Genomic DNA, 57,671 nt, shown 5'->3' with positions numbered 1-57,671 from the left:
TCGGTGAAACCGCCCTGATCGCTGGAGTTGTCAGCCACGCGCTGATCGTCGCCCCAACTGCTGCTATCGCTCTGATCGTTGACCTTGGCCGGTTCTTCCTTGATGACTTCAACCACTTCCGGCTGCTGATTGTGATGGAACAGGCTGCTGATGCCTTGCGCCAGCATCACGCCACCAGCCACGCCCGCTGCCGTTTTTAACGCACCGCCGAGGAAACCGCTGCCGACAGGCTGTTGCGGTGCGTAATTCTGTTGAGGTGGCGCTCCGAAGTTCTGCTGAGCAGGCGGTGCACCGAAGTTTTGCTGCGGCTGCGAGTTGAACGACGGCCGTCCTGGTTCACGCCAGCCGCCATTCGAGGGGGCTGCGCTTTGAGTCGGCGCAGGCTGCGGATCACGGGAAGCGCCGCCGAAGATGCTCGACAAAAAGCCGCCGCTGCTCGGTGCCGGTGCCGCTGTCTGGGCCTTGGCCTGTTGCAGTTCGGCCTGCAATTGCTGCACTTGCTGGGTGAGTTGCTTGTTCTGTTCGTCGAGGCTCTTGATGGCTGCCTCTTGCACCAGAATCGCCTGGGTCATGAAATAGCCCGCCGCTGGTTGGCGAGTCAGGTGTTCCTTGATCCGCGCCTCGGCCTGGGCGTCGCGCGGGGCTGAGTCCGTTTCGGCCTGTTGCAGCCGGGAAAACAGTCCATCGATCAGGGTTTGTTCTTCGCTGTTCATGGCGACCTCGTAGATTGCCGGGAATATCATTGCCCTCACCCACAGTGAATAAGGTGCTCACCAGTAATGGGGCTGATACAGGATGTTTCAATGACCTTTACCGAACGTTTACGTTTGTGCCCCGAAGGGGTTGATCGGTTAAAGTGAGGCACTGCTTTCAACCTGCGATACCGACTGATGAATTCGTTCGATGTACTGCGTGACTCTCTGTATTTCTTCAAGCGCAATCTGAGCCAGATCGTGCAGCTGTGCCTGCCGCTGGTGATTGTCGAGGCGCTGCTGCAACAAGTAGTCGACCGCTCTACCGGGCCGGACAGTTTCGCCGGCATCAGTGTGATTGTCGGCTTGCTGGTGTATCCGCTGTACACCGCCGCGCTGATCCTGTTTCTCGATGCCCGCAGCCGAGGCGAATCGCCACGTACCCGCGACCTGTTGGCCGCCGCCGCGACCCTGTGGCCGCGCTTCGCCGTGCTGACCGCCCTCAATACATTGCTGATCCTGATCGGCCTGTCGCTCTATTTCCTGCCGGGCATCTGGCTGATGGTGACGCTGGCGTTCGGCGAGTACCTGTTGGTGCTGCGCGGCCTGGCACCGCTGGCGGCGATGAAGGAAAGCCTGCGCCTGACCCGCGGGCATTTCATACGCATTCTGGTGTGCATTCTGTGCGTGATGGGCCCGCTGTGGGTGCTCAAGGGAGCGACGCTGGCGGTTTACCCTGACCCGCAGAACCCGGTGATCTCGCTGCTGATCGACAGCGCCCACAGCTTCCTGCAGCTGTTCACCAGCGTGGTGCTGTTCCGTTTGTTCATGCTGATCGCCGATGCGCCCGAGAAATCTGATGAGCGGCTCTGACCGCTCTACCCTTGGGCTTTGGCGCTGCTCTCGGTTATGCTCGGGGTCAATCTTGTAACGCGATAAGCCGAGCGATGCCCCGTCTACTGCGCTACACCCTGCTGGGCCTGCTGATCGCCATCAGCCTGATTGCATTGCTGATCTACAGCCTGACCTGGCGCCCCGACGCCAAGGAAGCGCTGCCGGTCAGTTGCAACGCCCAGGCGCCGACGCTGGTGCCCGGCCAGGCGTTGAAGGTGATGACCTGGAACGTCCAGTATCTGGCCGGCAAGCGCTACGTGTTCTGGAACGACCTGGCCGCAGGAGACGACGAAACCCCTACACCTGAAGACATGGCCTTCAGCCTCGACGAAGTGGCGCGGGTGATTCGCGACGAGCAACCGGACATCGTGCTGTTGCAGGAACTCGATGACGGCGCCAAGGCCAGCGACTACCAGAACCAGTTCAAATTACTTCAAGATCGGGTCACCGACCTGTATCCGTGCACCACTCAGGCCTTCGACTGGAAAGCCGACTTCGTACCTGAACTGCATATTTTCGGCAGCGTTGGCCGGCAATTGGCAACCCTGAGCCGCTACCGGATCGAACACGCCGAACGCCTGCAATTGCCGGTCGCGCCGGCCAATGTCATCAGCCGTCAGTTCAAGCCGAAAGACGCCTTGCTGGTCACGTACCTGGCATTGAACGACGGTGGCCAGATGGCCGTGCTCAACACCCATCTGGACCGCGCCAGCCAGCTCGACGATACCTTGCAAACCCAGGTGACCGCCGTGGCCAAGGTGCTCGACAAGTTCGAAAGCCACGGCACGCCGTGGTTGATCGGTGGTGATTTCAATCTATTGCCACTGGGCCAGTATCAACGCCTGCCCGCCGAGCAACGCACGCCCTACTCTGCCGACAGCGCGCTGCATGTGCTGTGGGACAAATACCCGATGATCCCCACCAACAACGAAGCCAGCGGTATCGACCGGGCACAATGGTTGACCCATTACCCGAATGATCCCGGCTTGAACGGGCCGGACCGGACCGTCGACTACCTGTTTTACAGCCCGCGCATCAAACGGGTCGAAGCGCGGGTGCGGCAGGACGATACGTTGCGCATTTCCGATCACTTGCCGGTGATTGCGCGGTTTCTGTTGCCGGCCGCGCCTTAAATTCATCCGGCACATTGCCAGCCTTTGTGGCGAGGGGGCTTGCCCCCTCGCCACAAGTCCCTCGCAATGCGGGGCCGTCGATATTATTTACGGGGTTTGATCCGCGCCGTCGCCTCGGCCACCAGCGGATCATCCGGCCAATAATGCTTCGGATACCGTCCCTTCAAATCCTTCTTCACCTCGGCATACGTACTGCGCCAAAAGTTCGCCAAATCCTGAGTCACCTGCACTGGCCGCCGCGCCGGGGACAACAGATGCAGTTTCACCACTTGCCGACCACCCGCAATGCGCGGGGTCTCGGCCAGGCCGAACAACTCCTGCAACCGCACCGCCAGAATCGGTGGCTGTTCACTGTAATCCAGACGAATCGATGAACCCGACGGCACCCTCAAATGATGCGGCGCCAGCTCTTCGAGCCGTTGCGGCAACGGCCACGGCAGCAAGTTGTGAACGATGCTCGACAGGTCCAGATTGGCGAAGTGACTGAGCCGCGAGACTTTGCCCAGGTACGGCATCAGCCAGTGTTCGAGGCTTTTGAGCAAGGTTGCGTCGCTGACATCCGGCCATTCGCTCTCGCCTTTACCCGCGAGATCCAACTGCCGCAACAACGCCACCCGCGCCTGCCACTGACGCAGCTCTGGCGTCCAGGGCAACAGCTCCAGACCTTTGCGTCGCACCAGATTCACCAATGCCTGACTGCGAGCGCTTTCATCGAGCCCGGTCAGCGGTTCGCGGCTGAGGATCAACTCGCCGACCTTGCGCTGACGCTCGGCCCGCAGCACACCTTCGCGCTCATCCCAATCCAGTTGATCGACGCACCGCACCTGTTCGGCCAGCACGGAGTCGAACAGCGCCGGATCAAAATCCGTCGCCAGATAAATCCGTTCTTCACGCTGGCCCTGACGACTGCCCAGATCGGCGATCACCAGCCACGGTTGTTTCATCAAACTGTCGGCTTCGGCGAACAGTGCTGCGCGACCGTTGGCCAGGCGATATTCAGCGCCACCGGCCCGCCGCTGTTGAGCGACCCGATCAGGATAAGCCAATGCCAGCAACGCACCGAGCCAACGCGGATGCTCGGGATCGCTGACCGGCTCCGACGCTTTGCCGCGCAAATAACCGCGATACTGCCGCGCCAGTTGCCGGGCCCGTTGAACACCGCCCTGCGCACCGCGAGCGGCCCGCTCTTCGCCGGACAGCAGCACCAGTCGGCTGTGCAGGTCCGCGCCAGCACCACGCAAGATATCGCGCTCACCAAGCAGTGCCGCGACATCACAGGCCATGTCGGCCAGACCGAGCGCCTGGCCACGTAGCAGCAAATGGGCGATCCGAGGGTGGGCCGGTAGTTCGGCCATGGCCTGACCATGACGGGTCAGCGCTTCGCCCTCCAGCGCGCCCAAGCGCTCAAGCAGATCCTGGGCCTGTGCATAAGCCGCTGCCGGAGGAACATCGAGCCAAACCAACTGCACCGGCGTCACGCCCCAACGACCGAGTTGCAAGGCCAGCCCGGCAAGGTCCGCCGAGAGGATTTCCGCACTGGCGTAAGCCGCCAGTTGCTCGTGTTGATCCTGCGACCACAAGCGATAACACACGCCGGGCTCCAAACGCCCGGCCCGGCCTGCGCGCTGCGTGGCACTGGCTTTGGAAATGCGTTGGGTGTCCAGGCGAGTCATGCCGCTGCCGGGGTCGAAACGCGGCACGCGCGCCAACCCGGCATCGATCACCACGCGCACGCCATTGATGGTCAGGCTGGTTTCGGCGATGTTGGTGGCCAGCACCACTTTGCGCTTGCCCGCAGGCGCCGGATCAATCGCCGCCCGCTGCGCCGCCAGGTCCAGTTCGCCGTGCAGCGGGCACAGCAACACCGGCGTGCCCTCGCCCAAGGCATCGGCCAATTGTTGATGCACCCGCCGAATTTCCGCCTGCCCCGGCAGGAACACCAGCAGGCTGCCGGTTTCATCGTTCAGCGCGTCGAGGATGGTCTGCACCACCTTTGGCTCGATGAACTCACCGGGCTGAAACGGCCGGCCCCAGCGCATCGCTACCGGGTACATGCGCCCTTCGCTGCGCAGGATTGGCGCGTCATCCAGCAACCCGGCCAGGCGTTCTCCTTCCAGGGTTGCCGACATCAAGAGGATTTTCAGCGGTTGATCGTCGCGGAACAGCTCCCGGCCATTCAGGCTCAGGGCCAGCGCCAGGTCGGCATCGAGGCTGCGCTCGTGGAATTCATCGAAAATCAGCAAGCCCACGCCTTCCAGCGCCGGGTCATCCTGCAAGCGCCGGGTGAGGATGCCTTCGGTGACCACTTCGATGCGGGTATTGGGGCCGACCTTGCTGTCGAGACGAATGCGATAGCCCACGGTTTCGCCGACCTTCTCGCCCAATTCACTGGCCAAGCGCTCCGCCGCCGCCCGCGCTGCCAATCGGCGCGGTTCGAGCATTAGAATGGTCTGCCCGGCCAGCCACGGCTCATCAAGCAAGGCCAACGGTACCCGGGTGGTTTTACCGGCACCGGGCGGTGCTTCGAGCACAGCTTCGTGACGTGTAGCGAGGGCTTCACGCAGGGCGGGTAAAACTTCATCAATCGGCAAAGAAATCATGCTGGCTCCCAAACAGAGCGGCGAGTATAACGGCGTTCAGCGCGGTCCTAATTCATATCGACGATGCTTCGTTCCTAGATAACCCAGGAGATTTCAAATGCGTGCTCCCTTTCGCTTGATCGGCGGTGTATTGATCGCGTCCTTGCTGACCCAAATGACCGCCTGCGGCTCGATTTTCTACCCCGATCGCCGCGGCCAGATTGACGGCAAGATCGACCCGGCCATTGCCGCGCTGGATGCCGTGGGTCTGCTGTTCTATATCATCCCCGGCCTGATTGCCTTTGCAGTGGACTTCGCCACGGGTGCCATTTACTTCGAGCCCGGCCGGACCGCTCAGGTGGCCCCGGAAAAACTCAAGGAAGCGATCGGTGCCGACGGCAAGGTCGATAACCACAAGTTGCAGACTATTCTCGAAAGTGAACTGGGCCGCAGCTTCCCGCTGGACGATCCGCGCCTGATCCAGCACAAGGGCAGCGCCCAGCAACTGGCTATGTTCGGCCTGCAACCGGCTGCATAATTCGTGCATTTGAAGGAACCACAGCACTGATGACTACCCCTACCGACCACGCCCGCCTGCTGCGGTTGGCGACGCGCGCCTCGGTGGCGGTCGCGTGCATATTGATCATCGCCAAAGCCATCGCCTGGTGGCTGAGCGGCTCGGTGAGCATGCTCGCCGGGTTGACCGACTCGGCGCTCGACGGCGTCAGCTCGCTGCTCAATCTGATGGCCGTGCATTACGCCTTGCGCCCGGCCGATGACGATCATCGTTATGGGCACGGCAAGGCTGAATCACTGGCGGGCATGGCTCAGGCGCTGTTCATTGGCGGCAGTGCGGTGCTGATTGCCCTGCAGGCGATCGAACGGTTGAAACATCCGGAACCGATAGGCGCAGCGTGGCTCAGCATCGGGGTGATTGTGTTCTCCCTCGTCCTGACCGTGGCCCTGCTGATGTTGCAGCACCGGGTAATCAAGGCTACCGGCTCCAACGCAGTGAATGCCGACTCCTTGCATTACCGCTCGGACCTGCTGCTCAACGGCGGCATTCTCGTAGCGCTGGTGCTGGCAGGGTTTGGCTGGCAGCAAGTCGACCCGTGGTTCGGCCTGGGGATCGCTGCTTACATCCTCTGGAGCGCGATTCAAATCGCCCGGGAAAGTTTTGCAGTGCTGATGGATGAAGAGTTGCCGACCGATGTCAGCCAGCACATGCTCGAACTGGCCTGCAGCGTACCCGGCGTTCTGGGTGCCCACGACTTGCGCACACGGATTTCCGGCAACCAGTGGTTCGTGCAATTGCATCTGGAATTGCCGGGAGACTTGACCCTGTCAGTCGCCCACGGCATCAGCGATCAAGCCGCCGATGCGATTCATGCCGTCTACCCGCGAGCCGAAGTGCTGGTGCACGCCGACCCGCAGGAAGTGGTGAAGGCCGCCAGGGCTCAGTAACTCACCTGATAACCGCGACTGCTCAGGCAGTTGCCCTGAGCCTGTCGATAAGCTTGCACCACCGACGGATCCGGTTGGTAGGTGGCGGTACGTGGATCGAAACCGCTCTGTTGCACGGCCCAGCGATAACATTCATAAGCGTCCCGGCTGACTTCCTCCGGCGACTGGCCGTTGGCCGGGTACGCCACCACGTCATAACCATTGCTCACCGGTTGCGGCTGCACGGGCGGTTCGACCACGACGTAATCTTGAGTGCTCTCCTGGTAGGCGTAATACGCGCCGGCCGCCAGGAACAGCAGCGTGCCGCCGATCCACACTTCACGGGCGTAATCGGGCAAGTAGCTGACACGAATCCCGCGAGGCGGCTGAACCACCACATAACGCGGGCCTTGCGGGCGATACCAGTAACCACCGGAATAGAAATAATCCTGGCCACGATACGGCACACGGAAGTGACGCTCCTCCGGGAAGCGGTCGATCACGTACCCAGGACGATACTGCGGACCGGGGCCCCAGCCTGTGCCGTGCCCCTCCGGGCGACCGGGCCAGCGACGGTCATCGTGACGTGGCTCCCGCCCCCCGGTCTGCCATGGCTGGTTGCGATTGTTACGCCACGGTTCGTCCTGATAGTAGCCACGCCGCGGTTCCTGGGTCTGGCGCACGGTATCGGGCCGACTCTGGATTGGCAGATTATTACTCGGTTGTTGCGGCGCTCGCTCCTGAACGTTGGAGTCGTGCAGTGTACGGTTCTGCCACTGGCCACCCTGAACGTTTGAATCGTGTAGCGGACGGTTCTGCCACTGGCCGCCCTGAACGCTGGAGTCGTGCGGCGTACGGTTCTGCCACTGACCGCCCTGATTGTTGGACTCGTGCGGCGCCCGGTTCTGCCACTGGCCGCCCTGATTCTGGTCGTGGAGTTCAAACTTGCGGCTGTTGTCGCCACGAATGATTTCGTTGTTCTGCGGGCGTGGCTGATTGCTGCCGCCACGGCCCTGGCCCTGGTCATTGCCACGATGATCAGGCCCATGTTGCCCGCCATCGGGGCCGCGGTTCTGCGGTTCATCGGCAAGCGATTGTGCAGTGACACTCACACATAGCAAACCAACACCGGCCAAACGCCAGATGCGCGATTTCATTCTTTTCCTCACGGCGGGTTAGGGCCTGTACGTAAGACTGGGAAAGCGCAGGCCGGTTCTGCAACAGGTTATCAGTCACGTAACTTTTTTATTGAGCGGCTCTTTATTAAGGGCATGCCAAATTGCGGGCAAGAAAAAAGGGAGACCCGTCGGCCTCCCTTTGAGAACTTCGTCCGTGCTCGACGCTTATGACGTCGGCTCACCTCACGCCGTCTTCTGGACAGTGTGTAGCTCGGGGGCCGACGCATCCCCGGTGGGGGTGGCGACCGCAGCTGGCCTGATTGGGCGAGCCGCACTGGACTGTTTGTCCGAGCAGTGATTCTGGTAATAAGAATAGGCCCGGAGCACCGACAGAGGATTGCGAAGATTGCTCAAATAAACATCACTTGCGCAATTTTTAACTCAGGATAGATAATCTGCCGCAATAGTTATGACAAAGGCCTGATTGATGAGCAAACTCGACCGATACGACCTGAGTATTTTGGCGGAATTACAGCGCGACGCGCGCATCTCCAATCAGGAGCTGGCCGAACGCATCGGCCTGTCGCCTTCGCCTTGCTCGCGGCGGGTCAAGCAACTGGAAGACGACGGCTACATATCCCGCCAGGTCGCCTTGCTCGACCGCAAGATGCTCGGCCTGAGCCTGACCGCCTACGTGCTGATCGGCATGGACCGCCATACTCCCGAGCGTTTCGAGAACTTCGAAGCCGCCATTCGCACGTTACCGCAAGTGCTGGAATGCAGCCTGGTGACCGGGATGGATGCAGATTATCAGCTCAAGGTGGTGGTGCCGGACATGGATCACTATCAGAAGCTGCTGCTGGGTCATCTGACCAGGATTGAAGGGGTGACGAGTGTACGGTCGAGTTTTGTGTTGAACCAGGTGCTTAACAGCACTGAACTGCCTCTAACCCACCTGCGCAGCTGATTGTGGCGAGGGGCTTGTCGGAACGCCGCACCGCCCCGTTCGGCCGCGCAGCGGTCGTAAAATCAAAGAACGCGGTGTGTCAGGTAAAACTCATGGGCTGGCTTTGGGGCTGCTTCGCAACCCAACGGGGGCAAGCCCCCTCGCCACAATCCGACGCAGGTCAATACCTCGCCAATCCCCCTTGGCGTATACTCCTCCGGCCTTTTTAGCCCCACCCGCGCTGGAGATGTTCAATGGATCCTGCAGTTTTCGAAGAGTGGATGATGACTGGCCTGGTCAGCATCCTGATCATTTTCATGGGTTTCATCGTCTGGGATCTGGCAAAAAAATCCAAGGCCGGGCGCTTCGGCTCGTTCATCCTGTTCTTTGTATTGGGACTCGGCGTGGCCGCATTCGTGATCAAAAGCGTGGTCATCGGCCTGATCGAATCCGGCACGCTATAAACGCGCCGGTACTTCCTTCCACTGGCCCTGATCGAGCCCTTCGATCGACCAGTCACCGATTCTGACCCGCACCAGGCGCAACGTCGGCAAGCCGACCGCCGCGGTCATGCGCCGCACCTGACGGTTGCGCCCCTCACGAATCACCAACTCCAGCCAACTGGTGGGCACGCTTTTGCGAAAACGCACTGGCGGGTTGCGTGGCCACAGCTCAGGTTCTTCAAGCTGCCGCGCCTCGGCGGGCAAGGTCATACCGTCGTTCAGCTCGACGCCCTCGCGCAAACGCTGCAACTGCTCGGCGGTTGGCTCGCCTTCCACTTGCACCCAGTAAGTCTTGGCCAGTTTGTGTTTCGGGTCGGCAATCCGCGCCTGAAGCTGGCCGTCGTTGGTCAGCAGCAACAAGCCTTCGCTGTCACGGTCCAGCCGTCCTGCCGGGTAAATCCCCGGGATCTCGATAAAGTCCTTGAGCGTCGCCCGCCCTTCGCCGTCGCTGAATTGCGTCAGCACATCGAAAGGTTTGTTGAACAGAATCAGCCTCGGCTCGGCCGGTGGCGCTTTGGCGACACGGCGTGGGGCGGCAGGAGATGGCTTCGCACCAGGACGGCGGGAAACAGGACGTGAAGGACGGGACATGGCAAGAAGAACATCTAACGGTCAGGGCTGCTAATGCTAGTGCCCTGACCGCCAAATGACCATGAGAACAATCAGCGGAACGGCGGCTCGTCGAAGCTGCGCAGCTTGCGCGAGTGCAACGAGTTGAGCTCGGTGCGCAGCAAATCCACCGCCTCGATACCGATCTTCAGGTGCTGGCTGACCGCGCGCTCATAGAACGCGTTGGCCGACCCCGGCAGTTTGATTTCGCTGTGCAGCGGTTTATCCGACACACAGAGCAACGTGCCATAGGGCACCCGCAAGCGATAACCCTGGGCCGCAATCGTACCGCTTTCCATGTCCACCGCCACGGCGCGGGACAGGTTGATCAGCGGACGTTCCTGCGCCCAGCGCAGTTCCCAGTTACGGTCGTCGTAGGTCAACACGGTGCCGGTACGCAGGCGTTTCTTCAGTTCGTCGCCCTTCTCACCGGTGATGTTGGCCGCTGCTTGCTGCAACGCCAACTGCACTTCAGCCAGGGCCGGAATCGGAATGTTCGGCGGCACCACCCGGTCGAGAATCCCATCGCGGCGCATGTAAGCGTGGGCCAGCACGTAATCGCCAATGGTCTGCGACTGACGCAAGCCGCCGCAGTGGCCGATCATCAGCCAGCAGTGCGGCCGCAACACGGCCAAATGATCGGTGATGTTCTTGGCGTTGGACGGGCCGACGCCGATGTTCACCAGGGTTACGCCATGGCCGTCGCTGGCGATCAGGTGATAGGCCGGCATCTGGTAACGATGCCAGACCACGCCCGCCGCAATCGCCGAGGCTTCGCCATGGTCCATGGACTTTTCAATGATCACGTTGCCCGGCAACACCATGCGCACAAAACGCGGGTCTTTGCGCAGTTGCTCCAGGCCATGAACGATGAACTGGTCGACGTAACGGTGGTAGTTGGTCAGCAGAATCCACGGCTGCACATGCCGCCAGTCGCTGCCGGTGTAGTGCACCAGGCGCCGCAGGGAGAAGTCCACCCGCGCGGCATCGAACAGGGCCAGTGGCAGCGGGTCGGTGTTTTCCCAATCGTACAAGCCATCGGCGATGCCATCGGTGGCGGCCGACAGATCCGTACTCGGGAACACCCGCGCCAGTACCGCCGCCGTAACGCCAGAGCCGGCCAGTTCATCGCCCTGCTCGACCACATACGGATAAGGAATGTTTTGCTGGCTGACGCCGACTTCCACAGTCACGGTGAAGTCGTGCATCAACGGAACGAGTTGTTCCAGCAGGTATTTGCGAAAGGCTGCCGGATGAGTGACGGTGACGCTGTAGGTCCCCGGCAATTGAACCTTGGCATAGGCGCGAGTGGTCTGTGGGACTTCGCCCTGGCAGAGGTAGGTCAGACGCAACTCGGGATAACGAAACAGGGCACGCTGTTCAGCGTCCGGCTCGACGCGATCCTTGAGATAACGCTTGAGCGCCTGATTCAGCGCTGTGGTTGCACGCTCGTGCAAGACAGCAAGCCGGTCCACGGCTTGCTCGGCGGTTTGAACGACAATAAACGCTTCGGTCACGATCAGCTTCCTGTGTTCTGACTTGCAGACCTTCATCTTGCCTGCATCATCGCTTCACGGGAACAGTGGCGTGTTGGCTGTACATCAATTCTGAGACACAGATAATCCCGGTAGTGTTCATCAAATCATGGTCAAAACCCTTGCGGCGTCGACCGCGCCACAATCGCTTCCACATCCAGCCCACGTGGCAACGTTCCATACACCCGACCGGCCGAACCGAGGCGGCTGGCGATAAACGCATCACTGACCGCCGCATTGCCCGCCTCCAGCAACAGCCTGGCCTGAAGCCCCAAGGCGATATCTTCGGTGAGCTGGCGGGCGCGATATTGAATGTCGTCAGTGTCCTTGAACGCCCTCTGCAACTGGCCGATGTGTGTGGCCAGGCGTTTGTCGCCATGGCCATCGCCCAACTCGTTGAACAGCACATCGAGCACACCCGGTTCTTTCGACAACGCGCGCAACACGTCGAGGCATTGCACGTTGCCGGAACCTTCCCACGTCGAGTTGACCGGTGCCTCACGGTACAGTCGCGGCAAGATGCTTTCTTCGACGTAACCGGCGCCGCCCATGCATTCGGCCGCTTCGTTGATCATCGCGGGCGCGCGTTTGCAGATCCAGTACTTGCCCACTGCCGTCACCAATCGAGCGAATTTCGCTTCGTGGTCGTCATCCAGATGATCCAGCGCCCGGCCCATGCGCAGGCTCAACGCCAGGGCGGCTTCGCTTTCCAGGGCCAGGTCGGCCAGCACGTTTTGCATCAAGGGTTGTTTGCTGAGCAACTTGCCACCGACCTGGCGGTGGGCGCAGTGATGGCTGGCCTGGGTCAGGGCCTGGCGCATCAGCGCGCTGGAGCCGACCATGCAATCGAAGCGGGTCATGGCGACCATTTCGATAATGGTCGGAACGCCCCGGCCCTCTTCGCCGACCATCCAGGCCAGGGCGCCACGGAACTCCACCTCGCTGGAGGCGTTGGACCAGTTGCCGAGTTTGTTTTTCAGCCGCTGTATGTAGAACTGATTGCGCGTGTCATCCGGGCGATGACGCGGCAGCAGGAAACAGGTCAGCCCTTTGTCGGTCTGGGCCAGGGTCAGGAAGGCGTCGCACATCGGCGCCGAGCAGAACCACTTGTGGCCCACCAGTTCATACGCCTGGCCCGGCCCACCGGCACCGACCGGATAGGCCTTGGTGGTGTTGGCCCGCACGTCGGTGCCGCCCTGCTTCTCGGTCATCGCCATGCCGATGGTGACCCCGGCCTTGTGGGCCATGCCGACATTGCGCGGGTCGTATTCAGTGGCGAGAATTTTCGGTAGCCATTGCCTGGCCAGATCCGGTTGCAGGCGCATCGCCGGGACGCTGGCGAAGGTCATGGTCAACGGGCAACCGCTGCCGGCTTCAGCCTGACTGTGCAAATACGTCATGGACGCGCGGGCAACGTGGGCGCCCGGTTGCGGATCGGTCCAGGGCAACCCTGTCAGGCCATGCTCCACCGCCGTGCGCATCAACTGGTGATAAGCCGGATGAAATTCCACCAGGTCGATGCGATGGCCGTAACGGTCATGGCTGACAAACACCGGTTTGTTTTGATTGGCCGCAAACCCGGCCTCCATCAGCGGCCCGCCGGCCAATGCGCCGTAAGCGTCGATCCGCGACTCGGCCCAACCGGCATCGAACCGCCGCGACCATTCCTGCAAAGGCAGGTCGATGCGATAGAGGTTGGTGCCGTCCAACGACGGTGGCTGGTTGGTGACTTCGTGGGTTTCGGCGAACTGATGCAGGTTCATGACGGGGCTCCTTTGGTCAGCCAAGGGACTTTCAGTTAAGCACCGCCCCGAGGCTGAACAAAGTGGCATATCTGCCTAACTGTCGGCGCTTTCGCCTTGTCCAGAACAGAGCACCCGTCGATAGAGCGCAGCCTGCAGGTCCTCGAATTTCACCGGTTTGTTCAGGTAGTCGACCACGGTGTCGCTCGGGCAGTGCACTCGGTCCACACTCAGGGCAATCATGAACACAGGTAATTCGGCGCAACCCGGCAACGCACGGATCCGGCGGCAGATGGAGGCGCTGTCCACTGGCGGCAACTGGCAATCGAGCACTACCGCGTCAACCGCTTCACACTGCAATTGATCGAGCGCAGCAAGGCCATTGTCAGCGGTGCGTACCCGGAACCCAAGCTTGAGCAACATGCCGCGCATCACCAATTGATTGATGCTGTTGTCATCGACCAGCAATACCGTGCACTCCTGGGGCAAGCGCAGGCCGGTGGTTTGCCGGGTGATCGAGGAGGCGGGCTCTACCACCGCCAGCTCGAACTCGACGTCGAGCTGGAAGCGGCTTCCACGGCCCAGTTCCGAACGGTGGCTCAGGCGGCCGCCGAGCAATTCGACCAACTGCCGACAGATCGCCAGGCCAACACCCAGACCGCCGTACTCACGGGTCATCGAACCGTCGAGCTGGAAGAAGCGCTGGTACAGCGTCGCCTCTCCCAAATCGGTAAAACCGATGCCGGTGTCGATCACCGCAAAAGACAGCGCCAGCCGACCCGGCTCCGCCGCCGGTTTACCCGTCACCCGCAGCGCCAGACCACCGACGCGGGTGAATTTGATGGCGTTGTCCAACAGGCATTCCAGGCATTGCGCCAGCTTGCCGCTGTCGCCGAACAAACGATCCGGCAACCCGGGCGCCACCTCGACCTTGAAGTCCAGCGACTTGCCCGACGCATTGCCATCGAACTGCCCGCGCAAAGACTCGACTGTACTGCGCAAGCTGAACGTGTCCGGATAGACCTTGAGCTTGCCGGCCTGCAACTCGGTCAAGGTGAGGATGCTATTGACCATGCGCATCATGTCCCGCGCCGAACCTGCCGCCGTTTGCTGATATTGCTCCAGCTCTGGGTTCATCTCGACGGTCTGCATCAGCTCCAGCGAACCGATCACACCGTTCATGGGCGTGCGCAGTTCATGGGTCAGGGTGGCGAGGAATTCGTCTTTGAGCCTGTTGCTGTGAGCCAGTTGCTGGTTCAGTACTTCGAGTTTCTGACCGGCATCGAACAACGTCTGCGCCTGTTGTTCGCGCATCGCGTTGATACGATCGGCCAAGGCCAGGGACAGCAGCGCCACTTCGATCGCCGAGCCGATCTGGCTGGCGTACATGGTGAGGAACACGTTGGGCAAATAACCCAGCACCATCATCGTGTTGACGACACCACCGAGCAAAAATGCCGACCAAGCAATGATGAAGTAACGCGCCACCCTCAAGCCACGCCACCAGGCGAAAACCCCGGCAGCGAAAATCACCACGGTAAAGACCAGCGCCAACGCCGTCGCCAGACGCAGGGCCAAGGCGTAACTGGTCATCAAAGACAACCCGACCACCAGCCCGCTGAATGCGATCAGCGCCAATAGCACACGGTCCAGCCAGCGGCTGTGGGTGGCCGTCCGCAGGAAGCTGCGGGCAAACTGGCTGCCGAACAACCCCGAACAGCCGATGAAGAACGGCGTGGCGGCGTTGGCCCACCACGGATTGTTCGGCCAGAAATACTCCACGGCCGCGCCGTTCACCGACAGCTGATACAAGCCGAACGAGGCGATGTAAAAGATGTAATAGAGGTAACTGGTATCGCGCACGCTGAGAAAGATGAACAGGTTGTAGACCAGCATCCCCAGCAACACGCCGTAGATCAGCCCCAGCACGTAGAGCCGCACCGGCTGTTCTTCAAGGTAAGCAGTGCTCGACCACAAGGTGACGGGCGCCTGAATCGAGCCTTCGCTTTGCAGACGCAGGTACACGGTTTGCGCCTGCCCGGGCGCAAAGTTCAGATCGAACAGATAGTTGTTCTGACGAATCTCTCGAGTGGCGAACGGCAGTGCATCGCCCGTCTGTCGGGCCAATTGATAGTCACCGCCAGCATCGGGCAAGTACAGATCAAGATGATCGAGGGGCGGATAGGCCAGTTCCAACAGCCAGGTTCGTTGCGCCGACGGATTGGTCGGACGGTATTGCAGGTCGATTTTCAGCCAGAACGCCGAACGCGAATAGCCGGCGTTGAGGGTGGCTTTGTCGTGGGGTTTGAAGTGCCCAGCCGCGGCTTGCGCACGGACATCGGCAATGGTCGCTTGACCGCCCGCGTCTTCATAAACCTGCATCGTTCGGCCCAGGGGAAGGCTCTGGGTGAACTCGTCGAACTCGACGGCGCTCGCCAGGAGGGGCAAGCACAACAGCAACATCAACAAATAGCGCATTTAAGCCCCAGCGTGGCCTGTCCGGTTCTGTCAGGAAGCCCCCCATTCCTTTTGAGTAGACGTAAAACCGGTATTACCTGTTATTGGTTTGGATCCACTCTAGCATAGCCGTTGCTGGCCATTGAACACCATTGAAATTTTTCCTACAAAGGCTCTAGAACGGGCGTTCCAGCGCAATGTATTGAACTAGAGCTGTTGGCTTGATCAGGATGTGACAATGCCCCGGTGGGTGATGAACACCTGTGGCGAGGGGGCTTGCCCCCGTTCGGCTGCGAAGCAGTCGTAAATCTGCCGACGCGGTGTTCCAGACAGAAGGCAAAGGGGGCGCTTCGCACCCCAACGGGGGCAAGCCCCCTCGCCACAATGTATTGGCCGCGATGGCTGCCACAACACCCGAAAAACATGTTTGGTGGTAAGCTCGCGCACCATGAATATCTACAGCTCTCGCCCCGTTGTCCTCTGTCTCTCCGGCCACGACCCTAGTGGTGGCGCCGGCTTGCAGGCAGATATCGAAGCCCTGCTTGCCCAGGGTTGCCATGCGGCTCCGGCCGTCACCGCCCTGACCGTGCAAGACACGGTCAACGTCACTGACTTCCGCGTGCTCGATCGCGAGTGGGTACTGGCCCAGGCCAATGCCGTGCTCAACGACTCCGAAGTCGCCGCCGTCAAACTGGGCATGCTCGGTTCCCTGGAAATGGTCGACACCGTGGTCGAACTGCTTTCAGCGCACCCGCATTTGCCAGTGGTCTGTGACCCGGTGCTGCGCGCCGGCGGTGGCGGACGACTGGGCAAGGACGAAGTCGGCTACGCCATGCGCGAACGCTTGCTGCCATTGTCGATTATCGCCACCCCTAACCTTCCCGAAGCCCGCATCCTCGCCGAACTGCCCGAAGGCACCGCCGACGAGTGCGCGGAAAAACTCCTGCCATTCGTCAAACACCTGCTGATCACCGGCGGCCATGGCGACGAACACGAAATCCACAACCGCCTGTACAGCCGCGACGGTCGCCGCGAAACCTTTACCTGCCAGCGCCTGCCTGGCAGTTATCACGGTTCCGGTTGCACGCTGGCCAGCGCCCTCGCCGGCCGCCTGGCCCAGGGTGAACACCTCGCCAGTGCCGTACAGAGCGCGCTTGACTACACTTGGCGCACCCTGCGAGATGCGGAACAGCTGGGCAAAGGCCAGTTCGTGCCCCGCCGCCTGCCGCTGGATTTCTGTTCGTAACTTTCGATGCGTAAAGCGCAGAGGCTTGTCCGATGAAACTACGTGGCCTGTACGCCATTACCGACAGCCAGCTACTGGCCGGTAAATTTCTTTCGTACGTGGAGGCGGCGCTCGAAGGCGGCGTCACCCTGCTGCAATACCGCGACAAAAGCAGCGACGAGGCCCGCCGCCTGCGCGAGGCCGAAGCCCTGCGTGATCTGTGCGATCGCTACAAGACCCAGCTGATCATCAATGACGACGCTGAACTGGCCGCGCGACTGAATGTCGGCGTGCACCTGGGCCAGACTGATGGCCCACTGATGCCGGTGCGAGCACTGCTCGGGCGTCAAGCGATCATCGGCTCGACCTGCCACGCACAACTCGAACTCGCCGAACAAGCCGCCAAGGAAGGCGCCAGTTACGTCGCCTTCGGCCGCTTCTTCAATTCCAACACCAAGCCCGGCGCACCGGCATGCAGCCTCGACTTGCTTGACCAGGCCCGCAGCAAACTGCACCTGCCGATCTGTGCGATCGGCGGCATCACCCTGGACAACGCCGCCCCGCTGGTGGCCCATGGGGTCGATCTGCTGGCGGTGGTGCATGGCCTGTTCGGCGCCGAGAGCACGGCTGAAGTGACGCGTCGCGCCCGCGCCTTTAACGAATTGTTCAAATCCTGATTTTGAGAGCCAAATAATGTCTCGTTCCGAAACCCTGTTTGCCAATGCCCAGAAACACATCCCCGGAGGCGTGAACTCGCCTGTTCGTGCGTTCAAGAGCGTTGGCGGCACGCCGTTGTTCTTCAAACACGCCGAAGGCGCCTACGTCACTGACGAAGACGACAAGCGCTATGTGGATTACGTCGGTTCCTGGGGCCCGATGATTCTCGGCCATAGCCACCCGGACGTGCTGGACGCGGTGCGCAAACAGCTTGAGCACGGATTGTCCTATGGCGCCCCGACCGCGATGGAAACCGAGATGGCCGATCTGGTCTGCTCGATCGTGCCATCGATGGAAATGGTGCGCATGGTCAGCTCCGGCACCGAAGCGACCATGAGTGCGATCCGTCTGGCCCGTGGTTTCACCGGTCGCGACAGCATTATCAAATTCGAAGGCTGCTACCACGGCCACTCCGACAGCCTGCTGGTCAAGGCCGGTTCCGGCGCCCTGACCCAAGGCGTACCGAGCTCGGCCGGTGTACCGGCGGCGTTCGCCAAACACACCCTGACCCTGCCGTTCAACGACATCGACGCAGTAGAAGCCATGCTTGCCGAAGTCGGCCAGGACGTGGCGTGCATCATCGTCGAACCGGTGGCCGGCAACATGAACTGCGTACCGCCGGCACCGGGTTTCCTCGAAGGCCTGCGGACCCTGTGCGACAAGCACGGCGTGGTGCTGATTTTCGACGAAGTGATGACCGGTTTCCGTGTCGCCCTCGGCGGTGCCCAAGCCTATTACGGCGTAACACCGGACCTGAGCACCTTCGGCAAGATCATCGGTGGCGGCATGCCGGTGGGCTGCTTCGGCGGCAAACGCAAAATCATGGAACACATCGCACCACTGGGCCCGGTCTACCAGGCCGGTACGTTGTCGGGTAACCCGCTGGCGATGGCGGCTGGCCTGACCACGCTGCGTCTGATCAGTCGTCCGGGTTTCCACGCCGAACTGAGCGACTACACCAGCCGCCTGCTCGATGGCCTGCAACAGCGCGCCGACGCCGCCGGCATTCCGTTCGTGACCACTCAGGCCGGCGGCATGTTCGGTCTGTACTTCAGCGGCGCCGACGACATCGTCACCTTCGATGACGTGATGGCCAGCGATGCGAACCTGTTCGGGCGCTTCTTCCACCTGATGCTCGAGGGCGGCGTGTACCTGGCGCCGAGCGCCTTCGAAGCCGGCTTCACCTCGATCGCCCACGGCGAAACCGAGTTGAAACTGACGCTGGACGCCGCCGAACGTGCCTTCGCCGCACTGAAGTAAATCTGCGACGCTGACGTTGGCGATTGCCAGCGTCAGCTTTTACCTACATCCGCAGCCTTTTTCCTACTCAGCTGCCAATAATCCCCCGCAAAGTGGGTGATATAGTCCCCGCGCAGCAGAAAAACGAGTAAAGACTTTGTAAGGTTGGCCCTGCTTATTTCATAATGCGCGCTTATTGGATCCCTCGACGGGTCCGCGCGCCCCTCAGAGGTAAGTCGATTCCCATGAACCGCACCGGCCGCACCCTTGCATTGGGCTGCCTGTTGCTCCTTCAGCCCCTGCTCGCGCTCGCACAAGCAGGCGGCAACTCGTTGTTGATCCCGGCGATGGGTCGCTGCACCCTCAATACTCAGCCGCAAGACCTGACGCAAGCGCTCGCCGCCTGCCAGAAAGCGTCGGATGAAGGGGATGCGCAAGCGCAATACGAGTTGGGTGAGTTCTACTACGAAGGCAAAAGCGCGCCGCGCGACCTCAATAAAGCCCTGAGCTACTTCGAAAAGGCCTCGCTGCAAGGTCATGCCCAGGCGCAATTCAAACTCGGCACCATGTTCTTCCATGGCGAAGGCGTACCGGCCAATAACATTCAGGCGTATATCGTGCTGAAAATGGCCGCGGTCAACGGCGCCGAAGACGCGCTGGACACCGCCGACGAAGTCGCCGAAAAAATGCCCCGTGAAGACCTGGAAGTTGCTACCCAGGTGCTGGGGCAAATTTTCCGTAAATACCTGATGGAATTGCAGAGCGCCGACGGGCGTACGCCGTTTTCGCCACTTCCCTGAATTGAACACGGGCTCCTGTGGCGAGGGGGCTTGTCGGAACGCCGCATCGCCCCGTTCGGCTGCGCAGCAGTCGTAAAGTCAGCACACGCGGCTTGCCTGGAAGATAGAGGTGGCTGATCTCAGGGCCGCTTCGCAGCCCAACGGGGGCAAGCCCCCTCGCCACAACAAGCTCCTTCAGCCAATCAACCTGCTGCTTACTTCTCAGGCATCGGCATCGGAAACGGCATGACATTACCGACCGCGCCGCGGGCTTCGCTGATTTTCGGCGTGCCAAGGCGTTCGACCTCGTCGATGCGCACGATCGAATGCATCGGCACAAAACTGCGCACAACGCCTTCGAACTGAGCCTTGAGCTTTTCTTCGCTCGGATCGACGACCACTTGTGTGCGCTCGCCAAAGACGAACTCTTCCACTTCCAGAAAGCCCCACAGATCACTTTGATAGATCTGCTTGGCGTACATTTCGAACACCTGGCCCTGATTGAGGAAAATCACCTTGTAGATTGGAGCTTCACGTTTGGTCATGGTGGGCGGGTAACACATCGGGGATAAAAATGAGGGCGCGAACTATAGCATAGCCACCGGACGCGCAGCGGTAGGAACCTTGGGACATGTTCCCTATAATGCGCGGTTCTTTGAATCACGTGATGAATCTTTCCATGGCCAAGAAGCTTTACATCGAAACCCACGGTTGCCAGATGAACGAGTACGACAGCTCGCGCATGGTCGATCTGTTGGGTGAACATCAGGCCCTGGAAGTCACTGCCCGCGCTGAAGACGCCGACGTGATCCTGCTCAATACCTGCTCGATCCGTGAACGCGCCCAGGACCGGGTGTATTCCCAGCTCGGCCGCTGGCGCGAACTGAAACTGGCCAATCCGGAAATGGTCATCGCCGTCGGCGGTTGCGTGGCCAGTCAGGAAGGCGCGGCCATCCGTGATCGCGCCCCGTATGTCGACGTGGTGTTCGGCCCGCAGACCCTGCACCGTCTGCCGGAAATGATCGACGCCGCGCGCGCTACCAAACTGCCGCAAGTCGACGTCTCGTTCCCGGAAATCGAAAAATTCGACCACTTGCCCGAACCGCGCATCGATGGGCCGAGCGCTTACGTGTCGGTCATGGAAGGCTGCAGCAAGTACTGCACTTTCTGCGTGGTGCCTTATACCCGCGGCGAAGAAGTCAGCCGACCGTTCGACGACGTGATTGCCGAGATCATCCACCTGGCCGAAAACGGCGTGCGCGAAGTGACCCTGCTGGGGCAAAACGTCAACGGCTATCGCGGGACCACTCACGATGGTCGTCTGGCCGACCTGGCGGAATTGATCCGGGTGGTCGCCGCCGTCGATGGCATCGACCGGATTCGCTACACCACTTCGCACCCGCTGGAGTTCTCCGACAGCCTGATCCAGGCCCACGCCGACGTGCCGGAACTGGTAAAACACCTGCACTTGCCGGTGCAATCGGGCTCCGACCGAATCCTCGCGGCGATGAAGCGCAATCACACCGCGCTGGAGTACAAGTCCAAACTGCGCAAATTGCGGGCCGCCGTGCCGGGGATCTGCATCAGTTCGGACTTTATCGTCGGCTTCCCGGGCGAGACCGAAAAAGACTTCGAACAGACCATGAAGCTGATCGAAGACGTCGGTTTCGACTTCTCCTACTCGTTCGTCTACAGCCAACGCCCGGGCACCCCGGCCGCCGACCTGGCCGACGAAACGCCGGAAGAACTGAAAAAAGAACGCCTGAATGCCCTGCAACATCGCCTGAACCAGCAAGGGTTCGAGATCAGCCGACAAATGGTGGGCTCCGTTCAGCGGATTCTGGTCACCGATTATTCGAAAAAAGACCCTGGCGAACTGCAGGGGCGCACCGAGAATAACCGTATCGTCAACTTCCGCTGCGACAATCCGACCCTGATCGGCCAGTTCGCCGACGTGCACATCGACGCCGCGCAACCGCACTCGCTACGGGGTTCGTTGATCCAATAACACCTCGCCTCCTGCGGGAGCCGGGCTTTTGTGGCGAGGGGGCTTGCCCCCGTTGGATCGCGAAGCGGTCCCCAATACTTTGCGACTGCTTCGCAGCCGGACGGGGGCAAGCCCCCTCGCCACAGTTCAAGTGTCAGATTCCGGCATCTTATTTAAGAGCTTTCGCACCCAGGCGACTGGCGTTATCCTTTATTTCATCAATATTGCCCCAGGGCGGCTAAATACGACCTTGAACGCACCCATAGAACCACATCGCTTCATCCTCGAGCCTTTTGAAGCTCGCCGCTTCGCCAATCTGTGCGGGCAATTCGACGAGCATCTGCGCTTGATCGAACAGCGCCTGACCATCGAGATCCGCAACCGCGGAAACCAGTTCGAACTGATCGGCGAGCCCAAGCACACCACCTCCGCGGAAAACCTCCTGCGTCGCTTGTACCGGGAAACCAAGGGTACCGAGCTGTCGCCGGACATGGTTCACCTGTTCCTGCAGGAATCGGCCGTCGAGGAACTGGACAACCACTCCCCCGCCGAACCGTCCGTCGCCTTGCGCACCAAAAAAGGCATGATTCGTCCTCGCGGCTTGAATCAACTGCGCTACGTGAAGGAAATCCTCGGTAACGACATCAACTTCGGCATCGGCCCGGCCGGTACCGGCAAGACCTATCTGGCTGTTGCCTGCGCGGTAGACGCACTGGAACGCGAGCAGATTCGTCGCATTCTGTTGGTGCGTCCGGCGGTTGAAGCGGGTGAAAAACTCGGCTTCCTGCCCGGCGACCTGTCGCAAAAAATCGACCCGTACCTGCGCCCGCTCTACGACGCACTCTATGAAATGCTCGGCTTCGAATATGTCGCCAAGCTAATCGAGCGTCAGGTCATTGAAGTCGCGCCACTGGCCTACATGCGCGGCCGCACGCTGAACAACAGCTTCATCATCCTCGACGAAAGCCAGAACACCACCGTCGAACAGATGAAGATGTTCCTGACCCGGATCGGCTTTGGCTCCACGGCAGTCATCACCGGTGACATCACCCAGGTCGACCTGCCACGCGGCACCAAGTCCGGGCTGCATCATGTGATCGAAGTGCTCAAGGACGTTCCGGGCATCAGCTTCACCCACTTCCAGCCCAAGGACGTGGTGCGCCATCCGCTGGTGCAACGCATCGTCGAGGCGTACGAGCGCTTCGAAAATCGCGCTGCCGATGCCGCGCCAAAGGACACCCCACACGATGCTTGAGCTTGATCTGCAACTGGCCAGCGACGCACCGGCCCCGAGTGAAGCCGAGTTCCGGAAATGGTGCGAACTGGCCCTGCGCCAGCGCACCGCCGACTCCGAGCTGACCATTCGTCTGGTCGACGAAGAAGAAGGCCGCGAACTGAATCACACCTGGCGGCAGAAGGATTACGCCACCAACGTGCTGTCATTTCCTGCCGACGTGCCGGACGAGTTGCTGGATATCCCGTTACTGGGCGATCTGGTGATTTGCGTGGCCGTGGTCGAGCGCGAAGCCGCCGAACAAGGCAAGGCACTCAACGCCCATTGGGCGCATCTGGTCATTCACGGCTGCTTGCATCTGCTTGGTTACGACCATATAGATGACGACGAAGCCGAAGAAATGGAAGCACTGGAACGAACGTTGCTTGCAGAACTGGGTCATCCGGACCCTTATGCGGACGACGAAACAGACACATCCCCTATCGTTACAACAAAGGATTCAGAGTAATCGCTATGAGCGAAGATCGATCGAGCAACGGGCAGAAGTCTTGGCTGGGTAAGCTCACCCAGGCTTTTGCCCACGAGCCGAAAAACCGCCAGGAGCTGCTGGAGCTGCTGCGCGATGCACACCAAAACAAGTTGCTGGACAGCGAAGCGCTGGCCATCGTCGAAGGCGCCATCCAGGTTGCAGACCTGCAAGTACGGGACATCATGGTCCCGCGCTCGCAGATGATCAGCATCAAGGCGACCCAGACACCTCGCGAGTTCCTGCCTGCCGTGGTCGACTCGGCCCACTCCCGCTACCCGGTGATCGGCGAAAGCCATGATGACGTGATGGGCGTGTTGCTGGCCAAGGACTTGCTGCCGTTGATCCTCAAGGAGAACGGCGACAGCTTCAACATCAAGGACCTGTTGCGCCCGGCCACCTTCGTGCCCGAGTCCAAGCGCCTGAATGTGCTGCTGCGCGAGTTCCGCGCCAACCATAACCACATGGCCATCGTCATTGACGAATACGGCGGCGTGGCCGGTCTGGTGACCATCGAAGACGTGCTCGAACAGATCGTCGGCGACATCGAAGACGAGCACGACGTCGAAGAAGACAGCTACATCAAGCCGCTGCCCAGCGGTGACTTCCTGATCAAGGCCCTGACGCCGATCGAAAACTTCAATGAGTTCTTCGACAGCGAATTCTCCGACGACGAATTCGACACCGTCGGCGGTCTGGTAATGAGCGCGTTCGGGCACTTGCCAAAACGCAACGAAATCACCGAAATCGGCGCCTATCGTTTCCGCATCCTGAACGCCGACAGCCGTCGGATTCATTTGCTGCGTCTGACACCTATAGCTCGGTAACTCTAAGGATTGAAATGCGCTGGATGACCCGCCCCGGCTGGCCCGGTAACCTGCTGGCCGTGGCGGCCGGTGCACTCACCACCCTGGCCTTGGCGCCATTCGATATCTGGCCGCTGGCATTGCTGGCGGTCGGTTTCTTTTACGCCGGTTTGCGCGAACTGAGCCCCCGCCAGGCCTTGGGCCGTGGCTGGTGTTTCGGTTTCGGCCTGTTTGCCGGCGGAACCAGCTGGATCTACTACAGCATTCACAACTTCGGCGGCGCATCTGTTCTGCTGGCCGGGTTCTTGATGCTGCTCTTCACCGCAGCGATTGCCTGGTTCTTCGCCCTGCCTGCCTGGATTTGGGCGCGCTGGCTGCGCCGTAATGAAGCGCCGCTGGCCGATGCCCTGGCGTTTGCGGCGTTGTGGGTGGGCCAGGAAGCCTTTCGCGGCTGGTTCCTCACCGGTTTCCCGTGGCTATATTCCGGTTACAGCCAGCTCGACGGCCCATTGGCCGGGCTCGCGCCGGTCGGCGGGATGTGGCTGATTTCCTTCGCGCTGGCCCTGACCGCCGCGCTGATCTACAACGCACCGCGCCTGATTCGCAGCGCTCGCAAGGGCTTTATTGCCGCTGGCGTGTTGCTGCTGGCCGGCCCGTGGGTGATCGGCATCGCGCTCAAGGAACACGCCTGGACCAGCCCTTCGGGTGCGCCGCTGAGCGTCGCGGCGATTCAGGGCAACATCGAACAAAGCATGAAATGGGACCCGTCGCAGATCAACGCGCAGTTGGCGCTGTACCGCGACATGAGTTTCAGCTCCAAACCCGTCGACCTGCTGATCTGGCCGGAAACGGCGGTCCCGGTGCTCAAGGAGTCCGCCGAGGGCTATCTGGACATGATGGGCAGCTTCGCTGCAGATCGTAAATCCGCGCTGATTACCGGCGTGCCGATTCGCCAGGAAGTCCATCACGAGAAGCGCTACTTCAACGGCATCACCGTTGTCGGTGAAGGTGATGGCACTTACCTGAAGCAGAAACTGGTGCCATTCGGTGAATACGTTCCGTTGCAGGAAGTCTTGCGCGGCCTGATCGCGTTCTTCGACCTGCCGATGTCCGACTTTGCCCGTGGACCGGCCGATCAACCGCTGCTACAGGCCAAGGGCTATCAGATTGCGCCGTACATCTGCTACGAAGTGGTCTACCCGGAATTCGCCGCCGGCCTCGCCGCCCGCAGCGATTTGCTGCTGACCATCAGCAACGACACCTGGTTCGGCACCTCGATCGGCCCATTGCAACACTTGCAGATGGCGCAGATGCGCGCCCTCGAGGCCGGCCGCTGGATGATCCGCGCCACCAACAACGGCGTGACCGGCCTGATCAATCCGTTCGGCCAGATCACTGCCCGGATCCCGCAGTTCGAACGCGGTATTCTGTACGGCGAAGTGGTGCCAATGCATAACCTGACGCCGTATCTGCAATGGCGTTCGTGGCCGTTGATCATCATTTGCGTGCTGTTGTTTGGCTGGGCGTTGATGGCCAACCGGATGGCGAAGACCGTTTAACCCGGCAGGATCATTCCCATGCACTGGCGTGGGAATGATCACTCCTCAACAGGCTCGCCTCGATAGAACATCCAATACCCGACCTGCCCCACGAGTTCATTCATCAACTGCCCCGATTGCCAGATCGATTTGAATTCCGGCATCCAGCCACCCAGTGGCCGCGCATTGTCCACGCCTAAAAACCCCACCGGCGCCGGCACCACCTCAAATCCGGCCTGCTCAAAGCTCCAGACCGCCCGCGGCATATGCCACGCCTGAGTCACGACCACCACCCGTTTGATCCCCTGCGGCAACAATACCTGGGCGCTGAACTGCGCGTTTTCCCAGGTTGTGCGGCTGCGCCCTTCCTGCCAGCGTACCGTCACGCCAAAATCATCGAGCAACGAATCCGCCATCAGCTGCGCTTCAGTCGGCGGTGTCCCGTAATGCAGGCCGCCGCTGGCCAGAATCGGCAAGCCGGAAGCCTTGGCCAGACGCGCGGCATAACGCTCGCGCCCAAGTCCTACACCGGTGGGCTGGTCGACGCCCCAAGCCAGGTCGCCACGCTCACGCCCGGAACCCAGCACCACGATCGCGTCGGCGCGCTGGCCCAGGGTGGCCCATTCCTCGCGTACGAGCGGCGGCTCGCGCTCCAGCCCCCTGGCAGTCCACTCCACCATGACTGGCAGGCTCATCAACCAGAAGCCGCCCACCCCCATAACGAAGCACGCTCCCGCCAGCCTCGGCCTTGAGCGGCGCCACCACCAGGCGAGTACCAGTAACAGCAAAAGAACGCCGGGCGGCAATAGAAGTTGTTTAATAAAATAACGAAAAGGCATCGGGCATCTCCAAAGATGCCCGAAGCCTAAGTGGGTTAACGCAATGCGACAACAAATGCGGAAGGACTTTATTTCAAAAAACCATATGCGATGGTTTCAAGTGTCCTTACTTGAACTGCAGAGACCGGACCTTTACCGCGCCTCCGCCGGGTGTCTTATCCTTGAGCCAGACAATCTTGGCCGTACGTGGTGCCTCGAGTTGCTTCACTGCTGCTGACAAGCATCCGTGCGTTTCACGTTCACTGCGGTCCAGATAGGCCTTGACCAGTTCAAACTCTGCGGGCGTCAAACCACGCAGTTCCAGCTCCAGGGGACGCTCGTCGCGAAGCCGTCCAGCGGTTTTGGCCGCGTCCAGGGCCATTGCGAGACGGTCGATCAGTCTTTCGTACAACTCCGGTTTTGTAGCTTTTTGCTGTGAATCAACCATCCATCACCTCATTGAAGATAAGACTCACTCCCCTTTTAGAGCTTAGCTTCGCTGAAAAAACCGGCTGAGCGCCGCGACCAACGGCCCTTGGGGCGGGAATTGGCCGCGCCCTTGCGTGTAATCAGGGTTTCCCTCGGTAGAGTGCCGTCATGTATGCTACGGCGCTTCCTGTAACTCCACTTCCAGCTCGGCTGGGCAGCGAAACGCCGATTTGGCGTCATCACCGTCCAGCGTTGCATTGAAGAGGATTAGGCCACCCCTATTCAGTTCAAAAGTAGCCATGCACGAACAATATCAGCCCCGTGAAATCGAAGCCGCCGCCCAGTCGTTCTGGGACGAGCAAAAGTCCTTTGAAGTCAGTGAACAGCCAGGCAAGGAGACTTTCTACTGCCTGTCGATGTTCCCTTACCCCAGCGGCAAGCTACACATGGGGCACGTGCGCAACTACACCATCGGCGACGTGATCTCCCGCTACCAGCGCATGCAAGGCAAGAACGTCCTGCAACCCATGGGTTGGGACGCCTTCGGCATGCCGGCGGAAAACGCCGCGATGAAGAACAACGTAGCGCCCGCCAAGTGGACCTACGAAAACATCGCCTACATGAAAAGTCAGCTGCGTAGCCTGGGCCTGGCGGTGGACTGGTCGCGCGAAGTGACCACCTGCAAGCCCGATTACTACCGCTGGGAACAATGGCTGTTCACTCGCCTGTTCGAAAAAGGCGTGATCTACAAAAAAAGCGGCACCGTGAACTGGGACCCGGTCGACCAGACCGTTCTGGCCAACGAGCAAGTGATCGACGGTCGCGGCTGGCGTTCCGGCGCGCTGATTGAAAAGCGCGAAATCCCGATGTACTACTTCAAGATCACCGCTTACGCGGATGAACTGCTGGAGAGCCTCGACGAACTGACTGGCTGGCCTGAACAGGTCAAGACCATGCAGCGCAACTGGATCGGCAAATCCCGCGGCATGGAAGTGCAGTTCCCGTACGACGTCGCTTCCATCGGTGAAGCCGGCGCGTTGAAAGTCTTCACCACCCGTCCGGATACCCTGATGGGCGCAACCTACGTTGCCGTGGCCGCCGAACACCCTCTGGCTGCCCTGGCGGCGCAGAACAACCCTGAACTGCAAGCGTTCATCGCTGAATGCAAGGGCGGCAGCGTTGCTGAAGCCGACGTCGCCACTCAAGAGAAAAAAGGCCTGCCGACCTCGCTGTTCGTCGAGCACCCGCTGACCGGTGAGAAACTCCCGGTATGGGTCGCCAACTACGTGCTGATGCACTACGGCGATGGCGCGGTCATGGCAGTTCCGGCGCACGACGAGCGTGATTTCGAGTTCGCCCACAAGTACAACCTGCAGATCAAATCGGTGGTGCGCACAAGTGCAGGTGACACCAATCCTGCCCCGTGGCAGGACGCTTACGGCGAGTACGGCACGCTGATCAACTCCGGCGAGTTCGATGGCCTAGACTTCGCAGGCGCTTTCGACGCCATCGAAGTCGCACTGATCAAGAAAAACCTCGGCGCCTCGCGCACCCAGTTCCGTCTGCGCGACTGGGGCATCAGCCGTCAACGCTACTGGGGCTGCCCGATCCCGATCATCCACTGCGATACTTGCGGTGATGTGCCGGTCCCGGAAGATCAACTGCCTGTCGTGCTGCCGGAAGACGTGGTACCGGATGGCGCTGGTTCGCCATTGGCGCGCATGCCCGAGTTCTACGAGTGCGCTTGCCCGAAATGCGGCGCACCGGCCAAGCGTGAAACCGACACAATGGACACCTTCGTCGAGTCCTCGTGGTACTACGCCCGTTACGCCTCGCCGCACTTTGAAGGTGGCCTGGTAGAAAAATCGGCGGCCGACCACTGGTTGCCGGTGGATCAGTACATCGGCGGTATCGAACACGCGATTCTTCACCTGCTCTACGCGCGCTTCTTCCACAAGCTGATGCGCGATGAAGGCCTGGTGAGCTCCAACGAGCCGTTCAAGAACCTGCTGACCCAGGGCATGGTGATCGCCGAGACTTACTACCGTCGCGAAGCCAACGGTGCCTACACCTGGTTCAACCCGGCGGACGTCGAACTCGAACGCGACAGCAAGGCCAAGGTCATTAGCGCCAAGCTGATCGCAGATGGCCTGCCGGTGGAAATCGGCGGCACCGAGAAGATGGCCAAGTCGAAGAACAACGGCGTCGACCCACAGTCGATGATTGACCAGTTCGGCGCAGACACCTGCCGCCTGTTCATGATGTTCGCCTCGCCACCTGACATGAGCGCGGAATGGTCCGACTCCGGAGTTGAAGGTTCGCACCGCTTCCTCAAGCGTGTCTGGCGCCTGGCTCAAGCACACGTCACTCAGGGCCTGCCGGGCAAACTGGATGTCGCCAGCCTGAACGACGAGCAGAAAGCCATTCGCCGTTCGATCCACCAGGCCATCAAGCAGGCCAGCCACGACGTCGGCCAGAACCACAAATTCAACACCGCCATCGCCCAGGTGATGACGCTGATGAACGTGCTGGAAAAAGCCCCGCAAGGCACCGAACAGGATCGCGCGCTGATTCACGAAGGTCTGGAAACCGTGACTCTGCTGCTCGCCCCGATCACCCCGCACATCAGCCACGAGCTGTGGCATCGCCTGGGCCACGCCGACCCGGTGATCGACGCCGGTTGGCCGGTGCTGGACGAAAGCGCCCTGGTACAAGACAGCCTGCAACTGGTCATTCAAGTGAATGGCAAGCTGCGCGGCCACATCGAAATGCCAGCCAGCGCCAGCCGCGAAGAAGTTGAAGCCGCCGCACGGGCCAACGAAAACGTCCTGCGATTCGTCGATGGCCTGACTATTCGTAAAGTGATCGTAGTGCCCGGGAAACTGGTCAATATCGTCGCCAGCTAAAAATTGGATCGGGCGCCAGGTGAGCCTGGCGCCGAGTAAAACCTTTCGGGCCGTTTGACCGGCCCACATGGTTTCAAGGGGAGCAACAAGATGATCAAACGCAATTTGCTGGTGATGGGCCTTGCAGTCCTGCTGAGCGCCTGCGGTTTCCACCTGCGTGGCACCGGCACCACCGAACTGGCGATCAAGGAACTCGACCTGAGCGCCCGCAATGCCTACGGCGAAACCGTGACACAATTGCGTCAGATACTGGAAAGCAGCGGCGTCCGGGTCTACACCGGCGCACCTTACAAACTGGTGCTGACCGATGAGCAGGAAAGCCAGCGCATCCTCAGCTATGCCGGTGCCGGCCGTACTGGCGAGTACCAGGTGAACACCGTGCTCAATTACGACATCCGTGGTCAGGGTGACCTGCCACTGCTGAGCGACAAGCTTGAAGTGCAGAAGGTGTTCATCCATGACGGCAACAACCTGGTGGGTTCCGACCAGGAAGCCAACGATGCCCGCAAGGACATTCGTCGTGAACTGGTTCAACGCATGATGCTGCGTCTGCAACAGCTCACCCCGACTCAGTTGGAACAGCTGCAACAGACCGCCGACGCCCGGGCCAAGGCTGAAGCCGCCGCGCTGGAAGCGGCGCAGAAGGCTGAAGCGGAGACTCCGCGTCAGTCGCCTGTCGAACTGCCGCAGCAGTAAGACTTACGGGGCGCTCAGGCGCCCCGTTCGCCTCCTCTTATGAAACTCGCCCCCGCCCAACTCGGCAAACACCTGCAAGGCGCTCTTGCGCCGGTCTACATCATCAGTGGCGATGACCCACTGCTGTGCCAGGAAGCCGCCGACGCCATTCGCGCCGCTGCCCGCCAACAAGGTTTCGATGAACGCCAGGTCTTCGCCGCCGACGCCAGTTTCGACTGGGGTACGCTGCTGCAGGCTGGTGCAAGCATGTCGCTGTTCGCCGAAAAACGTCTTCTGGAACTGCGCCTGCCCTCCGGCAAACCTGGTGACAAAGGCGCCGCCGCGCTCATCGAGTACTGCTCGCGCCCGGCAGAAGACACGTTGCTGCTGATCAGCCTGCCCAAGCTTGATGGCAGTGCGCAGAAAACCAAGTGGGGCAAGGCGCTGATCGAAGGTCCGCAGACCCAGTTCGTGCAAATCTGGCCCGTGGACACCAACCAGTTGCCGAGCTGGATTCGTCAACGACTGTCCCAGGCCGGGCTTTCCGCCAGCCAGGACGCCGTCGAACTGATCGCCGCTCGGGTCGAAGGCAACTTGCTGGCTGCCGCCCAGGAAATCGAAAAGCTCAAGCTGATGGCCGAAGGTGGCCAGATCACCGTCGAAACCGTGCAAGCGGCGGTGGCCGACAGCGCGCGCTTCGACGTCTTCGGCTTGACCGACGCGATCCTCAACGGCGAAGCCGCTCATGCCCTGCGCATGCTCGAAGGGCTGCGCGGCGAAGGCGTCGAACCGCCGGTGATTCTCTGGGCGCTGGCCCGTGAACTGCGCCTGCTGGCCAACCTGTCGCTGCAATACAGCCAGGGCGTGCCGCTGGACAAAGCCTTCAGTCAGGCCCGACCGCCGGTCTGGGACAAGCGCAAACCGCTGATGAGCAAGGCACTGCAACGCTACTCGGCGCAACGCTGGGCGCAATTGCTGCTTGAAGCACAGCGCATCGACGCGCAGATCAAAGGCCAGGCGGCGGGTTCACCCTGGATGAGTTTGGGCCGGTTGACGTTGTTGATGGCTGGGCAGAGATTGTCGTTGCCTGCCGAGTAAGCACGCTCTCTGTAGCAGCTGGCGAAGCCTGCGTTCGGCTGCGAAGCAGTCGCCAAGTCAGACGACGCAGTGTGTCAGGATGATTCCGGACTCAGGGTTTACGACTGCTGCGCAGCCGAACGCAGGCTTCGCCAGCTGCTACAGGGCGATCGGCGAAAGGTCCTACGCAATGCGGGACTAGACAGAACCCCAACTTCGGCCGATGATTTGCCCCGCAAAATCCACTCACTTGCGAGAGATCATCATGAGCAAAAAGCCATCCAAGCATGGCCCCAATAAGGCCAAATCCATCATCGCCCAGCCACTGTTCCGCAGCCGTCAGGAACGAGCCGGCAAGGGCAAAGGCAGCTACCGCCGCGAAGCCTTCCAGTCTAATAGCTGGGAGGCTTCTTACTTTCTGGCAGCCTGAAAGGCAAGCCATCGCTCAACATGTTAAGGTCTGCACCTGATTCGTATCCTCTGGACCTGTGCATGCCCCTTTGTCTTTCCCGTCGTTGGCACCTTCGCCAATTGATAGCTGCCTCCAGCCTCGTTCTGCTTGTCGCCTGCGCGGAAAAACCCACCGCCGCCGACGCCCAGCCGCTTCAGACCCAAGCCGTTGCCACGGCCCCTGCGGTCATTCCGCCGGTGGTTCCGACCGGTGAGAATCTCGACATCCAGCCCACCCAGACCTTTGCCGAATGGCAGGCGGGTTTTCGCAAAGACGCCCTCGCCGCCGGCATTCGCGCCGACCTGTTCGACCGTGCCTTTGCCAATGTCAGTTTGGACGCCAGCGTGATCCGTGCCGACCGCAGCCAGCCGGAATTTACTCGTCCGGTGTGGGAATACCTCGATGGCGCGCTGTCGCCGCTGCGGGTGCGCAAAGGTCAGGCACTGGTCAGCCAGTACGCCGATATCCTGCAAAGCATCGAACAGCGCTATGGCGTCGACCGTCAGGCATTGGTGGCGGTGTGGGGCATGGAGAGTAACTTCGGTCAGTTCCAGGGCAACAAGTCTGTGATCAACTCCCTGGCAACCCTGGCCTATGAAGGTCGACGCCCAGGCTTTGCTCACGCGCAGCTGATCGCTGCCCTGCAAATCCTGCAACAGGGCGATATTGAACCCGAGAAAATGCTCGGCTCCTGGGCGGGCGCCATGGGCCAGACCCAGTTCATCCCGACCACCTACAACACCCACGCCGTGGACTTCGACGGCGATGGCCGCCGTGACATCTGGAACAGCGCCGCTGATGCACTGGCCTCGACCGCCCACTACCTGCAAAGCTCTGGCTGGCAGAAAGGCCAGCCGTGGGGCTTCGAAGTACAACTGCCGAGCAGCTTCAATTACGTCCTGGCCGATGGCGCGATCCGTAAAAGCGTCGCCGAGTGGCAGCAACTGGGGGTTACCCTGCCCAATGGTGTCCAGGTTCCGGCCGGTTCCGAACACCTGTCGGCCGCCCTGCTCCTGCCGGCAGGCTATCGCGGCCCGGCATTCCTGATCTTCGATAACTTCCGTGCAATCCTCAAGTACAACAACTCTTCGTCCTACGCCTTGGGCGTGAGCCTGTTGTCTGAGCGTTTCAATGGCGGTGGCCTGATCAACGGTCTATGGCCAAAAGATGACTTGCCGCTGAGCCGTACCGAGCGAATCGAGCTGCAAACCCTGCTGAGCGCCCGGAACTATGACGCCGGCACCCCCGACGGCATCATCGGCGCCAATACCCGTAAAGCAATCCGCAGCGCGCAGCAGTCGTTTGGCTGGCCGGCGGATGGGTACCCTACGCACAAGTTGCTCGAAGGTTTGCGTAACCGTTAAGAGCAAAAAATCGCAGCCTTCGGCAGCTCCTACGCGCCCGTTGGGCGCTGCCGAAGGCTGCGATATTTTTTTTGCGATGTGTTGTTACTTGATCACCACATCCTGCTCCAACACCAACGTCTTGCTCCCCGCATCCAGCCTGACCAGTGCCCCCATCGGCAACGTCAGGTTCGGGTCGCAATGCCCGCTGCGCCACCCTGCCAGCACGGGTATGCGCAACGACGCGAAGGTCTGCTTGAGCAAGCCCTCCAGCGCGATTGTGTCCACGCCCGCCACATCCCCCACCAGAACCCCGCGCAACTTGTGCAGCGTGCCGGCCAGACGCAAGTGGGTCAGCAGCCGATCAATGCGATAAAGCGGCTCGTTGATGTCTTCGATGAACAGGATGGCGCCCTCGGCGTCGATCTCGTAAGGCGTGCCCATGGTCGCGGCGATCATCGACAGATTGCCCCCCAGCAAACGCCCGTAAGCAATGCCTGGCGAGACGGTCGTCAACGGGTAGGCCGCCGGGTGCACCAGCACGCTGTCCGCCGTCACCTGCCCGCGCAACATGTTGAAAAACGAGGACTCGGTGGGTTTCTGCTTGTCACCCAGCAGGTCAGCATTGAGCATCGGGCCGTGAAACGTCACGAAACCTGCATAACGGCTGATTGCCAGATGCAGTGCAGTGATATCGCTATAGCCGATGAACGGTTTGGCATTGTTGCGCAGTAACTCGAAATCGATACGATCGAGCAAACGCGGCGTACCGTAACCGCCACGCAAACAGATGATGGCGTCGACCTCGCGGTCGGTAAATGCCGCGTGCAAGTCATTGAGCCGCACATCGTCGCTGCCGGCCAGGTAGCCGTCTTTCTCGTAAACGCCGGGGAACACTCGCAGCGAATAGCCGCGAGCGCGCATCCAGGCAATCGCTTTATCGGTGTCCAGGGCAGCGGGGCCGGCAGGCGCAATGACGCCGATCAGCCCTGCAGGCGGCAAGGCCGGAACAGGGACGTGAGGACAAAGGGTGTGGGTCGGTCGAGCAGTCATCCATGATTCTCCCTGTGTGAATGCTTCAGCACACAGTAGTCAGGAACGGGAATAAACAAAAGAGGGTCAGTCGCACCACGGCTTGCAGGAAAAGCCTGAAGAGGATGTGGGCACCGCCAATGAAAACGCCCGCAAGGACTAACCTTGCGGGCGTGTTCTTTTTTCAGCGCGGAATCAGGACGACATCAATTCGGCCTTGACCAGCTTCGCCTGCTCGTCGGCGTGGTACGAGGAGCGTACCAGCGGGCCGGAAGCGACGTTCTTGAAGCCCATCTTGTAACCTTCCTCGGCAAACCAGGCGAAGGTGTCCGGGTGCACGAAGCGCTGGACCGGCAAGTGGCTGCGGGACGGTTGCAGGTACTGGCCCAGGGTCAACATGTCGATGTCGTGTTCGCGCATGCGTTTCATGACTTCGATGACTTCTTCGTCGGTTTCGCCCAGACCCAGCATCAGGCCGGACTTGGTCGGAATGTGCGGCATCATCTGCTTGAAGCGTTGCAGCAGGGTCAGCGACCACTGGTAATCCGACCCCGGACGCGCAGCCTTGTACAGGCGCGGCACGGTTTCCAGGTTGTGGTTGAACACATCCGGCGGCTCGGCAGCGGTGATTTCCAGCGCGATGTCCATACGGCCACGGTAGTCCGGGACCAGGGTTTCGAGCTGTACGTTCGGCGACAGTTTGCGGATTTCGCGGATGCAGTCGGCAAAGTGCTGGGCACCACCGTCACGCAGGTCGTCACGGTCTACCGAGGTGATGACCACGTATTTCAGTTTCAGGTCGGCGATGGCGATAGCCAGGCTTTCCGGTTCGTTCACGTCCAGTGGCTTCGGACGACCATGGCCAACGTCGCAGAACGGGCAACGACGGGTGCAGATGTCGCCCATGATCATGAAGGTCGCGGTGCCGCCGGAGAAGCACTCGCCCAGGTTCGGGCAGGATGCTTCTTCGCAAACGCTGTGCAGCTTGTGTTTGCGCAGCAGGGCCTTGATGCGGTCGACTTCCGGGGAAACCGGGATACGCACGCGAATCCAGTCAGGTTTCTTCGGCAGTTCGGTGGTCGGGATGATCTTCACCGGGATGCGTGCAACCTTCTCGGCGCCGCGCAGCTTGACGCCGGCTTCAACCTTGGCACGCGGGGCCGGACGCTCGGTGACATCGAGCGTCGGGATCATGGTTTGCACTGCATCAGTAGTCATATCAATCGATTCCGCCCGTTAGGGTCGTCTGCTCAGCATAGTCGAGGTGTTTGACGAGCTGCGCGCGCAGCCGGGCACTTACCTCGGCAAATTCAATCGGTCCTGCGTGATCGCGCAGCTGGGTCATCGCCAGCCCGGCATAGCCGCAGGGATTAATCCGTCGAAACGGTTCCAGGTTCATATCCACGTTCAGGGCCAGGCCATGAAAGGAACAACCGTGGCGGATCCGCAGCCCCAAGGACGCGATTTTCGCGCCATCGACATAGACACCCGGTGCATCCGGCTTGGCGGATGCGGTCACGCCATAACTGGCCAGCAACTCGATCAGGCACTGCTCCATGCGGCTGACCAGGTCACGCACGCCGAACCCCAGCTTGCGCACATCCAGCAACAGGTAGGCCACCAATTGGCCCGGACCGTGGTAGGTCACCTGACCACCGCGATCGACCTGCACCACCGGAATATCGCCTGGCAGCAACAGGTGCTCAGCCTTGCCGGCCTGGCCCTGGGTGAACACCGGAGAGTGCTCGACCAGCCAGATCTCGTCGGCGGCATCGCTGCCGCGTTCGTTGGTGAAGCGTTGCATGGCATGCCAGACCGGCTCGTAAGCCATCTGGCCGAGTTCGCGAAAGCCCAGCGTGCCAGGCATCACAGCACCATGTGCACGAAGCCGGTAGCCCGCAGCTCGCTGTTGATGTTGTACAGCTGGTCCTGGTCGGTGGCGACGATGTGCAACTGAATCGTGGTGTACTTGCCGTTGGTGCTTTGGCGCTCATCAACGCGGTCATGGTTGATCGTCGCGTGTTTCTTGACGATCTCGATGATCTTGTCTTTGTTGCCCACACCCGTATCGCTGATCACCTTAACCGGGTAATCAACGTTGGGGAATTCGATCTTAGGCGCCTTTACTTCGGTATCGGTCATGGCGTAACGGCCTCGTAAGCGTAAGCCGTGGCGACAGCAAGGCCCCACGCCGGATCAGCGCGGGGCCATGCAGGTGCACACTATCAGTTGAACAAGCCGTAGAAGAATAGACGGATGCTATCCCACATGCGGCGGAAGATACCACCCTCGTCGACTGCGTCCAGAGCGATCAGGTCGGCGCTGTGCACCACTTTGTCGTCCAGTTTCACTTCGACTTTACCGATCACGTCGCCCTTGGCGATGGGTGCAACCAGTTGCGGGTTCATGGTCATGCTGGCAGCAAGCTTCTTCAGCTGGCCTTTTGGCAAGGTCATGGTCAGGTCTTCAGCCAGGCCGGCCTTGACTTGATTGGTGGTGCCTTTCCAGACAGGTGCCTGAGCCAGCTCGGCGCCTTTCTGATAGAAGGTCTGGGTTTCGAAGAAGCGGAAACCGTAAGTCAGCAGCTTCTGGGTTTCGGCAGCACGAGCCACTTCGCTGTTGGTGCCGAACACCACGGCGATCAGGCGCATGCCATCACGTACGGCCGAAGACACCATGCAGTAGCCGGCTTCGTCGGTGTGACCGGTTTTCAGACCGTCGACAGTCTTGTCGCGCCACAGCAGCAGGTTGCGGTTAGGCTGCTTGATGCCGTTCCAGAAGAACTCTTTCTGCGAGTAGATCGCGTAGTGAGCCGGGTCTTCGTGGATGATCGCGCGAGCCAGTACGGCCATGTCGTGAGCCGACGAGTAGTGCTCCGGGTTCGGCAGACCGGTCGGGTTCATGAAGTGGGTATTGGTCATGCCCAGATCAGCAACGGTTTTGTTCATCAGGTCGGCGAATGCGTCTTCGCTGCCGGCGATGTGCTCGGAGAGCGCAACACTGGCGTCGTTGCCCGACTGAATGATGATGCCGTGCAGCAGGTCGCTGACGGTAACTTGCGAGCCGACCTTGATGAACATCCGCGAACCACCGGTACGCCAGGCGTTCTCGCTGACGGTCACCGGATCGTTTTCGCCGATCTGGCCACGACGGATTTCCAGGGTCGCGATGTACGCGGTCATCAGCTTGGTCAGGCTGGCCGGCGGCAGACGCTGGTCACCGTTGTTCTCTACCAGCACGTTGCCGCTGCTGGCGTCCATGAGTACGTAGGCTTTGGCGGCCAATTGCGGTGGCGACGGCATCATCTCGACCGCGAAAGCCGCGGGTGAGAGAAGCAGCGGGACTAGCAGGCACAGGCGTTTGGCAAAGGTGGTGATGTTCATCCGTCTCTCGAAATCGCTAATGGAAACTGCCCTAGGGCAAAACTAATCAGACAACTTTTCAAAAAGCTGTCACGTGTTCAGTTGCTCACTCTGTAACCCTTGCCGGGCTTTTGTTCTTCAACGAGCCAACAACCCGGTTCGCCCCCCAAACCGCAAGCGAACCGTCAATCAAGTACTACGTGTTACTCGGCGCTGACCAGGCTCGGTGAACCGAGATTGGCCAGCCGCACGCTGTTCTGCACCTGCTGGATTTCACCCGCAGAGCCGATCGGCCCCATGCGCACCCGATGCAGTGTCTGCTGGTTACGCACGATCGAGCTGATGAACACCGGAGCGCTCACCATCCCGCTGAGCTTCGATCTCAGGAGCTCTGCAGCGTCCGGGTTGGCGAACGCGCCCACCTGCAGATACTGGCCAGAGGCTGGTACAGAAGCGTTTTTTTTTGCATCGATCTGCACAGGCACAACGGCTGCGGCGTGTTGCTGCGGCGGTGGCGTCCATTGCTCGACGGTGCCAGTGGAAGCAGTCACGGTCGGCGCGGCATTTTGCGCCACTTGCGGCTCGTTGAGCATCAACGGCGCCGGACGACCTTTCTGCGCCCACCATTCCTGCGGGTCGATGCCTTCGACCTTGACCCGCGCCGTGCCGATTTCAGCGTAGCCAAGCTTCTTGGCAGCCGCGTAGGACAAGTCGATGATCCGGTCCGAATAGAACGGCCCACGGTCATTGACCCGCAGAATCACCGTCTTGTTGTTGTCCAGGTTGGTCACCCGAACGTAACTTGGCAGTGGCAAGGTCTTGTGGGCGGCGCTCATGCCATACAGGTCATACACCTCGCCGTTGGCGGTGTTCTGGCCGTGGAACTTGGTGCCATACCAGGACGCCGTGCCCGACGCGACGTAGGTCTTGGATTCCTGCAGCGGGAAATAGGTCTTGCCCAGCACGGTGTACGGGTTGGCTTTATAAGGACCGCTGTGCAGGGTCGGCGTGGCATCCGGGATGCGCGATACGTCGACGTCCCACCAGGGTGCGCCATCCTTGTGCGCCCGGTTGATATCCAGGCCGGGGGCCGAACGAACGGCGGTGGAAGACTTCTGAGTCGGTGAGCGGCTGGTCGAACAACTGGCGACCAGCACCGCCAACGCGGCGAATGCCATGAGCTTCAGGGGTTTATTCATAGGCAATGCCCGCATTACTTGACGCCCCGTGCTTGGACCAGCTGTTCAGACAGTTGATGTACGGCCATGGCGTACATCACGCTGCGGTTATAACGCGTGATCGCGTAAAAATTCGTCAGGCCCATCCAGTATTCAGGGCCATTGTCACCTTCCAGGCGGAAAGCCGTGACCGGCATATCATCGCGCAGCGCATCATGACTCGACCAGCCCAGCGCCCGCAACTCCCCGACGGTTTTCGTAGGTTCGATGCCGTCGGTCAACCCGTCGTCCACCTGATCGCCGCGCACATCGGCACGGCTGACCACAGGTTCGCCGGCGACCCAGCCGTGTTGCTTGAAATAACTGGCGACGCTGCCGATGGCATCATCGGGGTTGGTCCAGATATTAATGTGGCCGTCACCGTCGAAATCCACCGCATAGGCGCGAAAACTGCTCGGCATGAATTGCGGCAAGCCCATGGCCCCGGCGTAGGAGCCTTTGAGGGTCAACGGGTCGACCTGCTCTTCACGGGCCAGCAGCAGGAATTCACGCAACTCCTTGCGGAAGAAATCAGCACGGGGAGGATAGTCGAAACCCAGGGTCGACAAGGCGTCGATCACCCGATAATTACCGGTATTGCGACCAAAAAAGGTCTCGACGCCGATAATCGAGACGATCACCTGCGCCGGCACACCGTATTCCTGCTCCGCACGGGCCAGCACCGCCTCGTGCTGACGCCAGAAGTCCACGCCACGGGCGATGCGCGCGTCGGTGATGAACATCGGGCGATATTCTTTCCACTGCTTGACGCGTTCGGCGGGTTTGGAGATCGCGTCCAGAATCGACTGTTTGCGCTCGGCTTCGCGGAACACGCCCATCAGCTGTTCACCGGCAAAGCCGTAGTCACGGGTCATTTCACCAACGAACTCGGCCACCTGGGGTGAGCCTTCGTAATCGCCGGCCAATGCTTCCTGCACGGAACCAAGGATGCTCACCAGGCCGACCCACGGTGCGTATCGAGTCGCCCAGCCACGCATTACTTGCATTGAAATCTTCACCTTATTCAAACCTGCGCGATCCACTTGCGATGGGTATGGATCGACATCAAAACCCCAAACGCTGACAGTAGCGTCACCAGCGAAGTTCCTCCGTAGCTAATGAACGGCAACGGCACCCCTACCACCGGCAACAGGCCACTGACCATACCGATGTTGACGAAAACGTAAACAAAAAACGTCATGGTCAGGCTGCCCGCAAGCAACTTGCCGAACAATGTCTGGGCCTGGGCGGTAATCACCAGCCCTCGACCGATCAACAGCAGGTAAATCAGCAACAGCGCGCAGATACCGACCAGGCCGAACTCTTCACCCAGCACCGCAATAATGAAGTCGGTGTGGCTTTCTGGCAGGAAGTCCAGGTGCGACTGGGTACCGAGCAACCAGCCCTTGCCGAACACGCCACCGGAACCGATGGCCGCTTTCGACTGAATGATGTTCCAGCCCGTGCCCAGCGGATCGCTTTCGGGGTCGAGGAAGGTCAGGATTCGCTGCTTTTGATAGTCGTGCATGATGAAGAACCACATCGCCACGGCCACCGGCACGGCGGCCGCAATCACGCTGAGGATCCAGCGCCAGCGCAGGCCGCCCATGAACAGCACGAACGCGCCCCCGGCGAGAATCAGCAACGAAGTGCCAAGGTCGGGCTGACGCACGATCAGAATGAACGGGACACCGATCAGCACCAGACTGATCCCCACGTGCTTGAGCTGGGGTGGCAAGGAACGCTTGGCCAGGTACCAGGCGATGGTCGCCGGCATCAGGATCTTCATGAATTCCGAGGGCTGGAAGCGGATCACACCAGGGATATTGATCCAGCGGGTGGCCCCCATGGCGTTATGGCCCATGACGTCCACCACCACCAGCAAGATCACGCCGACCACATAGCCGAGCGGCACCCAGCGGGCCATGAAGCGCGGTTCGAACTGGGCGATGACGATCATCGATACCAGGCCGATGCCGAAGGAAGTGGCTTGCTTGGCCAACAGATCCCAGCTCTTGCCGCTGGCCGAATACAGCACGAACAGGCTGCCGGCGGCGAGGGTCAGCAGCAGGATCAGCAGCGGGCCGTCGATGTGCAGGCGTTGCAACAGCGTCGCACGGCGACGCATCACATCCTCGCTGGAGAGCATGCGATCGAAATTATTCTTCACGGGCCGTAGCCTCCGCACTGATAGGGCTGGCGTATTCGGCTTTCAGTCGGCCGTCCTGGTCGAGGAGCCAGGCGTCCATCACTTGACGCACCACCGGCGCGGCGACGCCGGAGCCGGACTCGCCGTTCTCGACCATCACCGACACCACGATTTTCGGGTTGTCGGCCGGCGCGAAGCCGACGAACAAGGCGTGGTCGCGGTGGCGCTCCTGCACCTTGGAGCGGTCGTACTTCTCGCCCTGTTTGATCGCGACCACCTGGGCCGTACCACTTTTGCCGGCGATCCGGTATTGCGCGCCGATCGATGCCTTGCGCGCCGTACCCCGGGCACCGTGCATCACCTGTTGCATGCCGTGATTGACCTTGGTCCAGTCCGAAGGGTCGCGCAGGATAATGTCCGGCATCGGATTTTCATCCTTCGGCTTCTCGCCCTCGATGGTCTTGGCCAGGTGCGGACGATTCCAGACACCCTTGTTGGCCACCAGTGCCGTGGCCTGCGCCAGTTGCAACGGAGTGGACTGCATATAGCCCTGCCCGATCCCCAGAATCAGCGTCTCGCCCGGGAACCAGGCCTGACGACGGGTCACGCGCTTCCATTCCCGTGTCGGCATCAGCCCCGGCGACTCTTCGAACATGTCCAGGGAGACCTTCTGGCCAATGCCGAATTTGCTCAGGTAGGACGACAACCGATCAATCCCCAGCTTGTGCGCCAGGTCATAGAAGTAGGTGTCGTTGGAACGCATGATCGCCGTGTCTAGATCGACAAAGCCGTCACCGGTACGGTTCCAGTTGCGGTACTTGTGATCGTAGTTGGGCAGCATGTAGTAGCCCGGGTCGAACACCCGGGTCGACGCCGTGACCACGCCCGCATCCAGGCCGGCAATCGCCACCGCCGGCTTGATGGTCGAGCCCGGCGGGTACAGACCGCGCAGCACGCGGTTGAACAGTGGCCGGTCGATGGAGTCACGCAGCTCGGAGTAAGCTTTGAAACTGATGCCGGTGACGAACAGGTTCGGGTCGAAACTCGGCTGGCTGACCATCGCCAGCACTTCGCCGGTCGCCGGATCCAGCGCCACGACCGCGCCACGGCGACCGCCAAGTGCGGCTTCGGCGGCTTCCTGCAATTTGATGTCCAGGCTCAGGACGATGTCCTTGCCGGAAATCGGTTCGGTACGCTTGAGTACCCGCAGCACGCGGCCACGGGCGTTAGTCTCGACTTCTTCGTAACCAACCTGACCGTGCAACTCGGGCTCGTAGAAGCGCTCGATGCCGGTTTTGCCAATTTGATGGGTGCCGCTGTAACTCACCGGGTCCAGAGACTTGAGCTCTTTCTCGTTGATCCGCCCCATATATCCCACTGAGTGCGCAAAGTGCGCGCCCTGCGGATAGTGACGAACCAGCTGTGCGACCACTTCCACACCCGGCAGACGGAACTGGTTCACCGCGATGCGGGCGATCTGCTCTTCGGTCAGCTCGAACAGGATCGGCACCGGCTCGAACGGCCGACGCCCCTGACGCATACGCTTCTCGAAGATCACCCGGTCCTCGGGCGTCAGCTCAAGCACTTCGACGATCACATCGAGCACTTGCTGCCAGTCGCCGGAGCGTTCGCGAGTCATGCTCAGGCTGAAGCTGGGCCGGTTATCGGCCACCACCACGCCATTGCGGTCGTAGATCAGTCCGCGAGTCGGCGGAATCGGCTGCACATGGACGCGGTTGTTTTCCGACAGGGTCGAGTGGTACTCGTACTGGATCACCTGCAGGAAATACAGCCGCGCGATCAGCACGCCTATCAGCGTCACTACCGCAATAGCCCCGAACACGACGCGGCCACGCACCAGACGGGCGTCTTTTTCGTGGTCCTTGATGCGGATCGGCTGGGACATGAGGGCAGAACTACTTGTGGTAAGGGTGGCCGGACAGCACTGTCCAGGCACGATACAGCTGTTCGCCGATCAGAATCCGCACCAGCGGGTGCGGCAACGTCAACGGCGACAACGACCAACGTTGATCCGCCCGGGCACAGACTTCCGGCGCCAGCCCCTCGGGGCCGCCGACCATGAAATTCACCGTGCGCGAGTCCAGCCGCCAGCGATCGAGTTCGACCGCCAGTTGCTCGGTGCTCCAGGGCTTGCCGTGGACTTCGAGGGTGACAACGCGCTCGTTCGGCCCGACCTTGGCCAGCATGGCTTCGCCTTCCTGACGGATAAAGCGCGCCACGTCAGCGTTCTTGCCGCGGGTGTTGAGCGGAATTTCCACCAGTTCCAGCGCCAGCTCGGAAGGAAGACGCTTGGCATATTCATGCCAGCCTTCTTCCACCCACTTGGGCATGCGTGAACCGACGGCGATCAGTCGCAGTCGCACAGCGTTCCCTTATTGCTGGTCTTTGTTGAGCTTGGTGAAATGCTCATGGGTGTTCTCAGGGCTGTGGTGTGCAGCGCTGGCAGAACGGCTTTGCTCGGCGCCGGCCCACAGGCGTTCCAGGTCATAGAACTGGCGCGCCGAGGCGGTCATCATGTGCACGATGACGTCGTCCATATCCAGCAGCACCCAGTCGCTGTCGCCCTTGCCTTCTTCACCCAGCGGCTTGACGCCTTGGGCTTTGACGGCTTCGCGGACCTTGTCCAGCATCGCGCCGATCTGGCGGTTGGACGTACCGGTGGCGATGATCATGTAGTCAGTGATGCTCTGCTTTTCACGAACGTCGATCACCTGGATGTCCTGGGCCTTGACGTCTTCCAGGGCTGCTACGGCAACCTTGACCAGCTCTTCGCCGGCCAGTGGCGCACCAGTTGGTGCTTCTACTGGCAGCGGTGCGCTCTTGAATGTGCCCTTGCGCTTTACTTTGTTTACGTCTTTGTCAGTCATATAAAACTCGTTTTGCTCGTATGTTCGGGCGCTTCGATACACGCATTCACGTGCCTTGAAGCGCGCCCTTTTTCAGTTCGACGCACGGTAAAGTCCGTGCGCATCGATGTAGGCCAGGACCGCGTCGGGCACCAGGAAACGTACCGACTTACCGCTGGCCAGCAGTTGACGGATCTGGGTGGCGGATACCGCGAGCGGTGTCTGCCAGACGAATGCAATCTGTCCGCTCGGCCCTTTGAGGGCCAGCGGGTCGCTCACCGAACGTGCTGCCAGCAGGTTGCGCAAGGCATCCGGCGGTTCGCTGTCGGCATCCGGGCGTTGCAGCACCAGGATGTGGCAATGCTGGAGCAACTCTTCCCAGCGGTGCCAAGTGGGCAGGCCGCAAAATGCGTCCCAGCCCAAAAGTAGAAAAACCTGGTCTGAAGCGGCAAGTTCGGCGCGCATCAGTTCCAGGGTGTCGATGGTGTAGGACGGCTTGTCCCGCTGCAATTCGCGGGCATCCACCACCAACGGTGCCACACCGGCCACCGCGCACTTGACCATCGCCAGACGGTCCTTCGCCGATACCTGCGGCTTGTCCCGATGGGGCGGCCTGGCACTGGGTGTCAGACGCAACTCATCGAGAGCCAGCGATTCGGCGACTTCCAGCGCACCGCGCAAATGGCCGATGTGCACCGGGTCGAAGGTCCCGCCCAGTACGCCAATGCGTCGAGGCCGGGGCTCGCTGGCGGTCACTGGGGCTGACGGGTCGAGGTCGCCCAAGTCAGAGCGACTCCTGGCCGCGCAGCTGACCGTCACCGACCACGATGTACTTCTCGCAGGTCAGACCTTCGAGGCCCACCGGGCCGCGGGCGTGCAGCTTATCAGTAGAAATGCCAATCTCGGCACCCAATCCGTATTCGAAGCCATCGGCGAAGCAGGTCGGGGTGTTGATCATCACCGAGGACGAATCGACTTCAGCCACGAAACGCCGGGTGTCGGCCAGGTTTTCGCTGACGATCGAGTCGGTGTGATGGGAGCCGTACTGGTTGATGTGCTCGATGGCCTGATCCAGCCCGTCGACCACGCGAATCGAGAGGATTGGCGCCAGGTATTCGGTGGTCCAGTCTTCCTCGGTGGCCGCGACGGCCTCGATGATCGCCCGGGTGCGCTCACAACCGCGCAGTTCGACGCCTTTTTCGCGGAACTGGGCAGCCATCGCCGGCAGAAACTCTTTGGCGACGGCGTGATCGACCAACAGGGTTTCCATCGCGCCGCAGATGCCGTAACGGTAAGTCTTGGCGTTGAATGCGATGCGCTGGGCTTTCGGCAGATCGGCGTGGGCACTGACGTAGACGTGACAGATGCCGTCCAGGTGCTTGATGACGGGCACGCGGGCATCGCGGCTGACCCGTTCGATCAGGCCACGGCCGCCACGGGGTACGATGACGTCGACGTATTCGGGCATGGTGATCAGCGCGCCGACGGCGGCACGGTCGGTGGTTTCGACGACTTGCACCACCGCGGCCGGCAGATCGGCCTCGGCCAGGCCGCGCTGGATGCAGGCGGCAATGGCGCGGTTGGAGTGAATCGCTTCGGAGCCGCCACGCAGGATGGTCGCGTTGCCGGACTTCAGGCACAGGCTGGCAGCATCGATGGTCACGTTAGGCCGGGACTCGTAGATGATCCCGATCACGCCCAACGGCACGCGCATCTTGCCGACCTGAATGCCCGACGGCCGGTAACTCATGTCGCGGATCGCGCCGACCGGGTCCGGCAAGGCCGCGACCTGACGCAAACCGACGATCATGCCGTCGATGCGCGCCGGAGTCAGCGCCAGGCGTTCCAGCAGGGCCGGCTCAAGACCATTGGCACGGCCGGCGGCCAAATCCAGTTCATTGGCTGCGGACAGCTCGGCGCGGCAGGCGTCCAGCGCATTGGCGGCCGCCTGCAAGGCGCGGTTTTTCTGCGCGGTGCTGGCACGGCCGATCACGCGGGAAGCTTCGCGGGCGGCGCGACCCAAACGGGTCATGTAGTCAAGAACGGACTCAGTCATGGTCTGCTGTGGTCTTGGTAAAGAGGAAAGCGGCAGATTATAGCTGTCGCGTCTCGGGACTAACAGCGGTGACGGGCGGATGGTCGAAATGGAGAGCAATTTGCCGACGTTCAGCCGTGATTAAGCCGCATATTGTTATCATCACGACTCAATCAGCCCTGATAAACGCTGTTCATCATGACTAATCTGACCGTTCGCACCGCCGACACACGCACGCCCAAGGCGCTGCCGGATGCATTTTTCGACCGTGATGCCCAAACACTGGCCCGGGATCTGCTGGGCAAAATCATCCGCCACCGGGTCGACGACCTGTGGCTCAGCGCCCGGATTATCGAGACCGAAGCCTATTACTGCGAAGAAAAAGGCAGCCACGCCTCCTTGGGTTACACAGAAAAGCGTAAGGCTTTGTTTCTGGATGGCGGCCACATTTATATGTATTACGCCCGCGGCGGCGATTCCCTGAACTTCAGTGCCCAAGGTCCGGGCAATGCGGTGCTGATCAAATCCGCCTATCCATGGGTCGATGAACTGAGCGGGCCAGCCAGCCTGGCGCAGATGCTGCTGAACAATCCCGACGCCCAGGGCCGCCCTCGCCCCTCACAAAAGCTGTGCGCCGGACAGACGTTGCTGTGCAAGGCGCTGGGGCTGAAGGTGCCGGTCTGGGACGCCAAGCGTTTTGACCATGAAGTGCTGCTGGTGGAAGACATCGGGCCTGCGCCCGGCCACATCATCCAGACCACACGTCTGGGCATCCCCCAGGGGCGCGACGAACATTTAATGTACCGCTTCGTCGATGCGGCTTACGCGCCGTACTGCACACGCAACCCGTTGCGTCGGGGTCAGGTCGAAGGGCGCGATTATTTTTTGCTGACTTGAAACGTGCCCAGGCAAACGGGAATCCCAGTGGGAGCGGTCTTTCAGCATTTGGGAGATTCACCCCTTTGGGGCCAAGTGAACATTCGATGGAGTTGTTTTTATGGGCCCATGGCTCGATAGCGTGACCGGTTGGCTGACGGTCAATCCGCAGTGGCTGGCCATGGCAGTGTTCGTAGTGGCGTGTGTGGAGTGCCTGGCGATTGCCGGGCTGATCGTACCCGGTACGGTGTTGTTGTTTGCCGTGGCAGTACTGGCCGGCAGTGGCGCACTGTCGCTGGGTGAAACATTGCTGCTGGGTTTCCTCGGCGGCGTGCTGGGCGACATCGTTTCGTATTTCCTGGGGCGACATTTCCACCAGAACATCCGGCGCCTGCCGGGGTTGCGCCATCATCCGGAATGGATCGCCGGGGCCGAAGCGTATTTTCAGCGTTATGGCATTGCCAGCCTGTTAGTCGGACGCTTTATCGGCCCGTTGCGACCAATGCTGCCGATGGTCGCAGGAATGTTCGACATGCCCTTCCCCCGCTTCGCCGCCGTCAGCCTGTTGGCCGCCGCGGGCTGGAGCGTTGCCTATCTGATACCCGGCTGGGCCACAGGCGCGGCGATTCGCTTGCCGTTGCCGGAAGGTTTCTGGCTTGAGGCGGGGGTCGTCGCAGGCAGCATCGCCGTCATGGTGGGCTTGAGTATTACCAGCAGCATGGGCCGCCATCGCAAAGCGACGGCGCTGATTACCGGCATGAGCTTTCTGATTCTGGTGGGGCTGTTTATCGGCTACCCGCACCTGACCGCCCTCGATCAAGGTGTGATGACCCTGGTGCAGGAGCACCGTAGCCAGATGCTCGATGAAGTGGCCGTCACATTTACGTTGATTGGCGAGTTCCGCAACATGCTGGTGTTCAGCGCCCTGCTGACCGGCTTGCTGCTGCTTACCCGACAATGGCGTCAGGCCATCTTCGCCGGTGGCACCCTGCTCTTTACCGCCCTCGGCAACACGTTTACCAAGCAGTTTTTTGCCCGTGTGCGCCCGGAAGTGCTTAGCGACCCACTCACCAGCTACAGCATGCCCAGCGGTCACGCCTCGGGGTCATTCGCCTTGTTCCTGACACTGGCCGTACTGGCCGGTCGCGACCAACCGCCGCGGATGCGTCTGACGTGGTTGCTGCTCGGCTGCTTGCCGGCGCTGGCGATTGCTCTGTCTCGGGTGTATCTGGGCGCGCATTGGCCAACGGATGTGCTGGCCGGCGCGATGCTGGCGGCGTGCGTGTGCGCGGCGAGCCTGTGGCTGAGCCAGCGTCAGACGCCGCTCAACGCGATGCCACCCAAGGTCTGGTGGCTGATATTGCCGGCGCTGATAGTGCTGTTTGGGTTCTTTGCGTTGCGGCATTTGCCACATGCAATGCTGCGATATGCCTACTGACTACGGCTACGAAAAAACCGGGCGCAATGCTCGGGTTTCATTGGACATGACCAGACCTGCCCCCTCCCGATACCTTGCCGCACTCACTGCTAATAACTAGATCATCGATCTAGTTATTAGTTTTTTCTTAAACAGAGTCCCCACAATTATCAAAAACAACAAACATCCAGAAAAACAAATATCATCGAAACAGACAAAACGCCATGCAATATTCACCACCACTCACGGAGCACTCATCAGTTAAAAACAACCCATAAAAGATAAAATTCATGCCCCTATCCGTCACGCTAACAAATAGAAATGACGCTATAAATATCACAGATATTTTATCACCCTCCTCCGCCACACCACTGGTTGAATCCCGTCATATTACGCAAACTTCAGAAACCAACTCGCTTGAACTAAAACCCAGACAACCCAACCTTCAAGATCTTGACGCACTATTTGGCTTTCTGCACATCGGAGAGTTTTCGGTCAGTCGCATAGAACTTCATGCGATGGGCGCCATGATTAACGGTGAACTCGTTACCAGCACCAACACTTACTTTGCAATACCTGATCAGGTATTCATCGATTCACTGGAGTTTGATCCTGCCAAAGTCGAACAACGTATCAAAGCAGTGGAAGTACACCAGAGCCACATCCCCGCCACTCTGCTTTTTGAAATCGCCACACAACGCTCAACCACCGCTCCTCCCTTGTTAAAAGAGTCAGACGCCTCGACAGTGCCCGTTCAGAAAATCGGTAGCTTGTTGAAATCAACTCAACGCCTGGACATCAACAAAAACCCCTTGCCCGATCATTTGCCTGCCTGGATTGACAGGACCAAGAGTTATGGCATGAGTTCCATGGGCGTCGGTCTTCAGGCATACGGCCTCTATAGCGCGATTATCGGCACAGCTGAAGCGATCAAAAAAGGCCATTGGGACGAAGCTGCGATCAATGTCGGGGGAGGCGCAGCAGAAATCGGCTCGCTGATTATCGAACGCGGCCTGGCGAAGACCGGCGAGGCCATGATTCGCAGCGGAGCAAAAACATTTGAACATTTCGGCAGAACAACCATTGGACAAGTACTGAGTAGAGGGGCCGGCCTGATGGCCAGCGTCCTGACGCTTCCCTTCGATCTCTACACTGCGATCAAATCGTTCAACGATGCCGCCGATGCCAAGGGAAAAGAAGCGCAGGACCATTACTTCAATGCCGCGCTCAGCCTGACCAGCGCAGGTCTTTCCACCATACTGGGGTGCGCCGCGCTACTCGGATTCAAAGCCGCCGGCCCCGTGGGAATCGCCGCCGCCGCGATATTGATTGTCGGCGCCAGAATTTATGGTGCTGCACGGACGGTTGACGACATCGACGATTACATCGAGTTGAGCATGCATGAACGCTGGCGGGCAGGTTGGTTTGCCTTTACCGGTCAGAATCAGGACAAAGAGGTCCTGGACCGTTTTGCCGTCGCCAAAACCTACAGCGATTATGCCAAGGCGCTCGATAGCACCAGCACCGACTGGCTCAAAAATGAACTGAAGGACAGTGTCGAAGCGGTGGTGAACGGGCGATATGAAGTGCAATTACAACCCACCCGGCACCATAAGTTCGAATGGGATGAAGCCAGCGGTGAACCCTCCTTTGTAACGGTCAACGTACCCGTGGTCAAAGAGACCAATGACGTCTACGACGCCACAGAAGGCCTTCCGACAGGCATTCCCAATGCCCTTGTCGGTGAAACGGGTCCTTCGAAAGGCGTCCTCTGGCAGCTAGGCGGCGGTAACGACAGCATCATTGGAGTTCGAAGCAAACCGAACTACTTCAGCTATTCCTCCGGCATTAAAACGCTGAAGGGAGGCGAAAAGCACGATTCGTTCCTTTTCCAGTCCGCCGCTCAAAGCCTCAAGAAAGCGCCGCCAACCGGACAGGTCAATACATTACGAGGCGGAGCCGGCACAGACACGTTATCGCTTCAGGGCAAGCATGTTCCGGTACGCCATGGGCCGGATGACACTTTTTATGTCGGGTACGACGTTGATCTGAAGAGCGGAAAGCTCGGGTTACGATCACCGGATACCGCTACCGCTCCAGCCCTGCACTCAAACATCCACTCCATCGAAAAAGTCGAAACCCTGGCCGGTGCATATAACCTGGTTACAGGTTCCGACGAGGCTGATTACATCATTGCAAACGGCCACGACCGCATCAATGCCGGCGCGGGCGATGATCAGATCGTTATTCGAGGCAACGACTGCAGAGTCAATGGTGGTCGCGGTGCGGACACCTACTACCTCAACGGCATGACGCATTCAGTGTCCATTGCAGAAGATGGCCAAGATCTCAGCGTCATTCACCTTGGCGTCACGCTAGAGCGTGTTCAGGACTGGCACATCCGCGAAAACGCTTTGGTCATTTCATCCCTGCAAAACACGGAGTCTTTCCAACCGGAACGGCAACTGGTCATTAATGACGTGTATGAAACGCTGACGGACAAACGCTCGTTACGCAACCCCAGGCTTTTATTTATCACCGAGGATGGTTACCAACTAAAGGCCGATCTGCCTGCCGTTATAAACGGTCTGACGGAACAGAGGGTCAAGGTCATTGTGGTAGTCATGGGAACGCCAAAAACACCGCCCATCATTGTCAACAGCCGCGTTCAACGAGTCCCCAGCACCAAGCACTCATCCTACTTTGTGGCCCGTGAGACTTACAGAACCGTCTTCTTCGTCGACACGCCTGACAGCCATACATCCAGCATTTTATACGTAGACTTTGACAGTGACGAAATCACAGAGATCAACGCTATTTACACAGTGACCTCTACTCCTCGACACAGCTTTAGCTACCTGAATTATTCAAACACGCATTTCCAGATTTCGTTCAAGAACGCAAGCTCTCTTCTGATTCACGGCAGTGTTGAAGAGGATCCCGGAAAAAAAACCGATAGGGGCGCCGGCATCATGTCCTCGGGCTGGAAGAGCGTTCACTCGTTCACCCTGGTAATGCGTAACGGTAAATCCTACTGGCTGGACTTCCCTGAAAACGCCTACCTCGATGACAACAAACATCCCGGGTACAGAGTCATCGACAGCACCGGCTCATTGCGTGAAAAACCAGGAAAATATGTATTCGCCAAACCCACCTGCGACAGACGTCTTTTGAAAGCGGTTCCGCAGCGTGTCGATATCGATTCAGTGTCACACAGCTCCGTTTATTCGCTGGAAGGACAAGCGTCATCCTATGACCTCTACCCGACCGACAATACATCCCTGCGGCTGTCGACTCCCGGTGCCGCGGCCAAAACCTCCAGCGGCTCGACCTGGAACATTTACACGCTTCGTCTTGCAGAAAACATCACCCGGGATGGGATAAACATTAAAAACAACTTCCTGAAAATTGGAAGTGTCCATATTCAACTGCCAAATACCGAAGTGTCTGACATACCACTGGAAACGATCAACGTTATTGTTTCATCCGGGAGCCACTATCGCATCGACCCTTTGTTCGAAGTTGCCGTCCTACATGCCCTCAACGCGAATCGCTACCCAAGCATTGCCGCTATTGTATCGGACATCATTAAACACAAACGAAACGACGGCCTTGTCGCCGAACTGATCAGCATCGAAAACCTTCGAACAAATGACGCCACACCAGGAAACATTTATTACGACACAGAAATTGACAACTGGACTATCGACACGGACTGGTCGCGCAGTTTGAGAATCGAAAACCTGGAAATCGTAGACTAACCTGATCCGCCTTAAACCTTTATTCCACGTTTATTCAGCCCCCCAATTATTAAACGTCAAGGAGCGCCAACATGCGTCCAAAACCGCCACATCGATTAAAACCGGACGGAGTCAACTTATCACCTGACGCTCTGCCCCCCCCCAGATTGCCTACCGGAAACGAAACGCCAACGAGACAACACTCAGCCATAGTCAACCCACACGATTCTCATCTTCAAGGCCGGCAGCCATTCCCGCCAGATGAAATAAATATCGGCGTATCAAATAGCGTCGAAGACGTATCGGCGCCCGAATCGGGGGTAGACATATCAGATACTCCAGGGGTGCAACCCAGCGCACTGGCAACCAAGGACAGCCTGGCGACGTACTTGCTGCGACACGCCCTGCTAAGCGGTATGCAACCACCCGATGGCCAAGGGTTCCGATGGATGAAAGGGCGCAAGTTTGTAGATATCGAAAATGAGGGAACCGCGTATGTGGAGTTCGACATCGTCACCGGAACCTACCGCGCAACTGATCTCTACAAGAAGCTCCCTCCCGGCCCCGCGCTGTACAAAAATGAGGGAGCTCTGACCTGGCGTCAAAAAGAAGCGATCAGCGAAGGCAATCCTGATCAATCTGCCATACATCAACCTCCAATTATCGAGGCGCAACCCGGGCACAGCAGGAAGCGCTCGGACTCTCTGGAGAAAGAGTCACTCGCCTCCCAACCCAGTACCAAGAGAACAGTGTCTGGCTTGACCGCTCAGTCGAGCACACCCGATACCGTCGACTCTATCGATGCGGGAGGGCTGTTAATCGATGGGCCTTTGAAATGGCTATACCCGAACAAGACAAGAAGCGAACGCTTTGAGTTACTCGAATCGTACAACTTAAGCAGCGGCCAACTTACACGTTTACTTCGAGACATGAACGAAACTCGCACTTTCCCTGCGTGGGCGGAAACTCATAAGCACTTATCTTCACAAGCGGACAACCCTCAAAGGTTCGACCTCATTGCCGCACAGGTTGCGCTTGTTATCCCCCAACTGAGACGTCGACCGCAACGCGATTATTCCCCACCTGATTTATATTGTTCCAGTGAGTTTCTCGACCATTTTTCCGCGTCGATCGGTTATCAGCGCAACAAACATGGTCTTTTATACCGTACCGATATTCCCGCCTTGTTCAGGGGGGATGATCGAACGCCGTTCGAACTGGCAAGGGATCGGCGGATGATCGCGCGCGAAGGGCTTCCCCAAACGGTCACACAACGAGCGCAAAGCGCTACTTTTCTCCTGTCGGATGCGAAGGAATATGCAAGCAATCTGGGTGGGCACGCGAAAAACGACAAGTTGCGATATAACGCCCAGGCCAATCTGTTTCCTGGATTGCGAAAGCATCCAAAAGGCAGGAATGATGATGATTCTGATGAGGACTACCGTAATGAGTCATCGAATTCGGATTCCGACAGCTCATTTACCCTTGATAAGTCGCGAGACTATGAACCCATCAGATACAGGCAACATGTTGGTTTTATCTACATGATCGACACCCGAGGTATTGAGGTAGTGCCGGGACGAGAAAACCTCTATCTCAATAGTGATGGCTCGGCAAGCTTCCAGCCCGACGCGCTGGAAGGCGTTATCTCAATATCGAAAAGGGGCTTGAGTTCCGACCGGGTATGGTTGGTCAATTCCGATCTGACACGTGCCGCTCCCGTCAATGATGTTTACGAGCAGGCAGGTAACAACGCTGACGCTTTAGAACATGAAACCTGGACCGGAGCCTATAACCGGGATCGTTATGATCAGTTGGTTGCTCAAGTTGTCGACAAAGGCTGGGGGATCAAACTCCCGGAAAACCAGGCGATCTCTTCCGACGATATTATTTGGCCCACCGTGGCGCCCATGTCGTAAGTCATTTGTTACATAAGCCCTATAAAATTTCTTTGCTTAAACGGATTTGAGCACCTCTACCATGCCTGTAAAACCTCCTACAAAGCTTCCCGCAGTTGACATCTCTACAATCAACGTCAATCCGCCGCGCTTACGGCCAGACACCCTACTTCCGCCATCTGCAATGCCTGGCAGCTCCGTTTTTCATCATGGGCAAACGCCACACCCGGCGAGGCCTGAACACGGGAGCGGCGCTACTGTCGCAATATCACTCGACAGAGGGGTTCCCGTGCCTACGAAACTGGACATTACGGAAATCCTCGTCAGACAACCTTTACAACCCTTGGCAAACTCGGGTCTGGCCCCCTATTTATTGCGCCCCGCCATGCTGCGGACCATGCCACTGCCTGACGAACACGGGTTTCGGACAATCGTCTCACGCAAATTTGTAGACGTTAAAAACGAAGGAACCGTCTATGTGGAATTCGATGACGCTGCCGGGGCTTATCGAGCGACAGACCTTTACAAAAAACAGCCGCAAGGACCTGCGCTTTACAAAAACGATGGGGAAGCCACCTGGAGTCAGCGGCTTCAGGCGAGAGAAACAGTCAGTCTGAAACGTTCCCTGGCCAATGAGTCAGTGCTTGAAACAACCCTCCCCGATAAGCATCCAAGAGTCCAGTCTCCAAGTGAGCAACGGAGCGTTACAGACACTCCTGCAAGCTCACGCCCGAGCATTACGCAACAAGGTCAGAATCCACGGACTCAATTGATCGATGGTCCACTGAAGTCGCTCTATCCAGACAAAACGGCCAACGAGCTCGAAACACTTCTAAGGTCTTACAATTTATCCCCGGGACAGCAAACGCGTCTGCACAAGGACATGTTGGAAAATCTCAAGATTCCCGAATGGGCTGAACAGCATAAGCAGATGAGCAGCGAGACTGGCAATCCTCATCGACACGACCTGCTGTACAGCGAGATAGAGCCAAACTTACGTCACCTGAGGAACGGAACAGCAACTACCGGCCTGTATGAGCTTCATCTCAGTTTGACCAACGAGTTTCTCGATAGCTTTCTGGTAAAAGCTGGCTACTCGCGAAACAGAAACAACTGCCTGTACCGGACCGATATCCCCGCTGTATTCAGGGGGGATGAGCGCACACCGTTTGAACTGGCGAATGATGGCTGGATGCTGCCCCGCTACAACCACAAACCCTATGCAACCACCCAAAAAGCCATGAGCGTCACAGTGAGTTTGAAGGCCGCAAAAATGTATGGTGCGGACGAGCCGGACCCGGAGTATCTGCTTTACAACAGTCAAACCAATAAATACCCGGGCAAGCAACCCGATGACGACTCCGACGCCTCCGATGTTTCCGATGTTTCCGCCACCTCGCAAAACGCCAGCAGCGGCTCAGAATCGGACAGTTCGCTGCAACTCGACCTGGAGCGCAACTACGAAACGACCAGGCACAAACAACAAATTCAGTTCGTTTATGCAATCGACAGCCGAAACATGGAAATCGTACTGGGCGAAGAAAACCATGCGTTCAACCGCGCAGCAAACGGCCCGAACTGGTTCCCCGAGGATGATCTGGAAGCACTACTTTCAGTCTCGAGACGAGGCATCAGCGCCGATCGGATCTGGGTATTTGATTCCGGCTACCAAAAAGCGGTACGAGTCAAAGATCTGCAGGATCACGCCGATGCCGCCGATGACAGCTACGCCAGAAGAGTGGAAGAACGAACACACTCTGGCGCCAACAACACAGATGAATATGACCGTCTGATCACTGAAGTTGCAGCGGCTGGCAAACCGGTTCTTTTGCTCAGTGGCAACAAGGAGTGGTTTGCCAACGATATCGTCTGGCCTTCACTGTCGGAAAATCAGAGTTAACGCGGCGTTCGACTTACCCACGCAATCAATCACCTGAAATCAGGCAAATAACTCACCCTGCAACTCATCGAGCAACGCCTGAATCGCATCCAGCCGTTGCTGCGGATCATCGAGTTGCAGCAAGTCGATCTTGTCCACCTCGGAAAAAGGCAACAGGTACGCCAACTGATTGGCCAGCGACTGTTGCCCCGTCGCTTCGGTGCCCATGCTCAGTGCTTCGACCATCGGGTGTTCCGCCAAGGCCTTGAGCAGCGCGACCAGGTCGGCATCTTCATCCTGTAGCGGTTGCTCAGGTTCATCTTTGAGCCACTCGACTTCGGCGACGATCAACTGGTCGCGCTGCACCTCGGTGCGCACCACGTGGAAACGCCGCCCGCCCTTTACCCGAATGCCCAACAGGCCGTTGTCCTGCTGATGGAAATCGGTGATCAGCGCCTCGCACCCCACCCGCGCGTAGCCTTCAGGAGCGATGCCGACTTCTTCGCCCTCAAGAATGCACACCACGCCGAAGCCGCTGCCCTGTTTCATGCAACGGCCGATCATGTCCAGGTAGCGCGCTTCGAAAATCTGCAAGTCGAGGATGCAGTCCGGAAACAGCACTGTGTTCAGCGGGAAAAGCGGCAGACTCATAGACATTTCCTTACACCACCATCGACACCGCCAACGGCAGGAACACCGCCGTGGCCACGCCCATCAGACTCATCGCCAGCGCCGCGAAGGCGCCGCACTCTTCACTTTCCTGCAAGGCCACGGAGGTGCCGACCGCATGGGCGGTCATGCCCAGTGCCATACCGCGGGCCTCCGGGCTGTGGACACCGAGACGAGTCAAAAGACTCGGCCCGAAGATCGCTCCGATCACCCCGGTAATCAACACGAACACCGCCGCCAGCGCCGCGACGCCACCAATCTGCTCCGCCACCAGCATGGCAATCGGCGAGGTAACCGACTTGGGGGCCATGGTCATCAGGATCATGTGTTCGGCGCCGAACCACCAACCCAGCAGCACACCCATGCCCGTGGCGACCACGCCACCTATCACCAGCGTAGTAAATATCGGCCAGAACAACTGTCGAATCCGCCGCAGGTTGAGGTACAGCGGCACCGCCAGCGCAACGGTGGCTGGCCCGAGCAAGATACTGAGGATCTCGGTGCTCTTGCGGTACTCAACGTAACTCAGGCCGCAACTGACCAGCACGCCGATGACCAGCAGCATGGAGACCAGCACCGGTTGCAGAAAAATCCAGCGGGTTTTCTCGAACGCCGCCAGCACCAATTGATACGCGCCCAGCGTAATGCCGATGCCGAATAGCGGATGATGAATCACCGACGCCCAGGCGCCGTGCCAATCGAACATCATTGGCTGTCCTCGGAATGGGTGTGACGCTTGACCAGGCGCTGCATCAGCACCCCGGCGAAGGCCATCGACAGCACCAGCGACAACACTAGCGCACCGGTGATCGCCCAGAAATCCGCGGCAATGTCAGTGGCGTAGACCATCACGCCCACGGCCGGCGGCACCAGCAGCAACGGCAAATAACGCAGCAGGCTGCTGGCCGCAAGGTTCAGCGGTTCGCCGACTTGACCGCGGCTGATCAGATACACCAGCAGCAACAGCAGGCCAATGATCGGCCCCGGCAGCACCGGCAAAAACAGATGATTGAGGGCTGTGCCGAGCAATTGAAACAGCACCAGCCAAGTCAGGCCACGTAACAACATCCATCCTCTCCCGCGCTCTCCCCCACCAAGAAGGGGCCCGACATTATAAGCACGCTATGAG

Annotated in this window: 51 protein-coding genes (1 of these 51 cut by a window edge); 25 read left to right on the top strand and 26 right to left on the bottom strand. The window is 59.7% G+C overall.

Features of this window, described 5'->3' with window-relative positions:
- On the bottom strand, window positions 1-713 hold the 5' portion of the coding sequence (locus JUI81_RS19515) for a DUF2076 domain-containing protein (RefSeq protein ID WP_204124848.1). 64 nt of this gene lie to the left of the window's left edge; the window shows 713 of its 777 coding nt (coding positions 1-713); the start codon lies at window positions 711-713; its stop codon lies off the left edge, out of view.
- A 177-nt stretch (window positions 714-890) separates the two neighbouring features.
- Here JUI81_RS19515 and JUI81_RS19510 point away from each other — a divergent pair, with 177 nt between their 5' ends.
- Window positions 891-1,565 carry a YciC family protein gene (locus JUI81_RS19510; RefSeq protein ID WP_019581325.1) on the top strand — a complete coding sequence of 225 codons (675 nt, stop codon included), beginning with the start codon at window positions 891-893 and terminating at the stop codon, window positions 1,563-1,565.
- Between the two features lie 74 nt (window positions 1,566-1,639).
- Window positions 1,640-2,719: an endonuclease/exonuclease/phosphatase family protein gene (locus JUI81_RS19505; RefSeq protein WP_204124847.1), complete on the top strand. Its 1,080-nt coding sequence runs from the start codon at window positions 1,640-1,642 to the stop codon at window positions 2,717-2,719.
- Between the two features lie 83 nt (window positions 2,720-2,802).
- On the opposite strand, the gene hrpB is transcribed toward JUI81_RS19505, so the two are convergent.
- The gene (hrpB, locus tag JUI81_RS19500; RefSeq protein ID WP_204124846.1) at window positions 2,803-5,319 is read right to left on the bottom strand and encodes an ATP-dependent helicase HrpB; all 2,517 of its coding nucleotides are present in this window, start codon (window positions 5,317-5,319) and stop codon (window positions 2,803-2,805) included.
- Window positions 5,320-5,416: 97 nt separating this feature from the next.
- Between hrpB and JUI81_RS19495 the strand changes: the two genes are divergently transcribed.
- Both JUI81_RS19495 and JUI81_RS19490 read left to right on the top strand, forming a co-directional pair.
- On the top strand, window positions 5,417-5,836 hold the full coding sequence (locus JUI81_RS19495) for a hypothetical protein (RefSeq protein WP_019581328.1): 420 nt from the start codon (window positions 5,417-5,419) through the stop codon (window positions 5,834-5,836).
- Between the two features lie 29 nt (window positions 5,837-5,865).
- Window positions 5,866-6,762, top strand: a complete 897-nt coding sequence (locus JUI81_RS19490) for a cation diffusion facilitator family transporter (protein WP_019581329.1) — start codon at window positions 5,866-5,868, stop codon at window positions 6,760-6,762.
- Here the strand turns inward: JUI81_RS19490 and JUI81_RS19485 are convergent.
- Window positions 6,756-7,898, bottom strand: coding sequence for a DUF6515 family protein (locus tag JUI81_RS19485; RefSeq protein ID WP_019650902.1), 1,143 nt, complete (start codon window positions 7,896-7,898; stop codon window positions 6,756-6,758). The genes JUI81_RS19490 and JUI81_RS19485 overlap by 7 nt on opposite strands.
- Window positions 7,899-8,346: 448 nt before the next feature.
- Between JUI81_RS19485 and JUI81_RS19480 the strand changes: the two genes are divergently transcribed.
- Together JUI81_RS19480 and JUI81_RS19475 are read left to right on the top strand one after the other, a co-directional pair.
- The gene (locus tag JUI81_RS19480) at window positions 8,347-8,826 is read left to right on the top strand and encodes an Lrp/AsnC family transcriptional regulator (protein ID WP_007937367.1); all 480 of its coding nucleotides are present in this window, start codon (window positions 8,347-8,349) and stop codon (window positions 8,824-8,826) included.
- A gap of 233 nt (window positions 8,827-9,059) precedes the next feature.
- A complete protein-coding gene (locus JUI81_RS19475) occupies window positions 9,060-9,269 on the top strand; it encodes a DUF2788 domain-containing protein (protein WP_007937369.1) in 210 nt (69 codons plus the stop codon).
- Here JUI81_RS19475 and JUI81_RS19470 read toward each other — a convergent pair.
- The 4 genes from JUI81_RS19470 to JUI81_RS19455 all read right to left on the bottom strand — a co-directional run bounded on the left by JUI81_RS19470 (window position 9,264) and on the right by JUI81_RS19455 (window position 15,672).
- Entirely contained in the window at window positions 9,264-9,899 is a 636-nt protein-coding gene (locus tag JUI81_RS19470; RefSeq protein WP_239077713.1) for a pseudouridine synthase, read from the bottom strand. The two genes, JUI81_RS19475 and JUI81_RS19470, sit on opposite strands and share 6 nt — an antisense overlap.
- 71 nt (window positions 9,900-9,970) lie before the next feature.
- Complete coding sequence (amn, locus tag JUI81_RS19465) at window positions 9,971-11,470, bottom strand: AMP nucleosidase (RefSeq protein ID WP_019650901.1); 1,500 nt, start codon at window positions 11,468-11,470, stop codon at window positions 9,971-9,973.
- A gap of 95 nt (window positions 11,471-11,565) precedes the next feature.
- Window positions 11,566-13,215 carry an acyl-CoA dehydrogenase family protein gene (locus JUI81_RS19460; RefSeq protein ID WP_204124845.1) on the bottom strand — a complete coding sequence of 550 codons (1,650 nt, stop codon included), beginning with the start codon at window positions 13,213-13,215 and terminating at the stop codon, window positions 11,566-11,568.
- A 75-nt stretch (window positions 13,216-13,290) separates the two neighbouring features.
- Window positions 13,291-15,672 (bottom strand): hybrid sensor histidine kinase/response regulator, encoded by a 2,382-nt coding sequence (locus JUI81_RS19455; protein ID WP_204124844.1) that lies wholly within the window; start codon window positions 15,670-15,672, stop codon window positions 13,291-13,293.
- Window positions 15,673-16,099: 427 nt separating this feature from the next.
- Between JUI81_RS19455 and JUI81_RS19450 the strand changes: the two genes are divergently transcribed.
- From JUI81_RS19450 to JUI81_RS19435, 4 genes are all read left to right on the top strand, one after another.
- Entirely contained in the window at window positions 16,100-16,897 is a 798-nt protein-coding gene (locus tag JUI81_RS19450) for a hydroxymethylpyrimidine/phosphomethylpyrimidine kinase (protein ID WP_019581334.1), read from the top strand.
- Window positions 16,898-16,929: 32 nt separating this feature from the next.
- Window positions 16,930-17,553, top strand: coding sequence for a thiamine phosphate synthase (thiE, locus tag JUI81_RS19445; RefSeq protein WP_019581335.1), 624 nt, complete (start codon window positions 16,930-16,932; stop codon window positions 17,551-17,553).
- Between the two features lie 16 nt (window positions 17,554-17,569).
- Window positions 17,570-18,853 carry a glutamate-1-semialdehyde 2,1-aminomutase gene (hemL, locus tag JUI81_RS19440; RefSeq protein WP_018925769.1) on the top strand — a complete coding sequence of 428 codons (1,284 nt, stop codon included), beginning with the start codon at window positions 17,570-17,572 and terminating at the stop codon, window positions 18,851-18,853.
- A gap of 224 nt (window positions 18,854-19,077) precedes the next feature.
- Window positions 19,078-19,632: a tetratricopeptide repeat protein gene (locus JUI81_RS19435; RefSeq protein ID WP_204124843.1), complete on the top strand. Its 555-nt coding sequence runs from the start codon at window positions 19,078-19,080 to the stop codon at window positions 19,630-19,632.
- A gap of 194 nt (window positions 19,633-19,826) precedes the next feature.
- On the opposite strand, the gene JUI81_RS19430 is transcribed toward JUI81_RS19435, so the two are convergent.
- On the bottom strand, window positions 19,827-20,156 hold the full coding sequence (locus JUI81_RS19430; RefSeq protein ID WP_003185742.1) for a DUF1820 family protein: 330 nt from the start codon (window positions 20,154-20,156) through the stop codon (window positions 19,827-19,829).
- 134 nt (window positions 20,157-20,290) lie between these two features.
- Between JUI81_RS19430 and miaB the strand changes: the two genes are divergently transcribed.
- The 5 genes from miaB to lnt all read left to right on the top strand — a co-directional run bounded on the left by miaB (window position 20,291) and on the right by lnt (window position 25,723).
- Window positions 20,291-21,619 carry a tRNA (N6-isopentenyl adenosine(37)-C2)-methylthiotransferase MiaB gene (miaB, locus tag JUI81_RS19425; RefSeq protein ID WP_019581336.1) on the top strand — a complete coding sequence of 443 codons (1,329 nt, stop codon included), beginning with the start codon at window positions 20,291-20,293 and terminating at the stop codon, window positions 21,617-21,619.
- Between the two features lie 229 nt (window positions 21,620-21,848).
- Entirely contained in the window at window positions 21,849-22,853 is a 1,005-nt protein-coding gene (locus JUI81_RS19420; RefSeq protein ID WP_019020889.1) for a PhoH family protein, read from the top strand.
- On the top strand, window positions 22,846-23,340 hold the full coding sequence (gene ybeY, locus JUI81_RS19415; protein WP_018925765.1) for an rRNA maturation RNase YbeY: 495 nt from the start codon (window positions 22,846-22,848) through the stop codon (window positions 23,338-23,340). The genes JUI81_RS19420 and ybeY overlap by 8 nt, the downstream gene beginning before the upstream one ends.
- Window positions 23,341-23,345: 5 nt before the next feature.
- Complete coding sequence (locus tag JUI81_RS19410; RefSeq protein ID WP_007909641.1) at window positions 23,346-24,185, top strand: HlyC/CorC family transporter; 840 nt, start codon at window positions 23,346-23,348, stop codon at window positions 24,183-24,185.
- A gap of 14 nt (window positions 24,186-24,199) precedes the next feature.
- Window positions 24,200-25,723: an apolipoprotein N-acyltransferase gene (gene lnt, locus JUI81_RS19405; RefSeq protein ID WP_204124842.1), complete on the top strand. Its 1,524-nt coding sequence runs from the start codon at window positions 24,200-24,202 to the stop codon at window positions 25,721-25,723.
- Between the two features lie 38 nt (window positions 25,724-25,761).
- On the opposite strand, the gene JUI81_RS19400 is transcribed toward lnt, so the two are convergent.
- Window positions 25,762-26,541, bottom strand: a complete 780-nt coding sequence (locus tag JUI81_RS19400) for a YdcF family protein (RefSeq protein ID WP_204124841.1) — start codon at window positions 26,539-26,541, stop codon at window positions 25,762-25,764.
- Window positions 26,542-26,647: 106 nt separating this feature from the next.
- The gene (locus JUI81_RS19395) at window positions 26,648-26,968 is read right to left on the bottom strand and encodes a hypothetical protein (RefSeq protein WP_019581339.1); all 321 of its coding nucleotides are present in this window, start codon (window positions 26,966-26,968) and stop codon (window positions 26,648-26,650) included.
- Window positions 26,969-27,248: 280 nt separating this feature from the next.
- Between JUI81_RS19395 and leuS the strand changes: the two genes are divergently transcribed.
- The 5 genes from leuS (at window position 27,249) to JUI81_RS19370 (ending at window position 33,422) form a co-directional block, all read left to right on the top strand.
- The gene (leuS, locus tag JUI81_RS19390; RefSeq protein ID WP_204124840.1) at window positions 27,249-29,855 is read left to right on the top strand and encodes a leucine--tRNA ligase; all 2,607 of its coding nucleotides are present in this window, start codon (window positions 27,249-27,251) and stop codon (window positions 29,853-29,855) included.
- A gap of 90 nt (window positions 29,856-29,945) precedes the next feature.
- A complete protein-coding gene (gene lptE, locus JUI81_RS19385; protein ID WP_019581341.1) occupies window positions 29,946-30,551 on the top strand; it encodes an LPS assembly lipoprotein LptE in 606 nt (201 codons plus the stop codon).
- A 39-nt stretch (window positions 30,552-30,590) separates the two neighbouring features.
- The gene (holA, locus tag JUI81_RS19380) at window positions 30,591-31,628 is read left to right on the top strand and encodes a DNA polymerase III subunit delta (protein WP_204124839.1); all 1,038 of its coding nucleotides are present in this window, start codon (window positions 30,591-30,593) and stop codon (window positions 31,626-31,628) included.
- Window positions 31,629-31,872: 244 nt separating this feature from the next.
- Complete coding sequence (arfA, locus tag JUI81_RS19375) at window positions 31,873-32,037, top strand: alternative ribosome rescue factor ArfA (RefSeq protein WP_003176285.1); 165 nt, start codon at window positions 31,873-31,875, stop codon at window positions 32,035-32,037.
- A 62-nt stretch (window positions 32,038-32,099) separates the two neighbouring features.
- On the top strand, window positions 32,100-33,422 hold the full coding sequence (locus JUI81_RS19370; protein WP_019581342.1) for a lytic murein transglycosylase: 1,323 nt from the start codon (window positions 32,100-32,102) through the stop codon (window positions 33,420-33,422).
- Window positions 33,423-33,506: 84 nt separating this feature from the next.
- On the opposite strand, the gene JUI81_RS19365 is transcribed toward JUI81_RS19370, so the two are convergent.
- From JUI81_RS19365 to JUI81_RS19305, 13 genes are all read right to left on the bottom strand, one after another.
- Window positions 33,507-34,454: an LD-carboxypeptidase gene (locus JUI81_RS19365; RefSeq protein WP_019581343.1), complete on the bottom strand. Its 948-nt coding sequence runs from the start codon at window positions 34,452-34,454 to the stop codon at window positions 33,507-33,509.
- A gap of 174 nt (window positions 34,455-34,628) precedes the next feature.
- Window positions 34,629-35,651 carry a lipoyl synthase gene (gene lipA, locus JUI81_RS19360; protein ID WP_007937422.1) on the bottom strand — a complete coding sequence of 341 codons (1,023 nt, stop codon included), beginning with the start codon at window positions 35,649-35,651 and terminating at the stop codon, window positions 34,629-34,631.
- Window position 35,652: 1 nt separating this feature from the next.
- The gene (lipB, locus tag JUI81_RS19355) at window positions 35,653-36,300 is read right to left on the bottom strand and encodes a lipoyl(octanoyl) transferase LipB (RefSeq protein ID WP_019581344.1); all 648 of its coding nucleotides are present in this window, start codon (window positions 36,298-36,300) and stop codon (window positions 35,653-35,655) included.
- Complete coding sequence (locus tag JUI81_RS19350; protein WP_003215438.1) at window positions 36,300-36,575, bottom strand: DUF493 domain-containing protein; 276 nt, start codon at window positions 36,573-36,575, stop codon at window positions 36,300-36,302. Before JUI81_RS19350 ends, lipB begins: the two co-directional genes overlap by 1 nt.
- 83 nt (window positions 36,576-36,658) lie before the next feature.
- Window positions 36,659-37,816, bottom strand: coding sequence for a D-alanyl-D-alanine carboxypeptidase family protein (locus JUI81_RS19345; RefSeq protein ID WP_018925757.1), 1,158 nt, complete (start codon window positions 37,814-37,816; stop codon window positions 36,659-36,661).
- A 182-nt stretch (window positions 37,817-37,998) separates the two neighbouring features.
- Window positions 37,999-39,009, bottom strand: a complete 1,011-nt coding sequence (locus JUI81_RS19340; protein WP_026286382.1) for a septal ring lytic transglycosylase RlpA family protein — start codon at window positions 39,007-39,009, stop codon at window positions 37,999-38,001.
- Window positions 39,009-40,019 carry a lytic murein transglycosylase B gene (mltB, locus tag JUI81_RS19335; RefSeq protein ID WP_018925755.1) on the bottom strand — a complete coding sequence of 337 codons (1,011 nt, stop codon included), beginning with the start codon at window positions 40,017-40,019 and terminating at the stop codon, window positions 39,009-39,011. The genes JUI81_RS19340 and mltB overlap by 1 nt, the downstream gene beginning before the upstream one ends.
- A gap of 17 nt (window positions 40,020-40,036) precedes the next feature.
- Window positions 40,037-41,140 (bottom strand): rod shape-determining protein RodA, encoded by a 1,104-nt coding sequence (gene rodA / locus JUI81_RS19330; RefSeq protein WP_050438283.1) that lies wholly within the window; start codon window positions 41,138-41,140, stop codon window positions 40,037-40,039.
- A 31-nt stretch (window positions 41,141-41,171) separates the two neighbouring features.
- Entirely contained in the window at window positions 41,172-43,067 is a 1,896-nt protein-coding gene (gene mrdA / locus JUI81_RS19325) for a penicillin-binding protein 2 (protein ID WP_018925753.1), read from the bottom strand.
- A gap of 10 nt (window positions 43,068-43,077) precedes the next feature.
- On the bottom strand, window positions 43,078-43,545 hold the full coding sequence (gene rlmH, locus JUI81_RS19320; protein ID WP_007937439.1) for a 23S rRNA (pseudouridine(1915)-N(3))-methyltransferase RlmH: 468 nt from the start codon (window positions 43,543-43,545) through the stop codon (window positions 43,078-43,080).
- A gap of 9 nt (window positions 43,546-43,554) precedes the next feature.
- Window positions 43,555-44,049: a ribosome silencing factor gene (gene rsfS / locus JUI81_RS19315; protein WP_019581345.1), complete on the bottom strand. Its 495-nt coding sequence runs from the start codon at window positions 44,047-44,049 to the stop codon at window positions 43,555-43,557.
- A 72-nt stretch (window positions 44,050-44,121) separates the two neighbouring features.
- Complete coding sequence (gene nadD, locus JUI81_RS19310) at window positions 44,122-44,811, bottom strand: nicotinate-nucleotide adenylyltransferase (protein WP_018925751.1); 690 nt, start codon at window positions 44,809-44,811, stop codon at window positions 44,122-44,124.
- A gap of 1 nt (window position 44,812) precedes the next feature.
- Window positions 44,813-46,084 carry a glutamate-5-semialdehyde dehydrogenase gene (locus tag JUI81_RS19305; protein WP_204124838.1) on the bottom strand — a complete coding sequence of 424 codons (1,272 nt, stop codon included), beginning with the start codon at window positions 46,082-46,084 and terminating at the stop codon, window positions 44,813-44,815.
- 177 nt (window positions 46,085-46,261) lie between these two features.
- Between JUI81_RS19305 and JUI81_RS19300 the strand changes: the two genes are divergently transcribed.
- From JUI81_RS19300 to JUI81_RS19280, 5 genes are all read left to right on the top strand, one after another.
- The gene (locus JUI81_RS19300; RefSeq protein ID WP_204124837.1) at window positions 46,262-46,960 is read left to right on the top strand and encodes a DNA-3-methyladenine glycosylase; all 699 of its coding nucleotides are present in this window, start codon (window positions 46,262-46,264) and stop codon (window positions 46,958-46,960) included.
- Between the two features lie 100 nt (window positions 46,961-47,060).
- Complete coding sequence (locus tag JUI81_RS19295; protein ID WP_204124836.1) at window positions 47,061-48,377, top strand: bifunctional DedA family/phosphatase PAP2 family protein; 1,317 nt, start codon at window positions 47,061-47,063, stop codon at window positions 48,375-48,377.
- Window positions 48,378-48,646: 269 nt separating this feature from the next.
- Window positions 48,647-52,117: a calcium-binding protein gene (locus JUI81_RS19290; protein WP_239077712.1), complete on the top strand. Its 3,471-nt coding sequence runs from the start codon at window positions 48,647-48,649 to the stop codon at window positions 52,115-52,117.
- A 71-nt stretch (window positions 52,118-52,188) separates the two neighbouring features.
- Window positions 52,189-54,015 (top strand): hypothetical protein, encoded by a 1,827-nt coding sequence (locus JUI81_RS19285; RefSeq protein ID WP_204124835.1) that lies wholly within the window; start codon window positions 52,189-52,191, stop codon window positions 54,013-54,015.
- A gap of 268 nt (window positions 54,016-54,283) precedes the next feature.
- Complete coding sequence (locus JUI81_RS19280; RefSeq protein ID WP_204124834.1) at window positions 54,284-55,894, top strand: hypothetical protein; 1,611 nt, start codon at window positions 54,284-54,286, stop codon at window positions 55,892-55,894.
- A gap of 39 nt (window positions 55,895-55,933) precedes the next feature.
- On the opposite strand, the gene JUI81_RS19275 is transcribed toward JUI81_RS19280, so the two are convergent.
- From JUI81_RS19275 to JUI81_RS19265, 3 genes are read right to left on the bottom strand one after another with little or no spacing between them, the layout of a single operon-like run.
- On the bottom strand, window positions 55,934-56,524 hold the full coding sequence (locus tag JUI81_RS19275) for an LON peptidase substrate-binding domain-containing protein (RefSeq protein WP_018925747.1): 591 nt from the start codon (window positions 56,522-56,524) through the stop codon (window positions 55,934-55,936).
- Window positions 56,525-56,534: 10 nt separating this feature from the next.
- Window positions 56,535-57,251: an LrgB family protein gene (locus tag JUI81_RS19270; protein WP_007937459.1), complete on the bottom strand. Its 717-nt coding sequence runs from the start codon at window positions 57,249-57,251 to the stop codon at window positions 56,535-56,537.
- Entirely contained in the window at window positions 57,248-57,610 is a 363-nt protein-coding gene (locus tag JUI81_RS19265) for a CidA/LrgA family protein (protein WP_019581353.1), read from the bottom strand. Before JUI81_RS19265 ends, JUI81_RS19270 begins: the two co-directional genes overlap by 4 nt.
- Window positions 57,611-57,671: the final 61 nt, after the last annotated feature.

It is taken from the genome of Pseudomonas sp. 008 (assembly GCF_016861935.1).
Classification (GTDB): Bacteria; Pseudomonadota; Gammaproteobacteria; order Pseudomonadales; family Pseudomonadaceae; genus Aquipseudomonas.
Note: the sequence above shows the minus strand (reverse complement) of the source record. Positions and strands in the feature narration are given on the sequence as shown.

Bases quoted from the DNA above. Each gene is read 5' to 3' on its own strand.
- JUI81_RS19295 (WP_204124836.1), top strand. From the start codon at position 47,061: ATGGGCCCATGGCTCGATAGCGTGACCGGTTGGCTGACGGTCAATCCG.
- holA (WP_204124839.1), top strand. From the start codon at position 30,591: ATGAAACTCGCCCCCGCCCAACTCGGCAAACACCTGCAAGGCGCTCTT.
- JUI81_RS19505 (WP_204124847.1), top strand. From the start codon at position 1,640: ATGCCCCGTCTACTGCGCTACACCCTGCTGGGCCTGCTGATCGCCATC.
- hrpB (WP_204124846.1), bottom strand. From the start codon at position 5,319: ATGATTTCTTTGCCGATTGATGAAGTTTTACCCGCCCTGCGTGAAGCC.
- JUI81_RS19285 (WP_204124835.1), top strand. From the start codon at position 52,189: ATGCGTCCAAAACCGCCACATCGATTAAAACCGGACGGAGTCAACTTA.
- rodA (WP_050438283.1), bottom strand. From the start codon at position 41,140: ATGCGTCGCCGTGCGACGCTGTTGCAACGCCTGCACATCGACGGCCCG.
- lipA (WP_007937422.1), bottom strand. From the start codon at position 35,651: ATGACTACTGATGCAGTGCAAACCATGATCCCGACGCTCGATGTCACC.
- JUI81_RS19350 (WP_003215438.1), bottom strand. From the start codon at position 36,575: ATGACCGATACCGAAGTAAAGGCGCCTAAGATCGAATTCCCCAACGTT.
- JUI81_RS19475 (WP_007937369.1), top strand. From the start codon at position 9,060: ATGGATCCTGCAGTTTTCGAAGAGTGGATGATGACTGGCCTGGTCAGC.
- JUI81_RS19305 (WP_204124838.1), bottom strand. From the start codon at position 46,084: ATGACTGAGTCCGTTCTTGACTACATGACCCGTTTGGGTCGCGCCGCC.
- miaB (WP_019581336.1), top strand. From the start codon at position 20,291: ATGGCCAAGAAGCTTTACATCGAAACCCACGGTTGCCAGATGAACGAG.
- hemL (WP_018925769.1), top strand. From the start codon at position 17,570: ATGTCTCGTTCCGAAACCCTGTTTGCCAATGCCCAGAAACACATCCCC.
- JUI81_RS19410 (WP_007909641.1), top strand. From the start codon at position 23,346: ATGAGCGAAGATCGATCGAGCAACGGGCAGAAGTCTTGGCTGGGTAAG.
- JUI81_RS19340 (WP_026286382.1), bottom strand. From the start codon at position 39,009: ATGCGGGCATTGCCTATGAATAAACCCCTGAAGCTCATGGCATTCGCC.
- JUI81_RS19435 (WP_204124843.1), top strand. From the start codon at position 19,078: ATGAACCGCACCGGCCGCACCCTTGCATTGGGCTGCCTGTTGCTCCTT.
- mrdA (WP_018925753.1), bottom strand. From the start codon at position 43,067: ATGTCCCAGCCGATCCGCATCAAGGACCACGAAAAAGACGCCCGTCTG.
- JUI81_RS19395 (WP_019581339.1), bottom strand. From the start codon at position 26,968: ATGGTTGATTCACAGCAAAAAGCTACAAAACCGGAGTTGTACGAAAGA.
- amn (WP_019650901.1), bottom strand. From the start codon at position 11,470: ATGAAGGTCTGCAAGTCAGAACACAGGAAGCTGATCGTGACCGAAGCG.
- lipB (WP_019581344.1), bottom strand. From the start codon at position 36,300: ATGCCTGGCACGCTGGGCTTTCGCGAACTCGGCCAGATGGCTTACGAG.
- JUI81_RS19265 (WP_019581353.1), bottom strand. From the start codon at position 57,610: ATGTTGTTACGTGGCCTGACTTGGCTGGTGCTGTTTCAATTGCTCGGC.
- JUI81_RS19455 (WP_204124844.1), bottom strand. From the start codon at position 15,672: ATGCGCTATTTGTTGATGTTGCTGTTGTGCTTGCCCCTCCTGGCGAGC.
- rsfS (WP_019581345.1), bottom strand. From the start codon at position 44,049: ATGACTGACAAAGACGTAAACAAAGTAAAGCGCAAGGGCACATTCAAG.
- JUI81_RS19345 (WP_018925757.1), bottom strand. From the start codon at position 37,816: ATGAACATCACCACCTTTGCCAAACGCCTGTGCCTGCTAGTCCCGCTG.
- thiE (WP_019581335.1), top strand. From the start codon at position 16,930: ATGAAACTACGTGGCCTGTACGCCATTACCGACAGCCAGCTACTGGCC.
- JUI81_RS19480 (WP_007937367.1), top strand. From the start codon at position 8,347: ATGAGCAAACTCGACCGATACGACCTGAGTATTTTGGCGGAATTACAG.
- JUI81_RS19510 (WP_019581325.1), top strand. From the start codon at position 891: ATGAATTCGTTCGATGTACTGCGTGACTCTCTGTATTTCTTCAAGCGC.
- JUI81_RS19470 (WP_239077713.1), bottom strand. From the start codon at position 9,899: ATGTCCCGTCCTTCACGTCCTGTTTCCCGCCGTCCTGGTGCGAAGCCA.
- JUI81_RS19290 (WP_239077712.1), top strand. From the start codon at position 48,647: ATGCCCCTATCCGTCACGCTAACAAATAGAAATGACGCTATAAATATC.
- JUI81_RS19460 (WP_204124845.1), bottom strand. From the start codon at position 13,215: ATGAACCTGCATCAGTTCGCCGAAACCCACGAAGTCACCAACCAGCCA.
- JUI81_RS19275 (WP_018925747.1), bottom strand. From the start codon at position 56,524: ATGAGTCTGCCGCTTTTCCCGCTGAACACAGTGCTGTTTCCGGACTGC.
- JUI81_RS19495 (WP_019581328.1), top strand. From the start codon at position 5,417: ATGCGTGCTCCCTTTCGCTTGATCGGCGGTGTATTGATCGCGTCCTTG.
- JUI81_RS19490 (WP_019581329.1), top strand. From the start codon at position 5,866: ATGACTACCCCTACCGACCACGCCCGCCTGCTGCGGTTGGCGACGCGC.
- lptE (WP_019581341.1), top strand. From the start codon at position 29,946: ATGATCAAACGCAATTTGCTGGTGATGGGCCTTGCAGTCCTGCTGAGC.
- arfA (WP_003176285.1), top strand. From the start codon at position 31,873: ATGAGCAAAAAGCCATCCAAGCATGGCCCCAATAAGGCCAAATCCATC.
- lnt (WP_204124842.1), top strand. From the start codon at position 24,200: ATGCGCTGGATGACCCGCCCCGGCTGGCCCGGTAACCTGCTGGCCGTG.
- JUI81_RS19300 (WP_204124837.1), top strand. From the start codon at position 46,262: ATGACTAATCTGACCGTTCGCACCGCCGACACACGCACGCCCAAGGCG.
- JUI81_RS19270 (WP_007937459.1), bottom strand. From the start codon at position 57,251: ATGATGTTCGATTGGCACGGCGCCTGGGCGTCGGTGATTCATCATCCG.
- JUI81_RS19430 (WP_003185742.1), bottom strand. From the start codon at position 20,156: ATGACCAAACGTGAAGCTCCAATCTACAAGGTGATTTTCCTCAATCAG.
- JUI81_RS19450 (WP_019581334.1), top strand. From the start codon at position 16,100: ATGAATATCTACAGCTCTCGCCCCGTTGTCCTCTGTCTCTCCGGCCAC.
- JUI81_RS19365 (WP_019581343.1), bottom strand. From the start codon at position 34,454: ATGACTGCTCGACCGACCCACACCCTTTGTCCTCACGTCCCTGTTCCG.
- JUI81_RS19400 (WP_204124841.1), bottom strand. From the start codon at position 26,541: ATGCCTTTTCGTTATTTTATTAAACAACTTCTATTGCCGCCCGGCGTT.
- leuS (WP_204124840.1), top strand. From the start codon at position 27,249: ATGCACGAACAATATCAGCCCCGTGAAATCGAAGCCGCCGCCCAGTCG.
- JUI81_RS19370 (WP_019581342.1), top strand. From the start codon at position 32,100: ATGCCCCTTTGTCTTTCCCGTCGTTGGCACCTTCGCCAATTGATAGCT.
- ybeY (WP_018925765.1), top strand. From the start codon at position 22,846: ATGCTTGAGCTTGATCTGCAACTGGCCAGCGACGCACCGGCCCCGAGT.
- mltB (WP_018925755.1), bottom strand. From the start codon at position 40,019: ATGCAAGTAATGCGTGGCTGGGCGACTCGATACGCACCGTGGGTCGGC.
- JUI81_RS19485 (WP_019650902.1), bottom strand. From the start codon at position 7,898: ATGAAATCGCGCATCTGGCGTTTGGCCGGTGTTGGTTTGCTATGTGTG.